At 66.7% G+C, this 53861-nt stretch carries 50 protein-coding genes (1 of these 50 cut by a window edge); 18 read left to right on the top strand and 32 right to left on the bottom strand.

The annotated features are described in order from the left end of the window. The 7 genes from ACOHX0_RS15950 to ACOHX0_RS15980 form a co-directional block, all read right to left on the bottom strand. Positions 1 to 356, bottom strand: the beginning of a protein-coding gene (locus ACOHX0_RS15950; protein ID WP_420678088.1) for a 2-hydroxyacid dehydrogenase. It extends 577 nt beyond the left edge of the window; 356 of the gene's 933 nt are visible here — the first part of the coding sequence; its start codon is at positions 354 to 356; its stop codon lies off the left edge, out of view. 9 nt (positions 357 to 365) lie between these two features. Further along, the gene (rodA, locus tag ACOHX0_RS15955) at positions 366 to 1517 is read right to left on the bottom strand and encodes a rod shape-determining protein RodA (protein ID WP_420678090.1); all 1152 of its coding nucleotides are present in this window, start codon (positions 1515 to 1517) and stop codon (positions 366 to 368) included. Further along, on the bottom strand, positions 1514 to 3463 hold the full coding sequence (gene mrdA, locus ACOHX0_RS15960) for a penicillin-binding protein 2 (RefSeq protein WP_420678093.1): 1950 nt from the start codon (positions 3461 to 3463) through the stop codon (positions 1514 to 1516). Before mrdA ends, rodA begins: the two co-directional genes overlap by 4 nt. Further along, entirely contained in the window at positions 3463 to 3999 is a 537-nt protein-coding gene (locus tag ACOHX0_RS15965; RefSeq protein ID WP_420678094.1) for a rod shape-determining protein MreD, read from the bottom strand. The genes mrdA and ACOHX0_RS15965 overlap by 1 nt, the downstream gene beginning before the upstream one ends. Then, positions 3992 to 4939, bottom strand: coding sequence for a rod shape-determining protein MreC (gene mreC, locus ACOHX0_RS15970; RefSeq protein ID WP_420678096.1), 948 nt, complete (start codon positions 4937 to 4939; stop codon positions 3992 to 3994). Before mreC ends, ACOHX0_RS15965 begins: the two co-directional genes overlap by 8 nt. Positions 4940 to 4987: 48 nt before the next feature. Then, entirely contained in the window at positions 4988 to 6034 is a 1047-nt protein-coding gene (locus ACOHX0_RS15975) for a rod shape-determining protein (protein WP_420665828.1), read from the bottom strand. Between the two features lie 299 nt (positions 6035 to 6333). Continuing rightward, positions 6334 to 7143, bottom strand: a complete 810-nt coding sequence (locus ACOHX0_RS15980; RefSeq protein ID WP_420678097.1) for a hypothetical protein — start codon at positions 7141 to 7143, stop codon at positions 6334 to 6336. 121 nt (positions 7144 to 7264) lie between these two features. Between ACOHX0_RS15980 and ACOHX0_RS15985 the strand changes: the two genes are divergently transcribed. Continuing rightward, on the top strand, positions 7265 to 8050 hold the full coding sequence (locus ACOHX0_RS15985) for a 23S rRNA (adenine(2030)-N(6))-methyltransferase RlmJ (protein WP_420678098.1): 786 nt from the start codon (positions 7265 to 7267) through the stop codon (positions 8048 to 8050). Between the two features lie 63 nt (positions 8051 to 8113). On the opposite strand, the gene ACOHX0_RS15990 is transcribed toward ACOHX0_RS15985, so the two are convergent. Both ACOHX0_RS15990 and ACOHX0_RS15995 read right to left on the bottom strand, forming a co-directional pair. After that, on the bottom strand, positions 8114 to 9685 hold the full coding sequence (locus tag ACOHX0_RS15990) for a tetratricopeptide repeat-containing sulfotransferase family protein (RefSeq protein WP_420678099.1): 1572 nt from the start codon (positions 9683 to 9685) through the stop codon (positions 8114 to 8116). A gap of 18 nt (positions 9686 to 9703) precedes the next feature. Further along, on the bottom strand, positions 9704 to 11290 hold the full coding sequence (locus ACOHX0_RS15995; RefSeq protein WP_420678100.1) for a 2-isopropylmalate synthase: 1587 nt from the start codon (positions 11288 to 11290) through the stop codon (positions 9704 to 9706). Positions 11291 to 11839: 549 nt separating this feature from the next. On the opposite strand from ACOHX0_RS15995, the gene ACOHX0_RS16000 reads away from it, so the two are divergent. After that, positions 11840 to 12277: a universal stress protein gene (locus ACOHX0_RS16000; RefSeq protein ID WP_420678102.1), complete on the top strand. Its 438-nt coding sequence runs from the start codon at positions 11840 to 11842 to the stop codon at positions 12275 to 12277. A gap of 23 nt (positions 12278 to 12300) precedes the next feature. Continuing rightward, positions 12301 to 13839, top strand: a complete 1539-nt coding sequence (locus ACOHX0_RS16005) for an alanine/glycine:cation symporter family protein (protein ID WP_420678104.1) — start codon at positions 12301 to 12303, stop codon at positions 13837 to 13839. Positions 13840 to 14214: 375 nt separating this feature from the next. Here ACOHX0_RS16005 and ACOHX0_RS16010 read toward each other — a convergent pair whose 3' ends face one another. The 3 genes from ACOHX0_RS16010 to ACOHX0_RS16020 form a co-directional block, all read right to left on the bottom strand. Further along, complete coding sequence (locus ACOHX0_RS16010) at positions 14215 to 14775, bottom strand: putative glycolipid-binding domain-containing protein (RefSeq protein WP_420678106.1); 561 nt, start codon at positions 14773 to 14775, stop codon at positions 14215 to 14217. An 85-nt stretch (positions 14776 to 14860) separates the two neighbouring features. After that, positions 14861 to 15700, bottom strand: coding sequence for a patatin-like phospholipase family protein (locus ACOHX0_RS16015; protein WP_420678107.1), 840 nt, complete (start codon positions 15698 to 15700; stop codon positions 14861 to 14863). Between the two features lie 222 nt (positions 15701 to 15922). After that, positions 15923 to 17392, bottom strand: a complete 1470-nt coding sequence (locus ACOHX0_RS16020; protein WP_420678109.1) for an MORN repeat-containing protein — start codon at positions 17390 to 17392, stop codon at positions 15923 to 15925. Between the two features lie 169 nt (positions 17393 to 17561). On the opposite strand from ACOHX0_RS16020, the gene ACOHX0_RS16025 reads away from it, so the two are divergent. Together ACOHX0_RS16025 and ACOHX0_RS16030 are read left to right on the top strand one after the other, a co-directional pair. Further along, complete coding sequence (locus ACOHX0_RS16025; protein ID WP_420678110.1) at positions 17562 to 19220, top strand: NAD+ synthase; 1659 nt, start codon at positions 17562 to 17564, stop codon at positions 19218 to 19220. A 112-nt stretch (positions 19221 to 19332) separates the two neighbouring features. Continuing rightward, positions 19333 to 20664, top strand: coding sequence for an NAD(P)/FAD-dependent oxidoreductase (locus ACOHX0_RS16030; protein ID WP_420678112.1), 1332 nt, complete (start codon positions 19333 to 19335; stop codon positions 20662 to 20664). A 15-nt stretch (positions 20665 to 20679) separates the two neighbouring features. Here ACOHX0_RS16030 and ACOHX0_RS16035 read toward each other — a convergent pair whose 3' ends face one another. Then, positions 20680 to 22302: a sensor domain-containing diguanylate cyclase gene (locus ACOHX0_RS16035; protein ID WP_420678113.1), complete on the bottom strand. Its 1623-nt coding sequence runs from the start codon at positions 22300 to 22302 to the stop codon at positions 20680 to 20682. A 122-nt stretch (positions 22303 to 22424) separates the two neighbouring features. Continuing rightward, complete coding sequence (locus ACOHX0_RS16040; RefSeq protein ID WP_420678115.1) at positions 22425 to 23369, bottom strand: MBL fold metallo-hydrolase; 945 nt, start codon at positions 23367 to 23369, stop codon at positions 22425 to 22427. 118 nt (positions 23370 to 23487) lie between these two features. Here ACOHX0_RS16040 and ACOHX0_RS16045 point away from each other — a divergent pair, with 118 nt between their 5' ends. Together ACOHX0_RS16045 and gltX are read left to right on the top strand one after the other, a co-directional pair. Further along, on the top strand, positions 23488 to 23916 hold the full coding sequence (locus ACOHX0_RS16045) for a DUF1801 domain-containing protein (RefSeq protein ID WP_420678117.1): 429 nt from the start codon (positions 23488 to 23490) through the stop codon (positions 23914 to 23916). A 123-nt stretch (positions 23917 to 24039) separates the two neighbouring features. Continuing rightward, the gene (gltX, locus tag ACOHX0_RS16050) at positions 24040 to 25365 is read left to right on the top strand and encodes a glutamate--tRNA ligase (protein ID WP_420678118.1); all 1326 of its coding nucleotides are present in this window, start codon (positions 24040 to 24042) and stop codon (positions 25363 to 25365) included. A 629-nt stretch (positions 25366 to 25994) separates the two neighbouring features. Here the strand turns inward: gltX and ACOHX0_RS16055 are convergent. Next, a complete protein-coding gene (locus tag ACOHX0_RS16055) occupies positions 25995 to 27275 on the bottom strand; it encodes a DUF2254 domain-containing protein (protein WP_420678119.1) in 1281 nt (426 codons plus the stop codon). After that, on the bottom strand, positions 27272 to 27844 hold the full coding sequence (locus ACOHX0_RS16060) for a gamma-glutamylcyclotransferase family protein (RefSeq protein ID WP_420678120.1): 573 nt from the start codon (positions 27842 to 27844) through the stop codon (positions 27272 to 27274). The genes ACOHX0_RS16055 and ACOHX0_RS16060 overlap by 4 nt, the downstream gene beginning before the upstream one ends. Before the next feature lie 94 nt (positions 27845 to 27938). On the opposite strand from ACOHX0_RS16060, the gene ACOHX0_RS16065 reads away from it, so the two are divergent. Next, positions 27939 to 28391: an RrF2 family transcriptional regulator gene (locus ACOHX0_RS16065; RefSeq protein ID WP_420678122.1), complete on the top strand. Its 453-nt coding sequence runs from the start codon at positions 27939 to 27941 to the stop codon at positions 28389 to 28391. A gap of 62 nt (positions 28392 to 28453) precedes the next feature. On the opposite strand, the gene ACOHX0_RS16070 is transcribed toward ACOHX0_RS16065, so the two are convergent. Both ACOHX0_RS16070 and ACOHX0_RS16075 read right to left on the bottom strand, forming a co-directional pair. Beyond that, positions 28454 to 30979 (bottom strand): ABC transporter permease, encoded by a 2526-nt coding sequence (locus ACOHX0_RS16070; protein WP_420678124.1) that lies wholly within the window; start codon positions 30977 to 30979, stop codon positions 28454 to 28456. After that, a complete protein-coding gene (locus ACOHX0_RS16075) occupies positions 30976 to 31683 on the bottom strand; it encodes an ABC transporter ATP-binding protein (RefSeq protein WP_420678126.1) in 708 nt (235 codons plus the stop codon). Before ACOHX0_RS16075 ends, ACOHX0_RS16070 begins: the two co-directional genes overlap by 4 nt. A 48-nt stretch (positions 31684 to 31731) precedes the next feature. Here ACOHX0_RS16075 and ACOHX0_RS16080 point away from each other — a divergent pair, with 48 nt between their 5' ends. Next, complete coding sequence (locus ACOHX0_RS16080; protein WP_420678127.1) at positions 31732 to 32409, top strand: arylesterase; 678 nt, start codon at positions 31732 to 31734, stop codon at positions 32407 to 32409. Positions 32410 to 32517: 108 nt separating this feature from the next. Here ACOHX0_RS16080 and ACOHX0_RS16085 read toward each other — a convergent pair whose 3' ends face one another. From ACOHX0_RS16085 to ettA, 5 genes are all read right to left on the bottom strand, one after another. Further along, complete coding sequence (locus tag ACOHX0_RS16085) at positions 32518 to 32727, bottom strand: cold-shock protein (protein ID WP_420665859.1); 210 nt, start codon at positions 32725 to 32727, stop codon at positions 32518 to 32520. 110 nt (positions 32728 to 32837) lie between these two features. Then, positions 32838 to 33173 carry a L,D-transpeptidase gene (locus ACOHX0_RS16090; RefSeq protein WP_420678128.1) on the bottom strand — a complete coding sequence of 112 codons (336 nt, stop codon included), beginning with the start codon at positions 33171 to 33173 and terminating at the stop codon, positions 32838 to 32840. A gap of 531 nt (positions 33174 to 33704) precedes the next feature. Continuing rightward, on the bottom strand, positions 33705 to 33950 hold the full coding sequence (locus ACOHX0_RS16095) for a hypothetical protein (RefSeq protein WP_420678129.1): 246 nt from the start codon (positions 33948 to 33950) through the stop codon (positions 33705 to 33707). Positions 33951 to 34090: 140 nt separating this feature from the next. Continuing rightward, positions 34091 to 34318 carry a hypothetical protein gene (locus ACOHX0_RS16100; RefSeq protein ID WP_420678130.1) on the bottom strand — a complete coding sequence of 76 codons (228 nt, stop codon included), beginning with the start codon at positions 34316 to 34318 and terminating at the stop codon, positions 34091 to 34093. Between the two features lie 529 nt (positions 34319 to 34847). After that, positions 34848 to 36503, bottom strand: a complete 1656-nt coding sequence (gene ettA / locus ACOHX0_RS16105) for an energy-dependent translational throttle protein EttA (protein WP_420678131.1) — start codon at positions 36501 to 36503, stop codon at positions 34848 to 34850. Positions 36504 to 36747: 244 nt separating this feature from the next. On the opposite strand from ettA, the gene ACOHX0_RS16110 reads away from it, so the two are divergent. Next, positions 36748 to 37362: a nicotinate-nucleotide adenylyltransferase gene (locus ACOHX0_RS16110; RefSeq protein WP_420678132.1), complete on the top strand. Its 615-nt coding sequence runs from the start codon at positions 36748 to 36750 to the stop codon at positions 37360 to 37362. On the opposite strand, the gene ACOHX0_RS16115 is transcribed toward ACOHX0_RS16110, so the two are convergent. Then, positions 37342 to 38169, bottom strand: a complete 828-nt coding sequence (locus ACOHX0_RS16115; protein WP_420678133.1) for a DMT family transporter — start codon at positions 38167 to 38169, stop codon at positions 37342 to 37344. The two genes, ACOHX0_RS16110 and ACOHX0_RS16115, sit on opposite strands and share 21 nt — an antisense overlap. A gap of 109 nt (positions 38170 to 38278) precedes the next feature. On the opposite strand from ACOHX0_RS16115, the gene dacB reads away from it, so the two are divergent. Further along, on the top strand, positions 38279 to 39763 hold the full coding sequence (gene dacB, locus ACOHX0_RS16120) for a D-alanyl-D-alanine carboxypeptidase/D-alanyl-D-alanine endopeptidase (protein WP_420678134.1): 1485 nt from the start codon (positions 38279 to 38281) through the stop codon (positions 39761 to 39763). A 45-nt stretch (positions 39764 to 39808) separates the two neighbouring features. On the opposite strand, the gene ACOHX0_RS16125 is transcribed toward dacB, so the two are convergent. Further along, positions 39809 to 40231: a tellurite resistance TerB family protein gene (locus tag ACOHX0_RS16125; RefSeq protein WP_420678136.1), complete on the bottom strand. Its 423-nt coding sequence runs from the start codon at positions 40229 to 40231 to the stop codon at positions 39809 to 39811. Positions 40232 to 40479: 248 nt separating this feature from the next. On the opposite strand from ACOHX0_RS16125, the gene ACOHX0_RS16130 reads away from it, so the two are divergent. Both ACOHX0_RS16130 and ACOHX0_RS16135 read left to right on the top strand, forming a co-directional pair. Beyond that, complete coding sequence (locus ACOHX0_RS16130) at positions 40480 to 42129, top strand: lysine--tRNA ligase (RefSeq protein WP_420678137.1); 1650 nt, start codon at positions 40480 to 40482, stop codon at positions 42127 to 42129. Between the two features lie 589 nt (positions 42130 to 42718). Next, on the top strand, positions 42719 to 45004 hold the full coding sequence (locus ACOHX0_RS16135) for a glycosyl hydrolase family 28-related protein (RefSeq protein ID WP_420678139.1): 2286 nt from the start codon (positions 42719 to 42721) through the stop codon (positions 45002 to 45004). A gap of 13 nt (positions 45005 to 45017) precedes the next feature. Here ACOHX0_RS16135 and ACOHX0_RS16140 read toward each other — a convergent pair whose 3' ends face one another. Beyond that, the gene (locus ACOHX0_RS16140; RefSeq protein ID WP_420678141.1) at positions 45018 to 45509 is read right to left on the bottom strand and encodes a HugZ family pyridoxamine 5'-phosphate oxidase; all 492 of its coding nucleotides are present in this window, start codon (positions 45507 to 45509) and stop codon (positions 45018 to 45020) included. Between the two features lie 25 nt (positions 45510 to 45534). Next, complete coding sequence (locus ACOHX0_RS16145; protein WP_420678143.1) at positions 45535 to 46197, bottom strand: hypothetical protein; 663 nt, start codon at positions 46195 to 46197, stop codon at positions 45535 to 45537. A gap of 186 nt (positions 46198 to 46383) precedes the next feature. Here ACOHX0_RS16145 and ACOHX0_RS16150 point away from each other — a divergent pair, with 186 nt between their 5' ends. The 3 genes from ACOHX0_RS16150 to ACOHX0_RS16160 all read left to right on the top strand — a co-directional run bounded on the left by ACOHX0_RS16150 (position 46384) and on the right by ACOHX0_RS16160 (position 47697). Beyond that, complete coding sequence (locus ACOHX0_RS16150; protein ID WP_420678145.1) at positions 46384 to 46707, top strand: antibiotic biosynthesis monooxygenase family protein; 324 nt, start codon at positions 46384 to 46386, stop codon at positions 46705 to 46707. Positions 46708 to 46850: 143 nt separating this feature from the next. Next, positions 46851 to 47258: a universal stress protein gene (locus tag ACOHX0_RS16155; protein WP_420678146.1), complete on the top strand. Its 408-nt coding sequence runs from the start codon at positions 46851 to 46853 to the stop codon at positions 47256 to 47258. 178 nt (positions 47259 to 47436) lie between these two features. Next, positions 47437 to 47697: a TFIIB-type zinc ribbon-containing protein gene (locus tag ACOHX0_RS16160; RefSeq protein WP_420678147.1), complete on the top strand. Its 261-nt coding sequence runs from the start codon at positions 47437 to 47439 to the stop codon at positions 47695 to 47697. Between the two features lie 126 nt (positions 47698 to 47823). Here the strand turns inward: ACOHX0_RS16160 and ACOHX0_RS16165 are convergent, their stop codons facing one another. The 3 genes from ACOHX0_RS16165 to ACOHX0_RS16175 all read right to left on the bottom strand — a co-directional run bounded on the left by ACOHX0_RS16165 (position 47824) and on the right by ACOHX0_RS16175 (position 49276). After that, positions 47824 to 48291, bottom strand: coding sequence for an aminoacyl-tRNA deacylase (locus tag ACOHX0_RS16165; protein ID WP_420678148.1), 468 nt, complete (start codon positions 48289 to 48291; stop codon positions 47824 to 47826). A gap of 210 nt (positions 48292 to 48501) precedes the next feature. Next, positions 48502 to 48861, bottom strand: a complete 360-nt coding sequence (locus tag ACOHX0_RS16170; RefSeq protein ID WP_420678149.1) for an SPW repeat protein — start codon at positions 48859 to 48861, stop codon at positions 48502 to 48504. A 229-nt stretch (positions 48862 to 49090) separates the two neighbouring features. Continuing rightward, positions 49091 to 49276, bottom strand: coding sequence for a PLDc N-terminal domain-containing protein (locus tag ACOHX0_RS16175; RefSeq protein ID WP_420678151.1), 186 nt, complete (start codon positions 49274 to 49276; stop codon positions 49091 to 49093). A gap of 145 nt (positions 49277 to 49421) precedes the next feature. Between ACOHX0_RS16175 and ACOHX0_RS16180 the strand changes: the two genes are divergently transcribed. Further along, entirely contained in the window at positions 49422 to 49724 is a 303-nt protein-coding gene (locus ACOHX0_RS16180) for a hypothetical protein (protein WP_420678152.1), read from the top strand. Between the two features lie 395 nt (positions 49725 to 50119). On the opposite strand, the gene uvrB is transcribed toward ACOHX0_RS16180, so the two are convergent. After that, entirely contained in the window at positions 50120 to 52318 is a 2199-nt protein-coding gene (gene uvrB, locus ACOHX0_RS16185; protein ID WP_420678155.1) for an excinuclease ABC subunit UvrB, read from the bottom strand. Between the two features lie 201 nt (positions 52319 to 52519). Between uvrB and ACOHX0_RS16190 the strand changes: the two genes are divergently transcribed. Next, entirely contained in the window at positions 52520 to 52831 is a 312-nt protein-coding gene (locus ACOHX0_RS16190; RefSeq protein WP_420678157.1) for an ETC complex I subunit, read from the top strand. Positions 52832 to 53242: 411 nt separating this feature from the next. On the opposite strand, the gene ACOHX0_RS16195 is transcribed toward ACOHX0_RS16190, so the two are convergent. Further along, positions 53243 to 53861 (bottom strand): IS256 family transposase (locus tag ACOHX0_RS16195; protein ID WP_420678158.1); only part of this gene is annotated, 619 nt, incomplete at its 5' end.

The following is a 53861-nucleotide window of genomic DNA, read 5'->3' on the forward strand; positions in this document are numbered from 1 at the left end:
CCGTGGATGTGGGCATCCATTCCCAGATGGTAGCGCAGCACATGGCCTGCGACCCATTCGGTCATGCCCTCCTGCAGCCCGCTGTCAGCCATCCGCGTCAATGGCACGGTGAGGGTCCTGTTGGGGGCGATGCGCTCCACCCCGGCCCAGAGGCTGAGCACCGCCTTCAGCCGGGTGAAGGCGGTGAAATCGCTAACCGGACCATCCGGCGCGTAGACGATGTAGTCCACGTCCTGCGGGGCATAGCTGCCGCTCAGCTGCGCGTCCACGCCGTGCCGGTCCAGCTCCGCCTTGAGCAGCGGCTGGTAGGCGGGCCAGGCCTCGGGACGGCCCGCAAAAAGTACATTGACGGTCATCGGGGCTCCTTAGCGTGCGGCTTGCCGGGGGCGGTGGATTTGGGCGCTTTGCACCAGGCCGAAGGCGCCGAGCAGCACCAGCATCGCCGAGCCGCCGTAGGAGACCATCGGCAGCGGCACCCCCACCACCGGCGCCAGCCCCATCACCATCGACATGTTCACCGCGAAGAACAAAAAGAAGGTGATTGCGATACCCATGGTCACCAGCGACGAGAAACGGTCCTTGGTGGCTATCGCGGTGGCGATGCAGAAGGCGATGATCAGCATGTAGAGCCCCAGAAGGGTGAAGCCGCCGATGAAGCCGAACTCCTCGGCCAGGGTGGTGAAGATGAAGTCGGTGTGTTTCTCCGGCAGGAAGTTCAGCCGCGACTGCGTCCCTTGCATGAAGCCCCGGCCCGACCAGCCGCCGGAGCCGAGCGCGATCTTCGACTGGGTAATGTGGTAGCCTGCGCCCAGCGGGTCCTGCGAGGGGTCGAGGAAAGTGTCGATGCGGCGGAACTGGTAGTCCTTCAGCAATTGCCACTCGGTGCCGCGGCTTTGGAACACGGCGGTGACCAGGCCTGCGCCGGCCGCGATCACTGCGGCGAAATAGGCCCAGTGCACGCCGGCCAGGAACATCACCCCGCCGCCGGCTGCCATCAGCAGGATCGAGGTGCCGAGGTCGGGCTGTTTCAGCACCAGCGCAGTGGGCAGCAGGATCAGCCCCACCGGGATCAGCACCCAGAGCGGCCGGGAGGTGCGCTCCGACGGCAGCCAGTCGTAATAGGCGGCGAGCAGCATCACCAGTGTGATCTTGGTCATCTCGGATGGTTGCAGCCGCATGAAGCCAAGATCGATCCAGCGCTGCGCGCCCATGCCGACGGTGCCGAACAGCTCCACCGCGACCAGCAGCAGCAGCGAGACCAGATAGGCCGCCGCCGAGATATTGCGCCAGAACCAGATCGGGATCAGCGCCACCAGGAGCATGCCCGCCATGCCCACGGCAAAGCGTTTCACCTGCGGCTCCACCCAGGGGGAGAACGAACCGCCGGCCACCGAGTACAGCATCAGGAAGCCGACGCCCGCGACGGTCACCAGAAGCAGCGTCAGCCCCCAGTTCAGGTAGAGGATCTTGCGCAGTCCGGTGGGCGTCGACTGTGCGTGATAGGCGAGATAGCTCATGCCTTGGACCTCGCGCTGTCTGCCGGGCGGCGCTCCTCGCGCTCGCGCTCCAGCCGTTCCTGCTGCGCCTTGATGCGGCTGCGGTCGGCCTTGGGGTAGGCTTCCAGCGGCGGGGTGCCGTCGTAAAGCGCCTGCAACAGCACGTCGCGCGCCACCGGGGCCGCCGCGGTGGAGCCGCCGCCGCCGTGCTCGACCACCACCGCAACCGCGTATTTCGGGTTGTCGTAGGGGGCAAAGCAGACAAACAACGCGTGGTCGCGGCGCTCCCAGGGCAGGTCTTCGTTGCGGATCACGCCCGCCGCGCGTTCGGCGGCGGTGATGTTGCGGACCTGGCTGGTGCCGGTCTTGCCCGCCATGCGCATGTCATCGGCGATGATGCGGGAGCGGTAGGCGGTGCCGCGGCGGTCGTTGCTGACCGAATGCATGCCCCGGCGCACCATGCGCAGGTTGTTCTCGCTGATGCCCAGCGGCTCGCCAGCGCCGTCCGGCTGCTCCACTCCGTCGATCGACTTCAACAGCCGCGGCGTCACGCTGCGGCCGGTGGCGATGCGGGCCGACATCACCGCCAGCTGCAGGGGCGAGGCCAGCATGTAGCCCTGGCCGATCGACACGTTCACGGTGTCGCCGACCAGCCAGTCCTGGCCATAGGAGCGCCGCTTCCACTCCTTGGTCGGGGCCAGCCCCTGCGCCACCGCAGACATCGGCAGGTCGTGGCGCACGCCGAGGCCGAAGCGGTTGGCCATTTCGGTGATCTTGTCGATGCCGACCTTGATGGCGACATCGTAATAATAGACATCGCAGGAGCGTTTCAGCGAGGTGTTGAGATCGACATGGCCGTGGCCTGCGCGTTTCCAGCAGTGGAAGCGGCGGCCGGAGACCTCAAGATGGCCGGGGCACCAGACGGTTTCCTCCGGCCCGATCAGCCCGGCCTCCAGCGCCGCAAGCGCGGTGATCATCTTGAAGGTTGAGCCGGGCGGGTAGGTGCCCTGCACAGTCTTGTTGGCAAGCGGCCGGTAGGGGTCCCCGGTCAGCATCCGGTAGTCGGCGACCGAGATGCCGCGCACAAACAGGTTGGGGTCGAAGCTGGGCGAAGAGCAGATCGCGCGCACGTCGCCCTTTTCGCAGTCGATCACCACAGCGGCAGCGCTTTCATTGCCAAGCCGCGCCTGCACATAGGCTTGCAGGCCCGCGTCGATGGTCAGCTGCATGTCGGCGCCCGCCACCCCCTCCTGCCGGTCCAGCTCGCGCATCACCCGGCCGGTGGCGTTGACCTCCACCCGCTTGGCGCCCGCCTTGCCGCGCAGCACGTCCTCGCGCCGGGCCTCGAAGCCGACCTTGCCGATCTGGAAGCGCGGGATGCGCAGGATCGGCTCGGGGTCTTCCAGCTTCGACAGGTCATAGTCGGAGACCGGGCCCACGTAGCCGACCACATGAGCGAAGTCCTCCAGCTGCGGATAGACCCGGGTCAGGCCCACCTCCGGCGTGATGCCGGGCAGGGCGGGGGCGTTCACCGCGACCTTCGAGATGTCCTGCCAGCCGATCCGGTCGGCCAGCGTTATCGGCAGGAAGGGCGGCGAGCGCCGCATTTCGGCGCGGGCGCGCTCCAGGTCCTCCGGGTCGAGCGGCAGGAGCTTGGTGAGCCGGGCGATCACCTCCTCCACGTCGCCTGCGTCTTCCGGCACCACGGTGATCCTGTAGGAGGGCGAGTTCTGGGCGATAATCCGGCCGTTGCGGTCGAAGATCTCGCCCCGCGCGGGGGGCAGCAGCCGGATGTTAATACGGTTTTCCTCGGCCAGCAGGCGGAATTCATCGGCCTGATCGACCTGCAGATAGCGCATCCGCGCCGCCAGCCCGCCGGCAAAGCCCAGCTGCAAGCCGCCCAGGAGCAGGGCGCGGCGGGACATCTTGCGGTGCGAGGCGTCGGTATCCTTGGGGCTGCGGCGCATCAGCGGCCTCCCAGGGTTTCGGCTTCGGCGGGCGAGAGCTTGCGCACGCCCATCAAGCTTTGGCTGAACCAGACCACGGCCGGGTAGGCGAGGATGGTCATCACCGTCTGGATCACCGAGAGGCTCACCGGCGCGCGCGGCACGCCGAACAGGGCGAGCGTCAGCCGCTCCAGCGTGGCGATGCCAATGAGCACTAGCGCCACTGCCAGCCATTCGCCGGCAAAGGTTGCTTCCCGCTGCGGTGCGGCGCGCGCCTTCAGCAGCTCGCAGCCCAGCACCGCAAGCAGCGCCAGCAGCCCGGGCGGGCGCTGAAACAGAAGATCGGCCAGAAGCATCACCAGCGCAATCGACAGCGCAGGCACGTAGTCGGGCCGCCGCAGCGACCAGGCCATCGCCAGCGCCAGCAGGAAGTCCGGCGGCGCCCAGCGGCGCGGCTCGGTGTCCAGCGGAAGGAGGTGGAAGAAGAGGATCACCAGCGCCAGGCCTGGGAAGGCGGCGCGCATGGCCCAGATCCTGGCGGGGGCGGGGTTAGCCATTGGTAGCGGCCTCCTCCCCGCTGTCCGCATCCGTTTCCGCGCCCAGGCTTTCGGGCCGGGCCTGCGGCACCGGATCGCCCGGGGCGGGGCCAACCAGCGCGCCGGGATCCTCGATCACCTCGGTGCCGTGGTGGCGCAGCACGCGCAGGTATTCGAGCCGGCCGTAGTCCGCCGAGAGCCGCACCCGCATCCGGCCGGAGCGGTCCTTGGCGACCTGGCCGATCAGCAGCCCCGCTGGAAACACCGAGCCGTCGCCCGAGGTCACCACCCGGTCGCCGGGGCGCACCAGGTCGGGGTTCTCCAGGAAGCTCAGCACAGGTCCGGCGCTGTTGTCGCCGGTGACCAGCGCGGTCTGGCCGGAGGGCTGGATGGTGGCAGGCACCGCACTTGCGGCATCGGTCAGCAGGATCACCCGGGCGGTGTCGCGCCCGGTGCCGGAAATGCGCCCCACCAGGCCGATCCCGTCCATCGCGGCCCAGCCGTCATGCACGCCGTCGCGGGCGCCGACATTCAGCAGCACCGATTGGCGGAACGGCGAGCCGCTGTCGGCCATCACCACGCCGGTGATATAGGTGAGCTGCGGGTCCAGCCGCACGTTGTTGAGATCCAGCAGCCGGGCGTTTTCCTGCTCGAGCTGCAGCGCCGCCTCCTTCCATGCCCGCATCTGGCGCAGCTCGCTGCGCAGCTCGCGGTTCTGCTCGGCCAGGCGCTGATAGCTCTGGAAGTCACGCCACAGGTTGATGGTGGCGGTGACCGGCACCATCGCCCAGTCCATGTTGGGCACCACCCGGTCCGCGACCTGCGCCCGGAACCGCTCCATCCGCGGGCTGTCGATGCGCCAGACGATGAAGACCGCGGCCAGGCACAGGCACAGCACCGCCAGCAGCAGGCGCCGCAGCGGAGCGGTGTAATCGTCGCGCTGAGAGCGGTCTTTTGCCACGGGACTCCTTCCGGCCGGCTGCGGAGCGGCGCGCGGCCGTCTTTGGCCTTAGCTGTCGTAGTCGATCGCGTGGGCCAGCTGCTTTTCGTATTCCAGCGCCTTGCCGGTGCCAAGCGCCACGCAGTTGAGGCTTTCGTCGGCGATGGAGACCGCCAGCCCGGTCTGCTCCCGCAAGGCGAGGTCGAGATCGCCCAAAAGCGCGCCGCCGCCGGTCAGCATCACGCCGCGGTCGACGATGTCGGCGGCCAGATCCGGCGGCGTGGTCTCCAGCGCGGTCATCACCGCCTCGCAGATCTGCTGCACCGGCTCGGCCAGGGCTTCGGCAACCTGGGCCTGGGAAATCTCGATCTCCTTCGGCACGCCATTCAGCAGGTCGCGGCCGCGGATCTGCATCGACTGGCCGCGGCCGTCGTCGGGCATCCGGGCGGTGCCGATCGAGGTCTTGATACGCTCAGCCGTGGCCTCGCCCACCAAGAGGTTCTGCTGGCGCCGCAGGTAGGAGATGATCGCCTCGTCCATGCGGTCGCCGCCGACGCGGACCGAGCGCGCATAGACGATATCGCCCAGCGACAGCACCGCCACCTCGGTGGTGCCGCCGCCAATGTCGACAACCATGTTGCCGGTCGGATCGGTGATCGGCATGCCCGCGCCGATGGCGGCGGCAATCGGCTCGGCAATCAGGCCCGCGCGGCGCGCGCCTGCCGACAGCACCGACTGGCGGATCGCGCGCTTTTCGACCGGGGTGGCGCCATGCGGCACGCAGACGATGATCTTGGGTTTGGAGAAGGTCGAGCGCTTGTGCACCTTGCGGATGAAGTGCTTGATCATCTCCTCGGCGGTGTCGAAGTCGGCAATCACGCCTTCGCGCATCGGCCGGATCGCCTCGATCGAGCCGGGGGTGCGGCCCAGCATCAGCTTGGCATCCTCACCCACGGCCAGCACCTTCTTGACGCCGTCCTTGACGTGATAGGCAACTACGGAAGGCTCGGACAGGATCACACCGCGGCCCTTCACATAGACCAGCGTGTTTGCCGTGCCGAGGTCGATGGCCATGTCCGAAGTGAACAGACCGCCTAAATTTCCGAATAGCGCCATTAAGCCGGGATCCTGTAAGTGCTGCCGTTTTTTACCGTACCGACTCCGCCTGCGCTGGAGTCCCCAACCTTATATGCGCCCCGGAAGGACCGCGAAAGGGCGTATTATGGTGAAACAGCGCCTTTCCGCCAAGCGCCGCGCTGGTGATTGGTAGATGCCAGCCGGGTGCGGCCGCGCAGGCGGGCAGGGTTCCGGGCGGCCGGACGGCGCAGGGGGGCGGCGTGTACTGCGCCTGCGCTGGCCGCTTGTTTCCGAGGCTCCGCCCGGCCCATGGCTGGGCATGGGGGGCAAGCGCCTGGTCAGCCCGAAAAAATCCGCTTCATCTCCGCGTCGAAACGGGTCCAGGTCAAGGTGGCGCGGTTGCCGGCATACCCGTGGTAGTAGGATTTGCCGTTTGCTGTCGGCAGGCCCGCCCAGATTTTGGCCAGGTTATGCATGAAGGTCTTGCGGCCCATATCTCCTTGCAGGAAATCGCTGTAGCCCGCTTCCTCCAGAAGCTGGTGCGCCAGCTGGTCCTGCAACTGGGGCGAGAAGCGGGCCTGGCGGCTGACGCTCTGGTGGCGCACCAGGCGGCGCAGCGTTGCCGGGATCAGCTGATAGCGGCCGATGGCGTGCGGCTGTCCGGGAGTGGCGTCGATCCAGGCGTAGATTTCGCCGATGGTCATGCTGGTGGGTTTCCTGGCAGGGCGGCGGGCGGCGCCGTACTGAACCGCGTCATAGCCCGCGCCGCCCGCCTCGGCGCTGGCGATCAGCGACATCAACTGCTGAGCGTCCGGCGGTGCGGCGGGGGCTCGGGCAAACAAGCCGCTGCCGCTGCGCCCCCGGAAGAGGCTGCTTGCACCGGGGCGCAGGGCCACCGCTCCGCGGCCCGCGCCGGCACCGGGCAGCCTGTCAGGCAACAGGCTGGTGTTGGGCTGGGGCAGTGCGCCAGGCGTCTGGGGGCCGTCCGCAGGGGCATCCGGATTCGGTGTCGAGGCCTGATGCAGGAAGAACCCGTTTCCAACCAGCGAATAGGCGCCGGCCCGGCCCGGGCCTGGCGCGGCCAGCAACAGCAGCGCCAGGCAGAGGGCAAACGGGGGGAAGGCACGGGAGCTCGTTCTGAGGGGCATCGGGACCTGCTTTCTGCCGGCGGGAGGGTGCGGGCAGACTGGCACGAGGGGGTTGCGATTCCGTTTACCGCGGTGCAGCACCCTCTTCCGCCGGGCCGCGAATACGGCTAGGGGAGGGGCCATGCTGTCCTATCAACATATCTACCACGCCGGGAACCTGGCCGATGTGCAGAAGCACGCGCTGCTGGCATGGATGCTGGGCTACCTGACCCGCAAGGACAAACCGCTCAGCTATATCGAGACGCACGCGGGCCGCGGGCTCTACCATCTTGACGCGCCCGAAGCGGTGAAGACCGGCGAGGCGGAGGCGGGCATCACCCGCCTCCTGCAGGCGCAGGCGCTGGACGCCGCGCACCCGCTGCACCGCGCGATCTCGGCCGTCCGCGCCCGTCACGGAGCCGCGGCCTATCCCGGCTCGCCGCTGATCGCGGCCGAATTGCTGCGCCCGGGCGATGCGTTGCATTTTGCCGAGTTGCACCCGCAGGAGCACAACGCGCTGGCCGAGGCGCTCACGCCTTACAAGGCGAAGGTGCACAAGCAGGACGGTTTCGAGCTGGCGCTGTCACTGGCGCCGCCCACGCCGCGCCGGGGGCTTTGCCTGATCGACCCGAGCTACGAGGTGAAGGCGGATTACACGCGCATCCCGGGGATCATCGGCAAGCTGCACCGCAAGTGGAATGTGGGCGTGATCGCGCTGTGGTATCCGATCCTGACCGATGGGGCGCACAAGGACATGCTGGCCGCACTGGACGCGCAGGACCTGCCCGGCGCCCTGCGCCACGAGGTGCGCTTCCCGCCGGTGCGCGAAGGCCACCGGATGGCGGGCTCGGGCATGTTCGTGGTGAACGCGCCCTTTGGCGCAGAGGAAGAAGCGGCGCGGATCAGCCGGCTGTTCCGGTCGGGGTGACCGCCGCCCCGTGCCGTCTGGTGTCACCCGGTGCCGGTTCCCGGGGGGCTCAGCAGGCCGGGTTCATGCGTCGGCTGCGGCTGCGGCTGCGTCGCGGGCTTCCCACTCGCGGATCCATTTCCAGCCGCCAAGCGCTGCGATCAGCGGCGCCAGCTCGGCCTCGTAGGGTTTCCACTTGTCCAGCCCCTTGCGGTTGATGCCCTTGCGCACCTGCATCACGGACGCGGTTTTCACCGCCTGATCCGACGCCTCCGGGGACAGGCAGGCCGGGTTCCAGTCCATTTCGAGATGCGCAAGGATCGCGCGCATCTGCGGCTCCGGGGCCTCGACCAGGGCACGGTAGGATTGCACCCGCAGCCTGCTGCCCAGTTTGGGCTGGAAATCGTCAAGCGATGCATAAACCGTGCGGATCATGTGGCCGATCCACTCCAGCCTCTTTGAGAACAGCTGGCCGTTGGCGAAATTCCTGGTGAACAAAGACAGCCCAACGTCCAATGGGTGCCGCATCATGAAAATGAACCGGGCTTCCGGCAGTATCATCCGTGCAAAACCCATTTCCAGCGCGTTTGCCGGCATCTTGTCGACGATGACAGACGCGCCGGCAGGTTCAGCCGGGACGTTGTTTTGCAGGAAGGCGTTGCGCACCGCGCTCAGCAGCGCGACCGGCGCTTCCTGGCACCACTGCCAGAATCCGGGATCTGCTGCCTGCTTCTTCATCAGGCTGTGCGCGGCCAGACGGGCGTCGGCCAGCCCCGGGCTTTCGCCGATCGAAGCGATGTCCGGATGGCGGCTGAGCATGACGTCCAGCAGGGTCGTGCCCGAGCGCGGCAGGCCTGTCACGAACGCGAAGCGCGGAGCGCCGTCACCGGTGAGGGCTTCTGGCGTGGCGCCGGGATGGAAGGCCGCCCGCTGCTCCGCGATCCTTTGATCGAACTCGGCTGGGGAGTAGGTGCCGGGAATGGCATCCTTGCACTTGCGGAAATACTGCATCGCCTGCCGTGTGTTGCCGGCGGCGCCTTCAATCTGTCCGAGGGCATTGCAGACGCAGGCGGTTTCTTCCACGCTGAGCAACGGAGACCCGGCCAGCTGCCGCAGTTTAGCAGCCTCCGCACTGTCCGCCGCCAGCGGGTCTGCCAGGTGCAGGGACGAAAGCGCCATGGCTGAAACCGGATCCAGATCCAGCATCTTGTGAAAGGCAGCGGAGGCGGCTGCCCTGTCGCCCAGGGCCAGCTTGCGCGTCCCGATCTTGTGCCAGGTTTCAAGGTGTTCCGGCCAGGTGTCCGCGACGGCGTCAAGAACGAGGAAGCACCGCTCCGTCATGTCCATGCCCCAATAGCAATCCGCAACCGCATGCAACACATCAAGAGCGGGCGGTTCCGCCTGCACCTTGGGGAGCAGGAGGCCCAGGGCTTGGCTGTATTGCCCCGTCTTCATCAGGAACTCGATGGGCTTTGCGCGCGCTTCCGGAGTGGGGAGGCTGGCAGAAATTTGTGCGGGCAGGCTCACTGGGGCCTCCAGTCTTGCAGGGATTAACCGGGATTCCCTGCAGTTTATGCCGCAACAAGGTTTACACCGTGTTACGGCACTGGAAGATCCGCCAGGCTGGTTTTGCAGGCGTGGCACCGCCCGCTTCACGCGGACGGTGACGGACGGTCAGGCGAGGTCCTTGTAGGAGACTTCCTTGGCATCCGCGCCCTCACCGAACTTGCCGCGGCGCACGATCAGCCGGTTCAGCGCGTTCACATAGGCCTTGGCCGAGGCCACCACGGTGTCGGTATTGGCGGACTGGCCGGTGGCGATGATGCCGTCTTCCTCCAGGCGCACCGAAACCGTGGCCTGGGCGTCGGTGCCCTCGGTCACCGCGTGGACCTGGTAGAGCTGCAGGTGCGCCGCGTTGGGGTAGATCGCGCGGATTGCCTTGAAGGTGGCATCCACCGGCCCGTCGCCGGTCTCGGTTGCGGAGACGTCCTTGCCGTCGATCTCCATCTCGATGGTGGCTTCGGCCGGGCCGCCGGTGCCGCAAATCACCTTCATCGAAACCACCTGCAGATGGTCGTTCTCGGCATCCTCGCCCGAGCGCATCAGCGCGATGATGTCGTCGTCGAAGACTTCCTTCTTGCGGTCGGCGAGCTCCTTGAAGCGGACAAAGACGTCCTTCAGCTGGTTGTCGCCCACCTCGTAGCCGAGGTGCTCCAGCTTGTCGCGCAGCGCCGCGCGGCCCGAGTGCTTGCCCAAGGGCAGCGAGGTGCCGGAGAGGCCCACGTCCTCGGGGCGCATGATCTCGAAGGTCTCCTTGTTCTTCAGCATGCCGTCCTGGTGGATGCCGGACTCATGCGCAAAGGCGTTCTTGCCGACGATCGCCTTGTTGAACTGCACCGGGAAGCCCGACACGGTGGAGACCCTGCGGGAGATGTGCATCAGCTTGGTGGTGTCGACGCCGGTCGACCAGGGCATGATGTCGTTCCTGACCTTCAGCGCCATCACCACCTCTTCCAGAGCGGTGTTGCCCGCGCGTTCGCCCAACCCGTTGATGGTGCATTCGATCTGCCGCGCGCCGCCTTCGACAGCCGCCAGCGCGTTGGCCGTCGCCATGCCGAGGTCGTTGTGGCAATGGGTGGCAAAGACCACCTCATCGGCGCCCGGAACCGTCGCGATCAGCCGCTTGATGAGGTCGGCCGATTCCATCGGCGCGGTATAGCCCACGGTATCGGGGATATTGATGGTGGTGGCGCCCGCCTTGATCGCGATCTCGATCACCCGGCAGAGGTAGTCCCACTCGGTCCGCGTGGCATCCATCGGCGACCATTGCACGTCGTCGACCAGGTTGCGGGCGTGGGTCACAGTTTCGTGGATCTTGTCGGCCATCTCGTCCATCGTGAGGTTCGGGATGGCGCGGTGCAGCGGCGAGGTGCCGATGAAGGTGTGGATGCGCGGCCGCGCGGCCTTGCGCACCGCTTCGGCGCAGCGGTCGATGTCCTTGAGGTTGGCGCGCGCCAGGCCGCAGATCACCGCGTTCTGCGACCGCTCGGCGATCTCGGACACCGCGCGGAAGTCGCCTTCGGAGGCGATCGGGAAGCCCGCTTCGATGATGTCCACGCCCATTTCGTCCAGAAGGCCGGCAATCTCCAGCTTCTCCTCATGGGTCATGGTGGCGCCGGGGCTCTGCTCGCCGTCGCGCAGGGTGGTGTCGAAGATCAATACACGGGCGGGGTCGCCGGAGGCGGGGAATGCTTTGGTCATGGCTGATATCTTTCGTTTCTGTCCTGAGCCGTCTGGTCCTGAACCCTGCGGGCCTGCGCCCAAGCGGGCTGCATCTGCGGGGTCAGGGACTTGGAGGTGGTCTTTGCCTGTTGGCGCGCGAGCAGCAATCCTCTGAGCGGGCGCGCCAGACCGGCACGCTCAGAGGCGGGCTAGGACCAGTAGGGCGCAGAACGCCGCGCCGCGGAATGCGGCTTGGGTGGCGGGGATATCTGCGCGTCTGCTCATGGCTGCGATTTATACAGAGGCGCAAGCGAATGGGAAGAAATTTCTTCCCGCCCTGAATCCGGAGGCGCCGGGCGGCGGGGGCAGCGGGGTGGCAAGCGCAGCAGAGATAAAGACAATTTGCCGTTTTCCGGGTAGGATAGGGGCTTCAGGAGCCGCAGATAGCGCCACCCATGGTCTGCCGCGGCCTCTGTCAAGGGAGTGGCCTGGCGGCGAATTGACGCTTGCAAAATTTTCTGCCTTCGCCTTGAAGGGCCGGATCGGGGCGCGGCCGCCTGTGCCGGTGCCCCCAAGAGGAGGAAGAGAGTGTCACACAACAAAATCGTCCTGGGATATGACGACAGCCGTGCCGCCAAGACGGCGCTGGCCTTCGCCGCGGACCTTGCCAAGGCGCAGAACGCCGAGCTGGTGATCGCGCATGTGCTTGAATGGTCGCCGTATTCCTTTCTGACGCCGGAGGAGATCGAGGACCGGCACAAACGCCGAGAGGATGAGCTGAAGCGTGCCGAAGACGCACTGCTCGCGCCGGTGCGCAAGAGCCTGGAGGGATCGGGAATCACTGTCACCACGGTGCTGAAATACGGCCATATCGCCGAAACGCTCTGCGCCATCCTGACGGACACGGGTGCATCGCAGCTGATCATCGGCCGCACCGGCCATTCGGCGCTGTCCTCGCGGCTGTTCGGCTCGGTTGCCGGCAGTCTCGCCCAGGCGGCCCCGGTGCCGGTCACCATCGTTCCATGAAATCCAGCAGTACAGGGACAGTCATGAAAAATCCGATCTCGGCCGCCGCTGTGGCGGCACTGCTGGCGGCACCCATGCCGGCAATGGCCCAATCCTTCGACGAGCAGGTCAACACCCTGTTCGCCAATTCCACCGGCTGGTTCGTCGGCCTGATCTTCAGCAACTTCCCCGGCACCAGCTTCCCCTGGATCGTCGGCTGGCTGGTAATCGCGGCAACGGTCTTCACCTTTTACTTCGGTCTGATCCAGTTCCGCGCCTTCCCGCATTCGATCGCGCTGGTGAAGGGCGACTATTCCGACCCCAATGACGCGGGCGAAGTCAGCCACTTCCAGGCGCTGGCAACCGCGCTTTCGGGCACCGTCGGCCTTGGCAATATCGCGGGCGTCGCGGTTGCCGTCGGCATCGGCGGGCCGGGGGCGACATTCTGGATGATCCTGGCCGGCCTGATGGGGATGGCCTCGAAGTTCACCGAGTGCACGCTGGGCGTCAAATACCGCAACGAGTTCCCGGACGGCCATGTCTCCGGCGGCCCGATGTACTACATGACCAAGGGTTTTGCCGAACGCGGCCTGCCGATGGGCAAGTTCCTCGCGGTGCTGTTCTCGGTCTTCTGCATCCTCGGCGCGCTGGGCGGCGGCAACATGTTCCAGGCCAACCAGGCGCATGCGCAGATTTCCAGTGTGGTGGGCAACTACCCGGGCTGGATCACCGGCGTGGTGTTTGCGGCCATCGTCTTTGCCGTTATCGTCGGCGGCCTCAAGTCCATCGCCCGGGTGACCGAGAAGGTCGTGCCCTTCATGGGGGTGATGTATGTGACCGCGGCGCTGGTGATCCTGGCGATGAACGCGGATCAGATCGGCTGGGCCTTCGGCCAGATCTTTGACGGTGCCTTCACCGGGCTCGGCGTGGCCGGCGGCATGGTCGGCGCGCTGATTCAAGGCTTCAAGCGGGCGGCGTTCTCGAACGAGGCGGGCGTCGGCTCGGCTGCCATCGCCCACTCTGCCGTGCGCACCAAGGAGCCGATCACCGAAGGCTTCGTGTCGCTCCTGGAACCCTTCATCGACACGGTGGTGATCTGCACCATGACCGCGCTGGTGATCATCATCACCGGCCAGCTGGTGCAGGATCCGGCCACCGGCCTCTACCTGCTGGACGAGGGCGCGAGCACGATCCAGACCATCGACGGCAACAAGGGCGTGGCGCTGACCTCGGCTGCCTTCTCCTCCGCCTTCGGCTGGTTCCAGTACGTGCTGGCGATCGCGGTGATCCTGTTTGCCTTCTCCACCATGATCAGCTGGTCCTACTATGGCCTCAAGGCCTGGACCTTCCTGTTCGGCGAAGGCGAGACCAAGGAGCTGGTGTTCAAGGTGATCTTCTGCATCTTCGTGGTGATCGGCGCGGCCGCCAACCTCGGCCCGGTGATCGACTTCTCCGACGCGGCGATCTTCGCGATGGCGGTGGTCAACATCATCGCGCTCTATTTCCTGATGCCGATCGTCAAGCGCGAGCTGGACAGCTACATGTCGCGCCTGCGCACCGGCGAGATCAAGAAATACACCTGAGCCTAGGCGCTTGAGGTGAAGACACGAGGCCGCCCCGGTTCGCCGGGGCGGTTTTTTCTTTGGTGGTTTCCATCGCATTGTTTCGCCGTGGCGAAGGCACCCGCGTTTGCACCGGGCGCAAAGCCGTGCATTGACGGCGCGCGCGGGGGCGATCCGAACGGATTTGACTGGCAGTTTATCCTGGCAAAGTCCGTAGACCCTCTCGAGGTCACGTCCAGCCAAGGCCAAATCGCCGCCGCGTGGGGGCGCGCCGGCGATGCGCGGCGGCCTCACGGCCTTGTCCCGCGCTGGGGACATGCGGAACTGGATCAGCCCATGAAGCCGGAGGCACTGCCGCAGGACTTCGGAGGTTGCCCTTGCTTCGCCGGCCGCAGCTTAACCCAGCCGCCGGAAGACCCCCGGGTAGTCCAGCACCAGCCCCGCCGCATCTACTTCTATGTCGGCGGTGAAGCCGCTCTCCAGCCCCTCGTAGCGGTAGCGGTCTTCGCCCAGGCGGGTGTAGCGCTGGCGTGCCATGCGGAGAGCAATCTCCGCGCCGCCGGTCTCGGGCGGCGGCACAAAGGCCGCGAGGATCTCCGCGCTTGCGCCTTCTGCTAGACCAAGCCGACGGATCGGCAAAGTATTGGTCGCGGGCGTGATGCCAATATCGATGTCGAGGCAGCCCTCCAGAGCGGGCAGGGCGGTGCCGCGGGCCACATCCCGCCACTGGCCCCGGCCGTCCGAGGCGAGATGCAGACTGTGCCCGCCGGCAAAGCTCAGCCGCACCTCCCGCGTGTGGAACTGCGCGTCCGTGCCCACCCGGTAATGCGCGCCGAAGGCCACCGGATCAGATCCGGCCGCCACGCCCTCCAGCCTCAGCCCGTCGGCGGTTTCGGTGAGCACACAGTGCTCCAGCCCCTGCCGCTGCCAGTCACACCAGCGCGCCACCCTTTGCATGTTTCGCCTCCCCTTGAGAACATTGTGCGAACACTATTCTCGGCAAGGGCATCGGTAAAGCGGTATTCCACTGGGAAACAGCCGGTTAGGCGGATCGCTCCCGGATGCCGCCGCGGCGCAGGAAGGCCTCGCCCGCCTTGCGCCCGGCATCCCAGGTGGCCTGGACCTTTCCTGGGTCGGTGAAATCGATCTTGTCGGCGGGCACATCGTCCTCGGGCCAGACGTAGAGCCGCCCCTCGACCTGCGGCAGGCGCTTGTAGATGCGGGTGAGCACCACCAGGGTTGGGCCGCGGTCCGGCTCCGGCATCGGCGCCTGATCCGCCATGCCGCCATCGATCACCGCGCGGCCCTGCCAGCGCGGCGGGGTGAAGACCGGCGGGATGGTGGCGGCGTGGCAGACGAGATCCGCGAGCGTGCCCTTCTGCGCGGCCTCCCGCGCGTCAACCAGGCTGGAGGACACGCCCAGCCGCTCCGCCCAGTTGAAATGCGGCGAACCGACCAGGTGAAGCTCCGCCTCATAGGCCAGCGTCGCGAAAGTGCCGCTCAGCCGTGCCCAGCGGTGCGAAGGCGGATGCCCCAGCAAGATCTGCGCCTGCGGCCCGCGGGCGACTTTCTGCATGGCGTCCCCGTCGAGCGCCCGGGCCACCACCTCGCCGTAAACGCGCTGGTGCGGGGTGAGGCCGCCCTCGCCGCGCGTGTGCCAGTCGATGTTGCTGTCCGTCCGGCGGAATGCGGTCTTCATCTCCTCCAGCACCCGCGGTCCGCGCTGGGCGAGAAACCCCGCAAGCGTCAGCGCCCCGCCGGAAACGCCAGCAACGCGGGCCGGGGCCAGCGGCAACCGGTCCCGCACAACATCCAGGAAACCGCCCTGCCAAAAACAGCGGCAGCCGCCGCCGGAAAGTACCAGTTGTTCGAAATGCGCCATGGCGCGGAGTCTAGAGCGCCGGGGCGGCGCGTGCCAGCACCCTTGTGCAGCCGGGCGCGCCGGACGTGGTCTGCGGAGCCCAGGCCGCAAACAGCCGGGCGCCGCGCACGCGCGGCGCCCGGCCCAAGGCCGGTCCGGATGCGCTGGCGCAAGCCAGCGGGTCCGGCGGGCGCGGGAGCCCGCCCCGTGCGCCGGGCGAGGATGGTTGTTCAGGCGGGGGGCTCAGTCGCTGCCGGGCTGCCCGGTTTCTGCCGTCTCTGCCGCGCCGCTTTCGGAGGCGGCGGCGCCTTCGCGGACCAGGGCACCGTTCTCCCAGGTGCCTTCGGTTTTCTGGCCGGTGGCGTATTTCATCGTGCCCGGACCCTGGCGCTTGCCGTTTACGAACTGGCCCTCGTAGACATCGCCATTGGCATAGGTGGCCACGCCGTTGCCGCTGATCTTGCCTTCCTGCCATTCGCCTTCATAGACGAAACCGTCGGGCATCTCGATCCGGCCCTGGCCGTGGCGCTGGCTGTTGGCAAAGCTGCCGGTATAGACCGAGCCGTCGGAATAGGTGACCTTGGCCTCTCCGTGGCGCTGGCCGTCCAGCCAGCCGCCCTCGTAGCGGTAGCCGTCGGTATAGGTCATTACGCCCTGGCCGTGGTTGCGGGCGTTCTTGAACGCGCCGGTGTAGACCACGCCGTTGGGGTAGGTGGCGGTGCCTTCGCCCTCGATCACCCCGGCCACCCAGCTGCCTTCATAGGTAGAGCCGTCGGGATAGGTGATCTTGCCCTCGCCCTCGGCGAGGTCGTCGCGGAAGGCGCCTTCGTAGACCGAGCCGTCGGGGTAGGTGGCCTTGCCCTCACCCTCGATCTGCCCGGCCGCCCATTCGCCGGTGTAGCTGTAGCCGTCGGTCTTGGTGAAGGTGCCGGTGCCGTGGCGCAGGTCGTCCTCGAATGCGCCCTCGTAGACGTCGCCATTGGCGTGGGTCTGCTTGCCTGCGCCCTCGCGGCGGCCCTCGGCCAGGGTGCCTTCGTAGATGTCGCCGTTGGGCTGCACCAGCTTGCCGGTGCCATGCATCTGGTTGGCGCCCCATTCGCCCTCGTAGACCAGCCCGTCCGGCATCACCAGCTTGCCCTGGCCTTCGAGCTGGCCGTCCGCGACGCTGCCCTCGTAGGTGGAGCCGTCGGGGTAGGTGATGCTGGCCTCGCCCTGCTTGCGGCCGTTCACCCAGGCGCCGTCGTAGACATAGCCGTTGGGGTTCTCCATCACGCCCTGGCCGTGATGTTCGCCCTCGGCAAAGCCGCCCTCATAACGCACGCCGTTGGCATAGACCGCGACGCCTTCGCCGTGGATCTCGCCGTCTTTCCACGTGCCCTCGTAGGTGCCGCCGTCGGCAAAGGTGATCCGCCCCATGCCTTCCGGCTTGCCGCGGGCAAACTCGCCTTCGTAGACCGAGCCGTCGGGAAAGCGCGCAACGCCGCGGCCGCGGATCTCGCCCTCGACCCAGTCGCCGGTGTATTCATAGCCGCTGGGCAGCGTGTAGGTGCCGGTGCCATGCTGCAGCCCGCCCTTGAAGGTGCCTTCGTAGACGCCGCCGATCTCGTCCTGGGTGGTGATCACCTTGCCGTCCTGTGCTTGCGCCTGCGCCAGCGCCGGAGCGGCCAGCGCCAGGAGGGAAGTGAATGCCAATGCGGTGCCAAAACGGGTCATCAAAGCCTCTGCCTGCCGGGGGGAATGGTGCGGCTGCCTATACGGGTGCTTCTGGGGAAACTATGCCACGCTGGCCGGCGCCGCAATGTCTTTTGCCCCGGTGGTCTTTTCCTTGCCGGCCAATCTGGTAAATGGCTGTAGGAGCGAATTGCAGAAGGCCCAACGCAAGATGGCAGATCATTTCCGGGTGACCCTCGCCCAGCTCAATCCGACCGTGGGCGATCTGGCGGGCAACGCCGCCAAGGCCCGGGCCGCCTGGGAAGAGGCGCGCGCCGCGGGTGCGGGCCTGGTGGCGTTGCCGGAGATGTTCATCACCGGCTACAACACGCAGGACCTGGTGATGAAGCCGGTGTTCCACCAGTCGGCCATTGCCGAGGTGCAGAAGCTGGCCGCGGACTGCGCCGACGGGCCGGCGCTGGCAATCGGCGGGCCTTGGGTGGAGGGCGGCCGGCTCTACAACGCCTATCTGATCCTGAAAGGCGGCAAGATCGCCGCCCGCAGCCTCAAGCATCATCTGCCGAACGAGACCGTGTTTGACGAGGTGCGCCTGTTTGCCTCCGGCCCCCTGGGCGGGCCTTTCGCGGTGGAGGGCGTGCGCATCGGCTCGCCGATCTGCGAGGACAGCTGGCACGAGGATGTGGCCGAAACCCTGGCCGAAACCGGCGCCGAGTTCCTGCTGGTGCCCAATGGCTCGCCCTACTTCCGCAACAAGATGGAGGTGCGCTTCAACCACATGGTGGCGCGCTCGGTTGAGACGCACCTGCCGCTGATCTACCTCAACATGGCGGGCGGGCAGGATGATCAGGTGTTCGACGGCGGCTCCTTTGTGCTGAACCCCGGCGGCGCGCTGGCGGTGCAGATGCCGGTGTTCGACGAATGCATCAGCCATGTGGATCTCAACCGCACCGATGAGGGCTGGCGCGTGGCCGAGGGCGATAAGGCGCATATGCCGGACGAGTGGGAGCAGGACTACCGTGTGATGGTGGAGTCCTTGCGCGATTATATAGGCAAGACAGGCTTCAAGAAGGCTCTGCTGGGTCTGTCGGGCGGTGTCGACTCGGCGATCGTTGCGGCAATTGCCGTCGATGCGCTGGGGGCGGAAAACGTCCGCTGCGTGATGCTGCCTTCGGAATACACCAGCCAGGAGTCGCTTGACGATGCCGAGGCCGTCGCCAAGGCACTCGGCGTGCATTACGACTACGTGCCGATCAGCGAAGGCCGCGCCGCAATCACCAATACGCTCGCGCCGCTGTTTCAGGGCCGCGATGCGGATATCACCGAGGAAAACATCCAGTCCCGCCTGCGCGGGCTGCTGCTGATGGCGATGTCGAACAAGTTCGGCGAGATGCTGCTCACCACCGGCAACAAGTCCGAGGTCGCGGTCGGCTATGCCACCATCTATGGCGACATGAACGGTGGCTACAATCCGCTCAAGGATCTCTACAAGACCCGGGTGTTCGAGACCTGCCGCTGGCGCAACGCCAACCACCGCCCCTGGATGAAGGGCCCGGCGGGCGAGGTGATCCGCCCCAACGTGATCGACAAGCCGCCAAGCGCGGAGCTGCGCGAGGATCAGAAGGACAGCGACAGCCTGCCGGACTACCCCGAGCTGGACGCGATCCTGACGATCCTAGTGGATGGCGAGGGTTCGATTGCCGATTGCGTCGCCGCGGGGTTTGACCGGGAAGCCGCCAAGCGGGTCGAGCATCTGCTCTACATCAGCGAATACAAGCGCTTCCAGTCGGCGCCGGGGGCCCGGCTGACACCGCGGGCGTTCTGGCTCGACCGCCGCTACCCGATCGTCAACCGCTGGCGCGACCCGACCTGAGGCGCACGCCGGCGCCGCTGTTGCGGCGGCAAATCCACACTCTCCGTTTGTGCCGCAGCATGTGCCGCATGTGCGCTGGACCGCCTGCCGCCGCGCGGGCATAGAGGCTGTCATGCCGGGACCGAAACTGCCGCATTTCCAATCCGATCTGGCCTTGCCCAAGGCCGTCGATGCCGTGGTAATCGGCGGCGGAATCATCGGCGCGGCCACCGCGCTGGAGCTCGCGGAACGTGGCCATTCCGTGCTTCTGTGCGAGAAGGGCCAGATCGCGGGCGAGCAGAGCTCGCGCAATTGGGGCTGGGTGCGGATCGCCTGCCGCGACCCGCGGGAGATCCCGCTGATGGCCGCGGCGCTGGACCTGTGGGAGGGCTTGGACGCGCGCACCGGGCATGCCACCGGGTTCACCCGGTCGGGCATCCTCTACGCGGCGGAAACATCCCGGCGGGAGGCCGAGCTTGCGCGCTGGCTCGGGAACCTCGACGGCCTGGGCCTCGGCGCGCAGATGTTGCGGGGCGAGGCGCTGGAGGCGCTTCTGCCGGGCCACCGGACCCGCACAACCGCGGCGCTTCATACACCGATGGACGGGCGCGCCGAGCCGCAGCTGGCCACACATGCCATCGCCAATGCGGCCCGCGCCGCAGGCGCCAAGGTGATGACCGAATGCGCGGTGCGCAGCGTGGAGACGTCGGCGGGCCGGATCAGCGGCGTGATGACCGAGCGCGGACGGGTGGCCTGCTCGGCCGTGGTGGTGGCAGGCGGCGCCTGGTCGCGGCTGTTCCTCGGCAATGCAGGCATCGCGCTGCCGCAGCTGAAGCTGCTGAACTCGGTCTTGCGCACCTCGCCGGTGCAGGGCGGGCCGGAGGTGGCGCTGCGCACCGGGGCGCTTGGCCTGCGCAGGCGGGCCGATGGCGGCTACACCGTCTCCCACGCGCTGGAGAACATGGTCGATATCGTGCCCGACAGCTTCCGCCTCGGCTGGCAGTTCCTGCCGAGCCTGCGGCACGAGTGGCGGGCGCTGCAGTTCCGCCTGACGGGCCGCTGGCGCGAGGAGGCGGCACAGGCGCGGCGCTGGCAGCCGCATCAGACCACGCCCTTCGAAGAGTGCCCGGTGCTGGACCCGGCGCCCTCGCAGAAGGCGCTGCGGAGCGGCTGGGCGGCCGCGCAGAAGGCATTTCCGGTCTTGGAGCGCGCCGATGTAGTGCAAAGCTGGGGCGGGATGATCGACGTCACCCCGGACGGCCTCCCGGTGATTTCCCCGGCCGATGACGTGCCGGGGCTGTTCATCGCCACCGGCTTCAGCGGCCATGGCTTTGGCATCGGCCCGGCGGCTGGGCGGCTGGCGGCGGATCTGGTGACGGGGGATGCGCCCATTGTGGCGCCGCAGGACTTCCGCCTGTCGCGTTTCAGCGATGGCAGCCGTCCGCGGCCGCAGAGCGGGTACTGAGCGGATGCTGCGGGGCTACTCGCTGCCGCCCTCCGCCGCGTCGCGCACGCAGTTCCGGCCCGCGTCCTTGGCGGCGTAAAGCGCCCGGTCCGCCGCGGTCAGCAGGTCCTGCGGCAGGTTTGCGTCCTCGGGATAGCCCGCGACGCCCACCGACACCGTGACCCGCGGCAGCGTCTCCGCGCCATAGCGCAGCTTCAGCCCGCTCACCGCCGCGCGCAGCTCTTCGGCGGCGTGCAGGGCCTGCTCGTTGTCGGTGTCGGGCAGAAAGACGGCGAACTCCTCGCCGCCGAAACGGCAGCAGATCTCGCCGTGCCGGAACAGTTCGCCAAGAAGGTCGCCGATGCCGCGCAGCACCACATCGCCCGCGTCATGGCCGTGGCTGTCGTTGAAGTCCTTGAACCGGTCCGCATCGAAGCTGAGCAGCGCCGCCTGGCCCATGCGCCGCCCGGTCAGCGTCAGCTCGCTGCGGATCGCGTTCAGGAAATGGCGGCGGTTGAAAAGCCCGGTCAGCGGGTCGCGGGTGGACTGATGGTGCAGTTCATCGCGCAGCTTCACGTTGGCCACCGCCAGCGAGATATGCTCGCTGCACTGCATTGCCAGCCGGTGCGCCGCGGCGCTGCGTTCGGGGTTGGTGTCGGGCGCGAACTTCACATGCATCAGCCCCACGGTGTTGCCATGCGCGACGATCGGCACGCAGACATATTCGCTCTCCGGTGCGCTGCTGCCCGTTTGGCCGACATGGGCGCAGGCAAAGGAGATCGCATCCATCCGGTAACGGTACTGCCGCCCGCGCCTGAGCGACCAGCAAGAATCCGGTAAGATGTGGTCCCGCAATGCGCGCGACGACCAGCTGCAGACCCCGTCCAGCACATCGCGGGAGTTCGAGTAGATATAGAGCTCGCCCTGCGAGCCCGGCAGGATCTGCTGCATGAAGGCGGCGACGATCTGGTAGAGTTCCTCCAGCGACTTGCAGCATTGCAGCCATTCGTCGAGCTCCGACAGCAGCCGCGCCTCCTTGCGCCAGGCCTGTTCCGCCGCGAGGCTCTTGAGCGCGGTGAGTTCGGCTTCCTCGGCCTTCTGCTTGGCCTCGGTCAGCTCGCGGGCGTCGCGCTGCGCCTGGCTCACGTCGCGGTAGCTGGTGACATGGCCACCGCCCGCCAGCCGCCGTGACTCGATTGCCAGGATGCGGCCCGACGGCATGTAGCGATGCGCGGTGAAGGCGGTCTTGTTCGAGGCGTAATCTGCTTGTCCTTGGGCGGCGCTGGCCCCGGTAACATCGCCGCGCGCCACCGCCGCACTGAAGAAATCGGCGCGCGGCAGCCCGGTGTAGATGTCCCCCGGCTGCAGTTCCAGCACGGTGAGCAGGCGGGCATTGAACATCTCGCAGCAGCCCTTTGCATTCCAGACGATAATGCCCTGCTCCAGCTTGTCCAGGATGTCGCGCAGCCGTGCCTCTTCGGGCGGCGGCAGTCGCTTGCCCTTCGCGGCAGGGTCCTCCGCAGACGCGTCCTTTGCGCGGGCGGCCGCACCTCCGGGGACTGACCCCGGGGCTGAAGAGGGTTCTGCCGCCGCATCGGGGCCTGCCGGCCCGCTGCCTTCCGGCAGGGGCCAGCTGCCGGAGGCAGAAAAATCATTCATGACGGTGCCCACACTTACTTGCATCAAGGTTTCACGCTGGCATAACGGAGGTAAGCCCTTCCTGAACACAGGCAGGTGCGGTCACTGCAAAATGCCGCGCATTTTGCTCAAAACGCGAAGGCCTAGCCCATCATTTGGTAGCCGACAGGCACAAAGCGGAAACCCTCGCCGCGCGCCTCGACAAAACCTGCGGCGGGGAAGGGCATGTGGTAGCCGATCATCGGCATCCGCTCGGCGGCGAGCATTCCAAGCACCCGGCGGCGGGACACGGTGGCGGCGGCTTTGTCCATGTCGAATTGCACCTCCCACTCCGGGTGTGCGAAGCTCCAAACGTAGTGGTTGGCCAGATCCGCGGTGAGGAGCAGCTGCTGGCCGCCGCTGTCCAGAAGATAGCCCATGTGGCCCGGCGTGTGGCCGAAGGAGGCCATCGCGGTGATGCCCGGCGCCACGCTGCCGCCATCATCGAGGAAGCTGGTCTTCTCGGCCAGCGGTTTCATGTTCTTGGCAAATAGGTCCCCCACCCGGTGGCCCGGCTCCACCCCGGCCCAGTAGTCATATTCGGCCTGGCCGGTCACATAGGCAGCATTGGCAAAGACGGGGGCGCCGTCCTGCATCAGCCCGCCGATATGATCGGGATGCATGTGGGTGATGACCACGGTCGTGATGTCCCCGGGCGCAACCCCGGCTGCCGAGAGCGCCGCCTGCAACCCGCCCTGGCCCAGCCCGGTGTCGAACAGGATCCTGGCATCGCCGGTCTCCACCAGCGTCGGTGTGAAGAAGAACTGCGCGGTGTCGGGGGATATGAAGTTCTCCCGGGAGACTTCGGCAAAGGCCTCGTCCGTGGCACCGCCGCCGAAAATTTCCTTGGCGCCCTCGCGCGGCAGGCTGCCGTCCAAAAGCGTGGTGACTGTGAGATCGCCGAGCCGGAAGCGGCGCAGCGGCGCGGCGGGGCCGGTCGCGGCAGCGGCCTCTTGTGCCCGGGCTGCGGGAACGGTCAGGGGCAGGGCCGCGGCGGGCAGGGCGGCCGCGGCGGCCAGGGCGGCGCGGCGGGAGAGGGGGGCACTCATGAGCAAAACCTCGCTATCGGATGACCCCGGGAAGACTAGGCCGGGCCAGCGCGGCGGCTGTTAACATTCCCGTGAGGCTGCTACCCTGGTCCCACCCCACCGTATCGGGAGGCAGGACATGAGCAGCAACAAGACGGTGCCCACGGGCGCCAGCGTCGAAGACTTTCTCGCCACTGTCGAGCCGCCCCGCAAGGCGGCGGAGGCGCAGGAGCTCGACGCGCTGTTCCGCCGGGCGACGGGCATTGCTCCGCAGATGTGGGGGAGCGCCATCGTCGGCTACGGGCGCTACCACTACCGCTACAAGACCGGACGCGAGGGCGATTTCCTGGCCACCGGCTTTGCCCCGCGCAAGGCAAATTTCTCGATCTACATCATGCCGGGCTATCAGGACTATGGCGCCATTCTTGCGCGGCTCGGCAGGCACAAGCTGGGCAGAAGCTGCCTCTATGTGAACAAGCTCGCCGATATCGACACTGACGTGCTGGCAGAGCTGATCGCGTCGGGTCTCAGGGATCTTGATGCGATCTGGCCGGTGCACCCGGCCTGACTTGCCCCTTCACCTTTGCGGAAAATACTCCCGCCGGAGGCTCGCGCCAAAGGCGCGTTCGCGGGGGCGAAACTGGACAAAGCCCCGCCCATGTGACAAGCCGTCGGCAACAGGAGACATGTGATGACCACCACCCGTTTTGCCCCTTCGCCGACCGGCTATATCCACGTCGGCAACCTGCGCACCGCGCTGATGAACTACCTGATCGCCCGCAAGGCGGGCGGCACCTTCATCCTGCGCATCGACGACACCGACCCGGAGCGGTCCAAGGAAGAGTATGTCGATGCCATCAAGCAGGACCTGGAATGGCTGGGCCTGACATGGGACAAGGTGGAGCGCCAGTCCGAGCGGCTGGACCGCTACCACGCCGCGGCGGACAAGCTGCGGGAGATCGGCCGCTTCTACGAGGCGTTTGAGACCCCGACCGAGCTGGACCTCAAGCGCAAGAAGCAGCTCAACATGGGCAAGCCGCCGGTCTATGACCGCGCCGCACTTGCGCTCTCCGACGACGAAAAGGCCAAGCTGCGCGCCGAGCGCGGCGATGGCGTCTGGCGCTTCAAGCTGGACCATCAGCGCATCGAATGGGCCGATGGCATTCTGGGCGATATCTCCATCGATGCGGCCTCGGTCTCCGACCCGGTGCTGATCCGCGGCGACGGGCAGTTCCTCTACACGCTGGCCTCGGTGGTGGATGACACCGAAATGGGCGTGACCGATGTGGTGCGCGGTTCCGACCACGTGACCAACACCGCCACCCAGATCCAGATCATCGAGGCGCTGGGCGGCACCGTGCCCTCCTTTGCGCACCATTCGCTGCTGACCGGCCCGCAGGGCGAGGCGCTGTCGAAGCGGCTCGGCACTCTGGCGCTGCGCGATCTGCGCGAACAGGGTGTGCAGCCGATGGCGCTCCTGTCCTTGATGGCGCGGCTTGGGTCTTCCGACCCGGTGGAGCTGCGCTCTGACATGTCCGAGCTGATCGAGGGCTTCGACATCAACCGCTTTGGCGCCGCGCCGACCAAGTTTGACGTTCAGGACCTGTTCCCGCTGACCGCCCGCCACCTGCAGGCGCTGCCGCTTTCTGCGGTGCAGTCCCATGTGGACGCGCTGGGGGTGCCGGCGGAAAAACAGGCGGCGTTCTGGGACATGGCCAAGGAGAACATCACCACACTGAAGGACCTCGCGGGCTGGTGGAAGCTGTGCCGAGATGGCGCCGAGCCGCTGGTGGCGAATGAAGATAAGGACTTCATCGCCGAGGCGATGGGGCTGCTGCCCGAGGGTCCTTACGACAGCGAAAGCTGGGGCAAATGGACCGCCGCGGTGAAGGAAGCGACGGGCCGCAAGGGCAAGGGCCTGTTCATGCCGCTCAGGAAGGCCGTCACCGGCATGGAGCGCGGCCCCGACATGTCCGCGCTGCTGGCACTGATGGAAAAGGTCCGGGCCCGCGGCTGAAGCCGGCTGCAAGTAGCGGCTCTGTTATAGCAGGATTGAGCAAAGGGCGGTGCCGCTGGCGCCGCCCTTTGCAGTTTGCCGCGCGGCCGGATGATCGACCCGCGCAGACTGGCAATCACTGCTGTGTGCCCGGTATTGCCCTCCCCGGTACCGGACAAGGCCGCCAGGCCGCCGCACATCGCCGGCGCGCCGCCTCGCGGCGGCGGCTTGGCCGAGGCTGTGGCTCCGTCGAGGGCGAGCACGGGTTTGGCCGGGAAGTGCTGCCAGCCATGACCGGTTACATCGCCCCCGCGCGCGTCAGCGGGGCGTGGCTTTTCTCTGCTTCTTGAAGCCCGCTCCGTTTGCGGCGCGGAAACGGGACGGAGCCCGGCTAGGCAGCATGTGAAACGCGTGGGGGTTCCCTCGTGCCTTTCCATCCGTCAGGGCCGCAAGTCCATGAAACTCTGCCAGCCAGTTGCACAACGAACTGAAAAAGGCGGTGCCCCCAGCGCCGTCCTTTCATGCCGCAGGACAGGCTGGCGGCGCAACCCCTTCGGGCCGGGCGGCTCCCGCCTGTTGAGAAGGCATCGCAGATGCCCCCGCGCCCGTTGGGCCGGGCGCCGCGCGGGGCGCGGCGCAGGCGCATGGGGCTAGTTTTTCGGAGCGGTCAGGCGGCGGCGCATCTTGCCCGCGGCGGCGGCCATGCGGCTGTTGGGATGGCTTTCCAGTGCGCGCAGGGCCTTGTCCATCCAGGCCATGACCTCGGGATCCTCCGCGCCGCAGCGGGCAATTGGCGGGAAGGCGCTGTCGAGAAGCCGCGCAGCGGTGACCGGCGGCACGTGGATCCTTGGAAACTCGGGGCCGCCACCTCCGTCCCGGTCCTGCCCGGCCTGACGCTGTGTTTCGCCCCCGGTGCCGGATTGCGTGGCCGCAGCGGCCGGCTCTGTGCCGTCCGCCTCGTCCTCTCCGGCGCCGTCATCGGGGAAGTTCTCCCACAGAAGCCGCTCGATGCGGCCCATCACCTCGATTGCGGTGCCGGGATCGTTGATGCCGGGCGACAGCGCCTTGAGCGCGGTTTCGGACAGGAGCGTGAGCCCGAAGGAAGGGTCCTGGTCGAAGCTGCGCACATCGCCGATGTCGATCAGCTTGGAGGCTGCAGTGCAGAAATCTTCGCCGCCGCCCGCGGCCCAAGCCACGGCGCGGTTGCGCAGCACGTATTCGCCTGCGCCGCGGTGCAGCACCACCTCGGCGCCCGCCTCGCGGGCCAGTTCATTCAGCGCGGCCACATCGGCAAAGCGCACAAAGCCGCTCTGGCGGGCAAGAATGGGGCGGGCACCGGAGGGGTGGCCGCCCTCGGCGCGGCGGCCGCCGAGGCACGGCTTGCGGGCGCGCTCGCTGAGGGCGGCGCGGGTGCGTTCCTCGATCAGGCGCAGGGTGTGGTCCATGCTGCCGAGGCTCGAGAGGTGGTCGATCCAGCGCAGAATTGCGGCGACAATCAGCACCACCACTAATACGGTAATGCCGAAGACAACGATGGTGGCCTCAGGCGTGTAGACGCCTGCGCGGAACAGGATGATGGCGCTGAGCGCATAGACGAAGCCGCCGGTGAACGTTGCCAGCACGCTGTGCGTCACCGTGTCTTCGAGCAGCAGCCGGTAGACCCGCGGCGTCGCCATCGAGGAGGCGGTGCGGTAGGCGCTGACCATGACGTTGAGCGAAAACGTGGTGACGGCCAGCATGCTGGAGGCGAGAATGGTCAGCACCGGGAGCACGGCGTCGCGGCCGATGCGCTCGGCCAAGCCGCCGGGGCTCACTGGCGCCAAAAGCGGCGCCAGTGCCAGCGCGACCAGCGAGAACAGCGAGATCAGCACCACCCGGAACCACAGCTGGCGGGTGATCCGCCGCAGTATCAGGAGCGGGCGGGAGATCATTCCTCCGCAGCCAGGCGCGGTGCGCCGGTGGCGGCGATCAGGTCGTCGAAATAGGCGCGTTCTTCGTTGCCGAGCCGCTGGTGGCGCGGGTAGCGCGGCGCGGCGCGGTCGTCGAGGATCGGGGCCTCCCAGCCGCTGGTGGTGGCAAGGAAATTCTGCACGCCCTGCTCGCCGAAGACCTGCAAATAACCCTGCAGCACCACGTCCAGGTAGCTGAGCAGGATCGGATGGTGCTGCGAGCCCTGGCGCTGCGCCGCCTGCGGCACCGCGTAGACCGAGATCTCGGGCGTGCCCTCCAGGCTGTGGCTCACGGCATCGCTGGCGGGCAGGCGGTCATAGGCGAATTCGCGTTCGTCCAGCGCCGCCCAGTCGGCCCCCGGCACCGCGGCGATCAGCCCGTCGATGGCGCTGTCCGCGCATGGCACAGCTGTGAGGAAGGCGACGTCGCGCAGGTCTGTGTGCGCCCAGGCCCGGCGCCAGCCGCTCAGCCGCGCGGGGCGGGCATCGCCATAGGTGTGGGTGGCGGTGTTGACCAGGCTGCCGTAGCCGAAGAAATAGGGTGCTGTCATGGCGGGGGCTCCTGTCCTGCTATTGATGTATGTCAATCCGCTCTTTCTCCCATCGTGCAATATGCCGGGCAAGGAAGCTGCGGGAGCCATGCCCATGCGCATTACCAAAAGGACCAATATCGCTGTGCGGGTGCTGATGTACTGTGCCGCGAACGGTGACCGCCTGGTGACCAAATCCGAAATCGCCGACTGTTGCAACATCTCGGAAAACCATCTGGCGCAGGTGATCAACCAGCTCAGCCAGCTCGGCTACCTGACGACGCAGCGCGGCCGCAATGGCGGCATGTGCCTGGGGCGTGCGGCGGCGGAGATCCGGATCGGCGACGTGTTCCGCGACGTGGAGGGCGGGCTGCCGATGGTCGAGTGCTTTGCCGATGCCGACAACACCTGCCCGCTGACCGAGGCCTGCCGCCTGAAGGAGGCGCTCGCCAATGCGGCGCAGGCGTTTTATGCCTCGCTCGACGATATCACGCTGACGGCGCTGATCTGCGGCAACGACGCCTTGATGCAGCTGTTGCAGCCGGTGAACTGCTCCCCGGCGGCCTGAGGCGGCTTGACCCGTCAAGCCATCTGGCGCCGCACGCCGCTTCGGGCCGGCCGGCATGAGGTTTATTCCCGCGCCCGCAGGATGCGCGCCGGGCGGGCCGCAAGCGGTTTCAGCGCAAAGGCGAGCCCCGCCAGGAGCGTTATCAGCACACCGCCCGACACCACCGCCAGCGCATTGGGCCAGATCACCGTATAAGCGGTCTCGAACACATAGGCGTTGACGGCCCAGGCGCCAGTGATGCCTGCGGCAAGCGCCACCAGCCCGGCGGCCCCGCCCAGAAGCGCCGAGCGCAGGGCGAAGCTCAGCAGGATCTGGCGGCGCGGCGCGCCCAGCGTCTTCAGGAGCGCAGCCTCGTAGCGGCGGGCAGGCTCGCCTGCGGCAGCGGTGCCGAGAAGCACCAGGAAACCGGTAAGCAGCGTGGCGCCCGCGCCATAGGCGGTGGCGGCGGCGAGCTGCTTCAGGATTTCCGACACCCGGTCGATGGCGTCGCGCATCCGGATCGCGGTGATGTTGGGCATCGCGCGGGCCAGGTCGCGCAGAATCTGCGCTTCGGCCGCGTCCTCGGCATAGACGGTGGCGATGAAGCTGTGCGGCGCGCCTTTCAGCGCGGCCTCGTTGAGAACGATCACGAAGCCCATGCCGGCAGTGGAGAAATCCACCTCGCGGAAACTGGTGATGGTGCCGGTTATCGGTCGGCCCAGGATGTTGAGGGTGATGGTGTCTCCGAGATTCAGCCCCAGCTCCTCGGCCTCCTCGGCGGCAAAGCTGATTTGCGGGTCGCCAGTGTAATCCTCGGACCACCATTTGCCCGCGGTGACCGTGGTGCTCTCGGGCTGGGCGGCGGCATAGGTGATGCCGCGGTCGCCGCGAATCACCCAGTGGTCGGGCGCGACCTGACCGGCCGGGGTGCCGTTGATATGGGTGACAATACCGCGCAGCATAGGCGCGTGTTCGACCTGGCTCACGGCGGGGTCGCCCTCGACCCGCTCCAGGAAGGCGGGCATCTGGCTGCGTTGGATGTCGACAAAGAAATAAGACGGCGCCACATCCGGCAGGTTGCCCGCGATGGCGCGGCGCATGTTTCCGTCGATTTGGCCGATAGCGGCGAGAACGGTGAGGCCCAGTCCAAGTGCCAGCACCGCGGGCACGGCGCCATCGCGGGCACTGCCGATGGCCGACAGCGCCCAGCGGAGCGCCGGGAGGCCGCGGGCGCGCGCTGCGCCGCGGCGGGCGAGGAAGCCGATTGCCAGCGCCGCCAGCAGCAGCACCAGGAGCGCCCCCATCAGCCCGCCCGCGGTCCAGAGCGTGAGCCGCGCAGAGCCGCTGAACCAGGCCGCCAGCCCCACCAGCGCGGAGAGCGCGGCGGCGGTGGCCAGCAGGTAGCGCGGCGCGGGCAGGCGGGTGCGGCTGGAAAAGGCATCGCGGAACAGCGATGCAGCGCGGATGCGCTCGGCCCGCGCGAGTGGCCAGAGGGCAAAGACAAAGGCCGTAAGCAGCCCGTAAAGCGCGGCCTCTGCCAGCGCGCCGGGGTAGAGCGAGAACACCGCCGGGAACGGCAGAGCGGCGGCGATCAGCGGCCCGAGCAGAACCGGCACCAGACCGCCGAGGATCAGCCCCAGCACCACGCCCAGAAGTGTGAGCGCGCCGATCTGCAGGAAATAGGTGAGGAAGATGGTCTGCCGCTCCGCCCCGAGGGTGCGCAGCGTGGCGATGGTCTCGGTCTTGGTGGCGAGATAGGCGCGCACCGCCGCCGAAACGCCAACTCCGCCCACCGCCAGGCCGGAGAGGCCGACAAGGATCAGGAAGGAGCCGAGCCGCTCCACAAAGGAGGTGATCCCGGGCGCGCCGTTGCGCGCATCGCGCCAGCGCAGGCCGCTGCCTGCGAGTGCAGCTTCGGCCTCGGCGCGCAGTGCGTCCAGTCCGGTGCCCGCGGGCAGGGCCATGCGGTAGCGCGCGGTGAACAGCGTGCCGGGGGCTAGCAGGCCGGAGTCCGCCAGCGCCTGCCTCGCCACCAGCGTGCGCGGCCCAAGCTGGAAGCCGGAGGCCGCCGCATCGGGTTCCTGCGCCATTGTCGCCATCAGCCGGAAATCCTGGGTGCCCAGTCGGAAGGTGCTGCCGGGCGTGAGGCCCAGGCGATCGGCCAGGACCCTGTCCATCACCCCGCCGGGCAAGTCCCCATTGCCCGCCAGCGCAGCCTCCAGCGGCATTTCGGGCGACAAGCGCACCGTGCCTTTCAGCGGATAGAGGCCGTCCACCGCCTTCACTTGCGTCAGCGCGCGCTCTTCGCCCGCCGTGGCCATGGAGCGGAATTCGGCCACCTCGGACACCTGCGCCGCCGCGCGCTCCATCCAGGCGCGTTCGTCTTCTTCGGCAAAGCGGTAGGTGTAGCTGATCTCGGCATCGCCGCCGAGGATTGCGGCGCCCTCGCGGGTGAGGCCGGTCTCAATGGAGGCGCGGATCGAGCCGATGGCGGCGATCACCGCGACCCCCAACGCCAGGCAGGCGAGGAAGATGCGGAAACCCTTGAGCCCGCCGCGCAGCTCACGCGCGGCAAAGCGCCAAGCGAGCGCAAAGCTGCCAGCGCTCATTCCGCCGCCTCGCGGCCGCTGGCTGTATCGTCGATGCGGCCGTCGCGCAGCCGCACCACCCGGTCGCAGCGGGCGGCCAGCTCGGGCGCGTGGGTTACCATCACCAGCGTCGCGCCGTAGCGGTCGCGCAGGCCGAACAGCAGGTCCATCACCGCCGCTCCGTTGGCTTCGTCCAGGTTGCCGGTCGGCTCATCCGCCAGCAGAAGCGCCGGGCGCGGCGCCAGGGCGCGGGCAAGCGCCACGCGCTGTTGCTCACCGCCTGACATTTGCGCCGGAAAATGCCCGGCCCGGTGGCCGAGGCCGACCGCCTCCAGCTCGGCCCTGGCGCGGCCGAAGGCATCCGCGACGCCGGCAAGCTCCAGCGGTGTGGCAACATTTTCCAGCGCGGTCATGGTCGGGATCAGGTGGAAGCTCTGGAAAACCACGCCCATGTTGTCGCGCCGGAACCGGGCCAGCGCGTCCTCGTTCAACGCAGTCAGGTCCTGTCCCAGCGCCGTGATCGTGCCGCCGGTGGCCTGCTCCAGCCCGCCCATCAGCATCAGGAGCGACGACTTGCCGGAGCCGGAAGGCCCCACCAGCCCCAGCGTTTCCCCCCGGCGCACGTCCAGCGAGACACCATGCAGGATCTCGACCGGCCCGGTATTGCTATTCAAGGTCAAAGACGCATCTTGGAGGTGAAGAACGGGGCTGTTGTTGACTGTCATCCGGCCTGCCTGTTGGTTACCTCAATCGGATATGGAGTGTTTGCCGCGATGCGCAAGATATTGGCCCTGTTGAGTTTGATGCTTTTTGCCGGCGCTGCCGCGGCGGAGCCGCTGCGGATCACCGTGCTGGGGGACAGCCTGGTGCAGGGTTACGGGCTGCCGCAGGAAGACGGGCTGGTGCCGCAGCTGCAGCGCTGGCTGCGCGGGCAGGGGGCCGATGTGGTGCTGCAGAACGCGGGTGTCTCGGGCGATACCACCGCGGGCGGGGCGGAGCGGGCCGCCTGGACGCTGGCGAGCGAACCCGACGGGGTGGTCGTGCTTCTGGGCGGCAATGATCTCTTGCGCGGGCTGCCGCCGCAGGAGGCGCGCGCCAACCTCGGCCGCATTCTGGAGGCCGCCAAGGGTGCGGACAGCGAAGTGCTGCTGGTGGGCATGAAGGCGCCGGGGAATTATGGGCCGGAGTACCAGGCGGCCTTTGATGCGCTCTACCCGGAGCTGGCGGAGACGCATGGCGCGTTGCTGCACCCCGACGCCTTTGCCGGCATGGCAGCGCAGGCCGGGGGCGATCCGGCGGCCGCCCGTGTCTTCATGCAGGAAGACGGCATTCACCCCAACGCCAAAGGCGTGGCGCTGAACGTGGCAGCCATGGGGCCCGCAGTGCTGGAGTTGGTGGCGCGGATCGAAACGGCGGAGGCAAACGCAGCGGCGCCTGAGGCCGGCAACTGAACCGGGAGTGCGCGGAAGGCGGCCCCCGGACTCGAAAACGGCCCCGGAACAGGCGGGGCCGTCAGCAAATTGTCAAATGGGAGACTCGGACCCTCTCAGGCCGGCCTCTCAGGATGCCAGGGCAATATCGACCGCGGACTCACGGCCGTCACGGCCGGAACGCAGTTCGTAAGTCACCTTCTGGTTGTCGGCAAGCCCGGTCAGCCCCGACCGTTCGACAGCGGAAATGTGCACGAACACATCCTTGCCGCCTTCGTCAGGGGCGATAAAGCCGTAGCCTTTGGTGGTGTTGAACCATTTGACGGTGCCGGTGGCCATCGTCTGTACTCCTAAATCTTGTCATCGTGACTGCCCGCGCATGCGGCAGAGTGGCTCTGTTCTGCAGAGCGGCATAACCGTCCGGTAAAGGTGCAGTAATGGCCGTTGCGTCACGTCGCGATGACACATTTGGTCATGATTGCCGGTGTGGCAAGGGAAAATAGCAAAAATTCCCCGGGGCAGCCGGCAGATTTTCGCGCGGCACGGCGGCCGGGCGCTCGGAGCACCGTTGCAACCGTGCCGAGCGGCACGCGCTGGCAGAGACCGGCGACATGCTCCCTCAGTATCCGGTTGCAGCCGTTGGAAACCGAAGGGCCGATGGTTCGCGGCTGGTTGGTACCGATGATGCGGAAACCGGTGCCGGCGCCGTTCTGGCAGAGGTAGAGCGCCCGCGCGCCCAGCGGATTGACCGGCCCGCCGGGCTGGATTCGGGTCGTTGTCCGCAAATTCCGCATAGATTCGCGGATCGCGCTCGTTCATCGCGGGTGCGTGGCGCCAGGAGGGCCATTCCCGCTTGCGCTCGGTCACCGCCTGGCCGGTAGGTTCCAGCCCGGCCTTGCCGACACCCGCGCTTCAGCAGATGGCGCGGCGCCAGTTTGTCGCGCAGCAGAGGCAGCAGGAGCGCGGCAGCACCGGGATCTGGCCGGGCAGGATGCCTTTCTTGTTTCGGACTTCCTGCGGCCGCTTCCCGCCGCCGGTCAGGGGCGGCGCAGCGCGGGCCTGAGGACGGTGCAAGGAAACCCGGTTGCAGCGCGGAGTAAATACCGTCGGCGTGTGCACCGGCGCCTTCGCAGCAGCGGCGGGTGCTGGTGCCGCAAGGAGGCGGGCTCTCCGTGACGGCAGCGGCGGCGGGAGGGGCGTTTGGCGAAGGCGCGCCGTGTGGTTGCACTGGCGCAAGCGTCAGGTCCCGAGCGGACGGTGCTAGGAGTGCCGTCGTCTTGGCAAGTGCGCGATGCGCTGGTCGCCGCATCGCGGGGTCACCGCAAGCCGGAGCCGGCCAGTTTGCTGTCTGCGGGGCCGTTGCTGTCCGCGCCGGTGCCGGATTTAGCGTTGTGCAGCCTTTCACTTACGGCCCAGAGCACCAGCAGCACCAGTCCGGAAAGCGTTGCGCCGGCAGCGGGGTAAAGCAGCAGCACCAGCCACAGAGGCCAGCCCGCAGCATAGGCAAGTGCTGCGAGCACCAGGCCGCTGCAGGCGCCTGCAAATACACTGAACCACGCCATATTCTTGCCCCTCCCGCAGGTCCTGCAACTCATTAGACTGGCACAGCCGCGTGAAGCAATCACGCGAAAGGCGAGCCGGCGCTGAAAAAGGCGCGAAATGACCCAGCGCGATGCCTTTGGAAGCAGACTCCGGCCCGATATCAGGCCGCCGCCGGTGCCGCGCGCCTGCCGGGCGCAAGACCGCCTGGGCCGCCGTCGGCGCCGGCGCCGCGCAGCGCCAGCAGAAGAATCATCAGCACCGCCGTGGACGTGCCTGCCGCCGAGTAGAGCAGCGCGCTGGCCCAAAGCGGCCAGCCCAGACCCGCATGGGCAATCCCCGCGGCCAAAAGCCCCGTGAGCATACCGGTGAAAACTCCAACCCAAGCCATGACGCCTCCTCGCCCGCTGCCTCGCTGGCAGGCCGAAGGAGACCTGCCGCTGCGGAATATCTCAAGGATATACTGCAGCGGATTTTGTTCAGATCCGGTTAACGCAGGGTGGGCTTAAGGAGGGGAGGTTGGCCGCCGGGCTGATGGAGGTGCAGTCTACCGCAGGGCTGGCACCGGTGCCTTGGGGCGTGACCTTAGCGTCTCTTGGCCCTCACGTAGCTTTCTTGTGCCGTTCCTCTCCTCTTTTACTTGCTCTAACTCTTCTCTCTGTAAAGTTGCGGCCGCCACCAGCATCAACAATGCAGTGCCAGAAAAGAGTGCATTGGCTGCGCCAAACGTGCCACCGAACGTCCCGCCGGTTTGGTCTGATTGAACCGTATGGATGAAGTTTGGAATGTATGCGCACGGTAAAAACCACAGCGCATGTTCAAGCCAATTTCTGAGAGCGCGAGAACTCATCCTTTCAAGGCCCCGAAACATGCGCAAATAATAAGGGGCGGAAAACCATCCGCCCCTTTGCTGTATTTCCCTACCGCACAAACTTCTTGTGCTTCAGCCGCTTGGGCTCCAGCGCGTCGGGGCCGAGGCGGCGCTTCTTGTCCTCCTCGTAGTCCTCGAAGTTGCCCTCGAACCACTCCACATGGGCGTCGCCCTCGAAGGCCAGAATGTGGGTGCAGATCCGGTCGAGGAAGAAACGGTCGTGCGAGATCACCACGGCGCAGCCGGCGAAATCCACCAGCGCGTCTTCCAGCGCGCGGAGGGTTTCGACGTCCAGGTCGTTGGTCGGTTCGTCAAGCAGCAGCACGTTGCCGCCTTCCTTCAGCAGCCGCGCCATGTGGACGCGGTTGCGCTCGCCGCCGGACAGCAGGTTCAGCGGTTTCTGCTGGTCGCCGCCCTTGAAGTTGAACGAGGAGCAATACGCGCGGGAGTTCACCTGCGCGTCGCCCAGCTCGATGATCTCGGCGCCGCCGGAAATCGCTTCCCAGACGGTTTCATTGTCTTTCAGGTCGTCGCGAGACTGGTCAACGTAAGACAGCTTCACCGTGTCGCCGTATTCGACAGATCCCTCGTCGGGCTGTTCCTGGCCGGTCAGCATCTTGAACAGGGTCGATTTACCGGCGCCGTTGGGGCCGATCACGCCGACGATGCCGCCGGGCGGCAGCGAGAAGTCGAGGCCCTCGATCAGCTGCTTGTCGCCGTAGTGTTTCGACAGGTTTTCCACCTCAATCACCTTGGATCCGAGGCGCGGGCCGTTCGGGATTACGATCTGGGCGCGGCCGACTTTCTCGCGCTCGGACTGGCCGGCCATCTCGTTATAGGCCTGAATACGGGCCTTGGATTTTGCCTGGCGGGCTTTCTGGCCCTGCCGCATCCACTCCAGCTCGCGCTCCAGCGTCTTCTGCTTGGCCTTGTCCTCGCGGGCTTCCTGGCTCAGACGCTTTGCCTTCTGCTCCAGCCAGGCCGAGTAGTTGCCCTCGTAAGGAATGCCGCGGCCGCGGTCGAGCTCCAGGATCCAGCCGGTGATGTCATCCAGGAAGTAACGGTCGTGGGTGACGCAGAGGATAGTGCCCTTGTAGTCGATCAGGTGCTGCTGCAGCCAGGCGATGGTCTCGGCGTCCAGGTGGTTGGTCGGTTCGTCGAGGAGCAGCATGTCGGGGGCTTCGAGCAGCAGCTTGCACAGCGCGACGCGGCGGCGCTCACCGCCCGACAGGTTGGCGGGCATCGCATCGTCCGGCGGGCAGCGCAGCGCCTCCATCGAGACATCGACCTGGCTGTCGAGATCCCACAAGTTCTGGGCGTCGATCTCGTCCTGCAGCTTGGCCATCTCCTCGGCGGTCTCGTCCGAGTAGTTCATCGCCAGCTCGTTGTAACGGTCGAGGATCGCTTGCTTTTCCTTGACGCCGAGCATGACGTTTTCACGTACGGTGAGGGTCTCGTCCAGCTTCGGCTCCTGCGGCAGGTAGCCGACCTTGGCGCCTTCGGCGGCCCAGGCCTCGCCGGTGTAGTCCTTGTCGAGGCCCGCCATGATTTTCATCAGGGTGGACTTACCGGCGCCGTTGACGCCGACCACACCGATCTTCACGCCGGGCAGGAAGGAGAGGTGGATGTTTTCAAAGCATTTCTTGCCACCGGGGTAGGTCTTGGAGACACCCTGCATGTGGTAGACGTACTGGTAGGAAGCCATTGTGTCGCTCCGTGATGGGGGGAATTCGCTGGCGGGAGTGATAGCCGATGGACGGGGGCGGGGCAATCGGGGTTGCCCTGGCATTCGTACCGGCCGCATGGAGCATGCCTGCGTCCGGGAGTCCTGTGGCCCGGATTCACACCCGGCCCGTCCAAAGCACGGGGCGGAGTGCGGGCGCGGCCAGCGCTTTCTTGTTCCCGCCGCCAATTGATGTCCCCGCGAAATTATGCGCATCAAGGCGGGCATGATGAACCGTTTGCCGCATATTCGTCCGGGTCTTACCGTGGGGTTGTTGGGAGGGTCGTTCGACCCGCCGCACCGGGGCCATGCCGCGATCAGCCTGGCGGCACTCAAGCGGTTCGGGCTGGATCACCTGTTCTGGCTGGTTTCTCCCGGCAACCCGCTGAAGGCGCGCCAGCCGGCTGCGTTGCAGCGGCGGATTGCTGCCAGCGAAGCGCTAATACAGCATCCGCGCATCCATGTGAGCGGCATCGAGGCGGATCTCGGCACGCGCTACACCGCCCAGACCCTGCGCCATCTGCGCCGCCGCCATCCCGGCGTGCGTTTCGTCTGGCTGATGGGGGCCGACAACCTCACTCATTTTCACCGCTGGAAGGACTGGCAGCAGATCCTGGCGACGGTGCCCGTCGGGGTGCTGGCGCGGCCGGGGGACCGGATCTCGGCACGGTTTTCACCGGCGGCGCGGATCTGGCGCCATGCCATGCTGAAGGGCAGCGAAAGCCACCTGCTGGCCCATGCCGAAGCGCCGGCCTGGTGTTTCGTCAACGTGCCGATGGTGGAGGAAAGCTCCACCGGGATCCGCGCCCGCGGCGAATGGTCAGCGGCGCAGGGCGGCTGAGGCAAGTCCGGCCCCCGTCAGCAGCGCAAGGCCCGCCCAGGTCCAGGCGCCGGGCAGCTGGTTGAACACCACCCAGCCCAGCCCCACCGCGGCGATCAGCTGGAAATAGACCATCGGCGCCAGTTTCACAGCCTGCACCCGCCCGTAGGCGCTCAGCAGCAGCAGGTTGCCCAGCATCGAGAAGGCCGCACTCCCCAGCGTCAGCGCGGCGGTGGAGGGGGTGAATGCGGGCAGCGCTGCCAGCCCCAGCGGCAGCATCATCACCGCGCTCAGCACCAGCTGGGTGAGGCTCAGCTCCAGCGGCGTGCCCAGCCCCGCAAGCCAGCGCGAACTGGTCAGGAAGCCGCCGTAGAAACAGCCCGCCAGCACCGCCCAGAGCAAGTTGGCGGAGCCGCCAAACCCCGGCCGCACCACCATCAGCACGCCGAGGAACCCCAGCGCCATCAAGAAGCTGCGCGCCCAGGTGGCCTGTTCCTTCAACAGCAGCACCGACAAAACATAGCTCACCACCGGACCGATGAAGAAGGCGGCAAAGACATTGGCCAGCGGCTCGGTCTCAAGCGCGGTCTGGATCGAGAAGATGCCCCCGGCCAGCAACAGCGCCCGGAACCAAAGCCGCCAGTCGCGCATTAGAAGAAATGCGCGGCGCGGCACGAACGGGAGGATCAGCACCGCGCCCAGCGAGAACCGCGACCAAGCGACAAAGGCGGGCGTCGCCAGCCCGCTGCCGGTCAGCAATTTCCCGCAGAGATCCCCGGCCGGGATCATTGACATGGCGAGGAACATGAGAATGACTGCCTGAAACATGGCTGCAACCGGTAGCAGCGGGCCCCGCCCTGCAAAAGCTTGCAGCGGCGCCGGGTTTGCGTTTTGTGTGAAGGTGTTGCCTGGACGAACAATGGAAAGCGGCAAAGCAATGATTTCACGGCGGTCTTTTCTTTCAACCGGCCTCGCGGCGCTGGCGGGCACGGCGGCCTGGGGCAATGCGCCTGCGGTCTCGCTCAGACCCATGGCGCGCCATGGAGCACTGGCGCCGGCCTCGGAAGGCGGGCTGGAGGCGGTGCTGCGCCAGGCGAACCTGCCGGGGCAGGCGGCCTGTGCGGTGGCGGACGTGGAAAGCGGCGCCGTGCTGGAGGCCGAGGGCGGCCAGACGGGGCTGCCGCCTGCGAGTGTCGCCAAGGCGCTGACCGCGCTATATGCGCTGGACGTGCTGGGCGGGCAGCACCGGTTCGAGACCCGGGTGCTGGCCACGGCGCCGCTTTCGGGCGGGGTGCTGGACGGAGACCTGGTGCTGGCGGGCGGGGGCGATCCGATGCTCGACACCGATGGCCTGGCGGAGCTGGCCGCAGGGCTGAAGGCGGCGGGCCTGCGCGAACTGCGCGGCCGCTTCCTGGTCTGGGACGGCGCCCTGCCGCATGTGGCTTCGATCGATCCGGGCCAGCCCGACCACCTGGGTTACTCGCCCGCGGTTTCGGGCATTGCGCTGAACTTCAACCGGGTGCATTTCGAATGGCGCCGCGCGGGCAGCGGCTGGGACATCACGATGGATGCGCGCACCGCGCGCTACCGCCCGGGCGTCACCGCCGCACGGATGCAGGTCGCGGACCGGGCCGGCCCGGTCTACACCTACAAGCAGGCAAATGGTCTCGATCACTGGACGGTGGCGGACAGCGCGCTGGGCCGGGACGGCTCGCGCTGGCTGCCGGTGCGCAACCCGGGCGCCTATGCGGGCGATGTCTTCCGTACATTGGTGCAGGCCGAGGGCATCAGGCTCCCGCCGGCAGAGGCCGCCGCTTCGCTGCCTCAGGGCGAGGTTCTGGCCAGCCGCCTGAGCCCGCCGCTGGAGGCGATGCTGAAGGCGATGCTGAAATATTCCAACAACCTGATTGCCGAGATGATCGGCATGTCGGCCAGTGCTGCGCGCGCCGGGCGGCCTGCCTCGCTGGCGGCCTCGGCGGCGGAGATGAACCGCTGGGCCGCGGCCCGTTATGGCATGGCAAACACCGTGATGGTGGATCACTCGGGGCTGGGCGGGCAGTCGCGGATGACGCCGCAGGATCTGACCGGGGCGCTGGCGGCGGCCTACCGGGAGGGGCAGCTCCTGCCGCTGTTGAAGCCCTACCGGCTGCGCGACAGCAAGGGCCGGCCGGTGAAATCGCATCCGATCAAGGTAGCGGCGAAGACCGGCACGCTCAATTTCGTCTCGGGCCTTGGCGGCTATATCACCGCGCCGGACGGCCGGGTACTGGCCTTTGCGATTTTCTCGGCCGATGCCGCCGCGCGGGCAAAGATCAAACGCGCCGACCGCGAACGCCCCAGGGGCGGGCGCAGCTGGAGCCGACGCGCGCGCAATCTGCAGCAGGAGCTGATCGAACGCTGGGGCGCGGTCTACGGCAGTTGAGCCGGACCGCGCCGCCTGCGCAGGGGCTGTCCCGCCCCGGCGGGGTCAGACCATGTGGCGGGCGCGGGCGCCGCGCTCGATCGCGGCGGCGTGCAGGCGGTCGATGTTCAGCTCGTAGCGGACTTCGGCCAGGAATTCCAACTCGGTCTCGGCCAGCTTGCCGTCCGAGGCGGCGACATCGCAGGCGAGCGCATAAGCGGTCTCGTACAGCCGTTCCGGCAGGTCTTCGCGGATCAGGCCAAACAGCGCCTCCAGCCCGTCCTCCTGCTCGAACAGGTCGAACACCGTGCGCGACACCCGGCTGACCCGGTCCATGTCGTAATCGGCAAACACCGGCAGCATGTTCACCGCCGACTGGATCGCCACCAGTTCGGAGGTGCGGATGTTCTCGTCCGAGGCCGAGACCGCCACCATCACCGCCACCAGGCAGTCCTGCGGGGTCATCGAATGCGAAGATTGCGCGCTCATTGAGACATCCTTTTCATGCTGTCCTTTGCCCGGCCACGATAGGTGTGCGGCGCAGCGGGTTCAACCGCTGCCTGCGCGGACCCGTCCCGGCCCGGCAACTTGCCGCGCGGGACGGCCGGGGCGCCGCAGCCCCGCCCATGTTGACTCATGCTGCACAGGCACAATAGAGGAGATGGCCGGGTGCATGGGGCGCCCGGACTGATCATGCGGCACCGAACCTGCGACCCCCGCCGCCGATGGAGAACCAGATGTCTGAACTGCGCGAAGAAGCTCTTAAGAGCAAAGCCTGGCCGTTTGAAGAAGCCCGCCGCATCCTCAAACGTTATGCCAAGGGCGCGCCGGAGAAGGGCTTCGTGCTGTTCGAGACCGGCTATGGCCCGTCGGGTCTGCCGCATATCGGCACCTTTGGCGAGGTGGCCCGCACAACCATGATCAAGACCGCGTTCGAAGTGATCTCGGACATCCCCACCAAGCTCATCTGTTTTTCGGACGATCTGGACGGGATGCGCAAGATTCCCGGCAACGTGCCCAATGCCGAGAGCCTGCAGGACCATCTGCAAAAGCCGCTCACCTCGGTGCCGGATCCGTTCGGCACCCATGAGAGCTTCGGCCATCACAACAACGCCATGCTGCGCCGCTTCCTCGACACCTTCGGGTTCGAGTACGAGTTCTATTCGGCAACAGAATTCTACGGCTCCGGCCAGTTCGACGAGGTGCTGAAGCGCGCCGTCGACAAGTATGATGACATCATGGAAATCATGCTGAAAAGCTTGCGCGAAGAACGGCGCCAGACCTATTCGATCTTCCTGCCGATCCACCCGGAAACCGGCCGGGTGCTGTATGTGCCGATGAAGAAGGTTTGTGCGGAGACCTATACCCTCACCTTCGATGACGAGGACGGCAAGGAATGGACGCTGCCGGTGACCGGCGGCAACGTGAAGCTGCAGTGGAAGCCGGACTTCGGCGCGCGCTGGGCGGCGCTGGAAGTCGATTTCGAGATGTACGGCAAGGACCACTCCACCAACACGCCGATCTATGACGGCATCTGCCGGGTGCTGGGCCAGCGCGCGCCGGAGCATTTCACCTATGAGCTGTTCCTGGACGAGAACGGCCAGAAGATCTCCAAGACCTCCGGCAACGGCGTGTCGATCGACGAATGGCTGACCTATGCCTCGACCGAGTCGCTGGCCTATTTCATGTACCAGAAGCCGAAGACCGCCAAGCGGATGCATTTCGACGTGATCCCCAAGGCGGTGGACGAATACCACCAGCAGCTGCGGGCCTATCACGGGCAGGACCTGAAGGCGCAGCTGAACAACCCGGTCTGGCATATTCACGGCGGTGACGTGCCGCAGTCGGACATGGTGGTGTCCTTCTCGATGCTGTTGAACCTCGCCAGCGCGTCGAGCGCCGAGGACAAGGCCACCATGTGGGGCTTCATCAACAAATATGCCCCGGACGCCACGCCCGGGACGCACCCCGGCATGGATCAGGCCGCGGGCTTTGCGGTGGCCTATTTTAATGATTTCGTGAAACCGGCCAAGACCTACCGCCTGCCCGACGACCAGGAGCGCGCGGCGCTGAAGGATCTGGCGGATGCGCTGAAATCGCCCGGGGCGGCGCTGGCGGCGATTGCGAAGAAGAACGAACTGGCGGGCAAGGACGAGCCTCTGCCGGAGGCCGATTTCGCGGATGAGGAGTTCCTGCAGTCGGTGGTCTTTGCGATCGGCAAGATCCACGGCTTCGAGCCGCTCAGGGCGTGGTTCTCGGCTATCTACGAGGTGCTGCTTGGTGCCAGTCAGGGCCCGCGCTTTGGCGGCTTCATCGCGCTGTATGGCGTCGAGGAAACCATCGCGCTGATCGAAAATGCACTTGCCGGAGAATTTGCCGGGGCCTGAGCGCTCAGCTGAACAAATTAGAGGGAGGGCGCCGTTCAGGCGCCCTTTTTCGTTCGAGAAAGCTGTGCCGGTTTAAGGGCACGGCCGTGAACTTTCCCAGCGCGGGACAAGGCCGAAGGCCGCCGCGCATTGCCGGCGCCCCCCCCCCCACGCGGCGGCGATTTGGCTGAGGCTGGGCGGTTCCTGGAGAAGGCGTACGGACTTGGCGGACATAAACTGCCAGCTAGTCCCCTTGGGATCGCCACCGCGCGCGCCGGCAATGCGCGGGTCATCCAAAGAAGGCTGCAAGGCTCACCAAAGCAAAGCTTCGGCCCCTTCCATCGCCCGCGCCCGGTCTGGCAAGGCCGGACAGCCCGCTCCAGCAGAATGGCGGTTTCCACGCCTGCGGCGCGGAGCCTCCGCAATTCCGCCGGAGCGGACTGCCCGTCCCCGCCATTGCGGGGGCAGGCAATGGGCGGCTCCGAAGCAAAGCCTTCCGGATGGTTCCGGGCGGTGCGATCCCGGCGCGCGCTGGCCTTGGCGGATCTTCACGCGGCCCGCTTACACCCTTTGTCCGGAATGCAGGTCTTGCAGCAGGAAAGGGTTTCCCATGAACAAGGCGATCACCGAAGGGCTGGCTCTGATGCCGCCCGCCTTTGCGGACGGGCTGGACGTCTGGTCCAGCGGCGATGGCACGCCCGGGTCCGATACCTATGACGGCGCGGCCAATGCGCTCTTGGTGGCGGGGGATGCGGATTTCTCAGGCTGTCTGGAGCTGCAGAAGACCGAAGCCACCCAGAAGCTGCGCTTCATGGGACAGACACCGCTGCCCGCGGGCTGCTATCTGCAGATCAAGGCGCGCATGAAGGCGATGAGCGGCGCGCTGCCCACGGTGCGCATCGCGGGCTGGGCCGCGGCGGCGGGCGGCAGCCATGTAAGCGGCGTGGACGAGACCGGCCCGCAGGTCACGCTCACCAGCTATGGCGATGTGGCGGAGATCCGCGCCATCGTGGGCAGCGGCAGCCGGGGCGGCGTCGACATGCCCTGGGGACGCAGCGCGGTCTACGGGCATTTCGGGCTCGACCTCCTGGGGCCAAACGGCGGCGTGGTGCGGATCGACGATCTTGAGATCACTGATGTCACCGGCGTCTTCCTGCGCGACATGCTGAACCTGGTGGATGTCACCGACTATGGCGCGGTGGGGGATGGCAGCACCGACAATACCGCCGCCTTCGAGGCCGCTGATGCCGCCGCCGCGGGGCGGCGCATCCTCGTGCCGGCCGGGGAGTTTCACCTTGCCGGCACCGTATCGCTGACCCATGAGGCGGTGTTCGAGGGCACCGTCACCATGCCGGACGACCAGATGCTGCTGCTCACACGGAACTTCGACTTCGCCTCTTATGCGGCGGCTTTCGGCGACGAGCAGCTGGCCTTCCGAAAGGCGTTCCAGGCGCTGCTGAACAATTCCGACCATGAATCGCTGGACCTGAACGGGCGCAAGATCACCGTGACCGCGCCGATCGACATGCAGGCGGCGGTGCCGAACCGGACCTCCTATGCGAGTCGGCGTCTGATCCGGAACGGCCAGCTGGAGGCCGAGGAAAGCCCTGCCTGGGATACCGAGGTGGTGACCGCGCAGGCGACCTATGACCCTTCGGACCCCAAAAAGCTGACCAACGTGGCCAGCATCTCCACCATCCCGGTGGGTGCGCTGGTCGAAGGCAGCGGGGTCGGGCGCGAGATCTACGTGGTGGGCAAGAACCAGGGCGCGGGCACGCTGACGCTGAACGCGCCGCTTTTTGATGCCGCTGGAACCCAGCAGTTCACCTTCAAGGACTTCAAGTATCTGGTGGATTTCTCGGGCTTCAGCGCGCTCAGCAAATTCGGGCTGCATGGCATCGAGTTCCAGTGCAACAACTATTGCAGCGCGCTGCGGCTGGCGCCCTCGGGCGCGGTGATGGCGATCGACAGCTGCTTCTTCTCGCGCCCCAAGGACCGCGGCATCACCTCGATTGACCTCGGCTGCCAGGGGCTGCTGGTGGACAATTGCCAGTTCCTGTCGGCGGAGGATCCGCTGGATGTGCCGGAGCGCAACAGCATCGCACTGAACGTCAATGCCAATGACGCCAAGCTGCGCGGCAACCGCGCCACGCGCTTCCGCCATTTTGCGGTGCTGGCGGGATCCTTCAACACGGTGATGGGTAATCACTTCTTTCAGGGTGACGGAATCCCCAACGGGGTGCGCACCGCCGGGCTGGTGCTGTCCTACAACGCCTGCACCACGACGGTCGCGAACAACTACATCGACAATTGCTTCATCGAATGGACCAACGAGCGCGACCCGACGCCGGACTTCACCACCGGATTTTCCTTTGCCGGTCTGTCGGTCACCTCGAACGTCTTCCTGTCGGGCGATGTGGCGCCCTGGTTCAGCTACATCGTGGTAAAGCCCTATGGCACCGGGCATTTCCTCAACGGCATCGCGGTCACCGGCAACAAGTTCCGCTCCCTCAACGGCAGCATCGACCGGGTGGAGAGGGTCGATACCAGCTTCTCGGACCTCGACCTGTCGCGCAGCAAGCATGTGCTGTTTCAGGGAAATACCTTCCACAGCATCAACGAGCAGGTGGCCAACCCGTTGCGGGTGCGGCACGATCAGGCGAGCCCGGCCACCGCATGGACGGTGGATTCGGAAGGTCTGCTGCCCTTCGGCGGCGAGGCGCGCTTTGTCGACAGCGTGGTGGCGCTGGGGCCGGTGCGCACGGGCGGCAACGACAACCGCTATGCGATGCCCTATGCCGAGGTGCAGCGGGGCCCGGACCGGGACCAGGTGGAGCTGCGCTGGCCGGAGGCGCTGAAGGGCGAGGTGCAGGTGGTGATGCGCATGGACGCCTGATCGCGTTGTGCGGTCAATCTTTCGGCGCCAGGCCCAGATCGGTTGCGGTGAGGCGGAAGGCCTTGCCGAAGCCGCCGTTCAGAAGGGCTGATTTCACGTGAAACCGCGCAAAGGCGAAGTCGGTGAACTGCAGGTACAGTTTCGCAGCGGGGTGCCTTTCGAGGTACTGGGCTGCCAGCGTCTCATGCGCGGCGCTGCCCCGCGGGGTGAAGGCGGCGTCGCACATCAAGCTCAGCCGCGGGTGGGTGAGCGGGTCGCCCTTGGTCCCCGGTTCCCCCACCAGCAGGGAGCAGGCCGGGGTGCGGCGCAGGGCCGCCGTATGCGCGGCCAGGTCCGAGACCAGGCTCAGCGGCGCGCCTTCTGCATCGCGCGCAAAGGCCACCCGCGTGACAAGCGGGTGGCCGTCTGCATCCAGCACTCCGAGCGCTGCGAACCGCGCGCCCTCCATCAGGGCGCGCGCCAGGCGGCGGGCCTCGTCACCGGTGGGGCGGATCGGGCTGGGCATGGGTCTTCTCCGGCCAGTGGGGGCTTCAGAATTTCTGCCACACGCCCAGCTCCAGGCCAAGGCTGTGACGCGCACCGGAGGCCGGGGCACGGTCAGCGCGCAGGCGGTACTCCAGCCCCAGGATCAGCTCACGCTGCTGCGGCAGCGGCAGCCGCAGCACCGGGGTGAGGGCGGCGCTCATCCGCTGGCCTTCGGGCTTGGAGGCCTCCAGCTGGAGCATGGGCGCCGCAGCGCCAGGGCGGTTGAAGCCGAGCGTGCCGTCCAGCTTCCAGATCTCTTGCATACCGCCCTGGCGCAGCTCAAAGGCTGCATCGAGCGCCAGCCAGCCGGAGCGCCGCGCGGTGGAAAACCCATGCCCGTAGGAGAGCGTGAGCCTCTGCATCGGCTGCCAGTCCCCGGTCTGGTGGCTGCCGCCCAAGGCGGCTTCAAGCGCGATCCGGTGGCGGCCTTGACCGCGCAGGGGCAGACGGGCAAACAGCAGAGCGTGGCCCGACAGGCGGCCGCTCTGGTTCAGGTCGAGCCCCAGCGTCAGCCGCGGGCGGAGCCCGTAGGCGGCGTAGTAGCTCAGCTCGTATCCGCCGCTGCCGTTCCCATCTGCACTGTCCGGCCGCCAGGTGGCACTGGCAGCGGCAAACCCCTTGCCCGCACCTTCCAGCCAGGCGCCGGCCCCGGCCTCCGCCCCGGACAAAAAGGCCGCCAGAAGCGCAGAGGCAGGCGGCAGCCAGCGCGGGGTGCGGGGGGGCCTTTTCAGAAGCGCTCTCCACCTGGGGTTGTTTTTCACCCCCTGCATACCATCTGGAACCCGAGGACGCAAAAAAGGAGTGCGCTTGCGGCCGGAACGGGCGTAGGCTGGAGGCAGTCAACGGAGGAGCCCATGCCAGAGATCGCCAAAACCGCTGATATCCAAACCGTTATCACCACATTTGAGATGACGCCGGGAACCTGCCAGGACCTGCTGGAAGCGCTGGAGGATGCCTATTCCGGTTTCATCTCCAAGCAGCCGGGGTTCATCTCCGCCGGGCTGCACGTGAATGACGCGCAGACCCGGATCGCCAACTATTCGCAGTGGCGGCGGCGGGAGGACTTCATGGCGATGCTGCGCTCGCCCGAAATGCGTGAGCGCAACCGCAAGATCAACGAGTTGTGCCGCAGCTTCGAGCCGGTGATGTATGACGTCGCCGCGGTGTTTGGCCGCTAGCGGCGCCGGGGTGCCTGCGGCCGGGTTCTCCCCTGGCCGTTCACCGCCCGCCGATTGACCCCGGTCAAGGCGGCCGCGGCCGCCGCGGTTCAGGAAAAGGCCGGAGCAGACAAAAGGCGCAGACGATAACAGGAGGCCTTGCGATGTATCACAACATATTGGTGCCGATTTCTTTTGATCCCGACCGGGACGTCAGCGGACCGCTGAAACTGGCGCGGCTGCTGGCGACGCCGGAGGCGCGTGTGACCCTGCTGCATGTGATCGAGCACGTGCCCGCCTATGCGATTTCCTACATGCCGACGGAATTCATGCAGGAAACGCGCGACGCACTGCAGGCCGAACTCGACGGGCTGGCGCAGACGCTGCCCAATGCCGATGGCGTGCTGATCGAAGGCCATTCCGGCCGCACCATCCTGGATTGGGCCGATCAGAATAAGCCGGACCTCATCATCATCGCCTCGCATCGGCCGGGTATGCAGGATCTGCTTCTGGGCTCCACCGCGAGCCAGGTGGTGCGCCATGCCGCCTGCGCGGTGCATGTGGTGCGCTGAGCCGGCGGCGCGGCGGCGAAGAGCCTTCCGAACTGCCGCGCCGGACCTGCGCTGGCACGGCCAAGGCCCTCTCCGTGCGCGGTTTTCTGCAAAAACTGCGCAATCGCCGGCTCCTGGCCTTGCAGCGGCAGCCATTGCTGCCCACCTCGAAAGAGGAGACAAGACCGAGGAGACCTCAATGCAATGCCCGATTGACGGAACGCAACTTGTTATGGCTGACCGCGCAGGAGTTGAAATCGATTACTGCCCGAAGTGCCGCGGTGTGTGGCTCGACCGGGGCGAGCTGGACAAGATCATCGAGCGCTCGGCCCAGCCGGTGCAGGCGGCGCCGCAGCCGCAGCAGGCCCCGCAGCCCTCCGGCGGCTATCCGCAGGGGCACCACGGCAAACCCTACAAGAAGAAGCGCGGCGGCTTCCTTGAGGAGCTGTTCGACTTCTGATCCCGGCGCCGCCCCGCTGCGGGGCGGCCCATGGACATTCTTCCGGGCTTGTTCTGCCGGACCCGGGCGCAGGCCGTGTGCGCCCGCGCATTGCGCCGGCTTAATGAACCGGTTCAGCGCTCCGGTTCAATGGACCGTGCAGAAGGAGCCGTGCTTGCAATCCTTCATCAGCGTGTCGAAATCGCCGCCCTTCATTTCGATCAGCGTCTTGTGGTCGCCGGCCTCGAACCAGACCTTGTCGAGCCCGGTGAGACGGTCGTCGATCACCGTCGGCACGTGATAGGCGGCGCCGACGCAAGGGGCAGCCCCTGGGTCGCAATCGTCGAACAGCTGGTTCAGCTCATATTCCGGCGCCAGCCCCAAGCGGCGCTCCATCATCGCCTGCAGCGCGTGCAGGTCGACGGTTTCATTCGAGGGGATCACGGCCAGCACCGGTCCTTCTTCCATGTGGATCAGGACCGACTTTGCCAAGTGACCGCCCGGCACATGCGCAGACTCCGCGCATTCCGCGGAGGTCGAGGTATAGGGGTGGCGCACGGTGCCAAAAGGCAAGCCCTGGGCTTCGAGGTGATGTTTCAGGCGCGAAGCAATCATCGTGGGGTCCTCCGGAGTGAAAGGCCCCCCGGCCGCCGCGGCCCGGGAAGGGCGCGGCAAGCGGCAAGCCGAGGCGCCCGGTGGTTTCGGTCCCGTCAGTCTGCGCCCGATGGGGTGAGTCGGGCAAGCCTTGGCCGCCTCCGGCCTTCAGCGGACGCCTAGGCCCGCTGAAAGCGCTGCGGTATCCGCCCGCGGTGACAGCCCGCGGTGTCAGACGGTATAGCCGGTGCCGTGTTCATACAGCGACCAGGCCGCGAGCGCGAGCACGATGGCGCCGATGATCACAAAGTTCCAGGTCGCGAACGTCAGCGCGGTGAGGCCCAGCACCCAAGGCGAGATCACCAGCCAGGCGCCGACCGCCATGTCCAGCCATTCTTCCCAGTTGCGGAAGTTCACCACGGCCGCCAGCGACATCAGCGCGATCAGCCCGCCGAGCAGTACTGCATTCGCCACTGCCAGCCTGCTGTCCTGGAATTGCAGGACCCAGGGCGAGATCACCAGCCAGAGCCCGGCCAGGACATTCACGCTGTCCTGCCAGTCACCGGATATTTTTTTCCAATAGTCTGTCATTGCACATCCTCCTGAAGCAGGTGTCTGCGGCAATTATCCGGCCCGGAGCGGGCCGGTGCACCGGCGCCTGCCGCGGCGCCGGAATGCAGCGGAAAGTGTATCAGAAAACTTCCCTTTTTTCAAGAAGATGAAGGTGGCGGGCAGGGGCGCGGCCGGGCCGGCCGGCCACCAAAAAACCCGCCGCAGCGGCGGGCTGCGGCGGGCGGAACAATCGTCCCTTTGCAGGGTATCAGACCGAGGCCGAGCTTCCGCGCGGGCCCGCGATGAGCCAGGCGATCAGGCCGACCACCGGCAGGATCAGGATGACCAGGGTCCACACGACCTTGGCCGCGGTGGAGGCCCCGGAAGTGAGCACTTGGTAGATCGCATAAAGATCGGCGATCAGGACGATAAGACCAATAAGACCATATTCCATATTTCTCTCTCCTTGCTTGTCTGCTGAGAGGAAAACCCCCCGCCGCAGCATTCCGTTCCGGGCTTGGGAACTTTTTTGCAGGGCGCGTCGTTACCCTCCCGAAGCCTCGGACAGGGGCAGTGGAACAGTCAAAAGGAACGACGCTATGAAAACCTCTTCTGCCGTTGTCATTGGTATCGCCGCATTGCTTGCGATCGCCGTGGCCTTTTACATGGTCGATGTGGACCAGACCCAGGAAACCAAACTGCCCGACGTCGACGTGAGCGTCGAGGGCGGCCAGCTGCCGGAATTCGATGCCGAGGTCGGCTCGGTCGAGGTGACCGAAGGCAGCGCCACCGTGAAGGTGCCGGATGTGGACGTCGAGATGAAAGAGGCCGAAGTTCCGGTCCCGAACCTTGAGGTCAACCCGCCGGAAGACGCGGGCGGCGCGGAAGACGTCAACCAGTAAGTACGAGTGCCTGTCGGGGTGAGCGGGGACCTTTTCGCCCTTGGTGACGAGTACCCGTACGAGTGATGTTTCGAGTTTGAGTGCGGTAGCGAGTGCGCCCCCTCCGGTCAGCCGGAGGGGGTTTTTTGTGCTTAGCAAAGTGAGAGTTTTCGCAAGCCGAACGGTCCGCTGCTCAATCCTATGGGATGGGGATAGCAGGGTTTCGGGTCTCGCCTGGCGCAGGACATGCGGCCTGCCCGCTGTCGCCGTGAGCCTCCTCCCGCCCGAGCCGATGCACGGGCTGCGTCCGACTTCCCCCGACGGGAGGGCTTATGCGCTCCCTCCCGGGGCCGGGCACAGCTCAATGTTGGCCTTTGGATTCTTACGAACAGCCCCTCACAATCACTTCTGAACCCTCACGAAAACTTCTTCTGCGACTTGCCCCTGTAGGCCCGCGTGCCCGCCTTGCCCGCCGTGGACCGCCCGCGCGATTTGACGGCGGCGTCGGAGGCCGCCTCCACAGCCGACTGCCGCGCCAGCGGATCGTCGGAGACGGCGAGGTCCACGGCCTCCAGGCGTTTGACCTCGTCGCGCAGGCGGGCGGCTTCCTCGAACTCGAGGTTTTCGGCCGCCTTGCGCATCTCGTCGCGCAGCCCGTTCAGATGTGCCTCCAGGTTGGCGCCATGCATCGGCTTGCCGATCTGGGCGGTGACGCGGTTCATGTCCACGTCGCCTTCATAGAGGCCGGACAGCACGTCCTCGACGTTCTTCTTCACCGTTTCGGGGGTGATGCCGTGCTCCAGGTTGTAGGCGATCTGCTTCTCGCGGCGGCGGTTGGTCTCGCCGAGCGCGCGCTCCATCGAGCCGGTGATGCGGTCTGCATACATGATGACACGGCCCTCCGCGTTGCGGGCGGCGCGGCCGATGGTCTGGATCAGAGAGGTTTCCGAGCGCAGGAAGCCTTCCTTGTCGGCGTCCAGAATGGCAACCAGGCCGCATTCCGGAATATCCAGCCCCTCGCGCAAGAGGTTGATGCCGATCAGCACGTCAAAGGCGCCCAGGCGCAGGTCGCGCAGGATCTCGATCCGCTCCAGCGTGTCGATGTCGCTGTGCATGTAGCGCACCTTCACGCCCTGTTCGTGCAGGTATTCGGTCAGGTCCTCGGCCATCCGCTTGGTGAGCGTGGTGCAGAGCGTGCGGAAGCCTTTCTGCGTCACCTTGCGCACCTCGTCGAGCAGATCGTCGACCTGCATCTGGACCGGCCGGATCTCCACCTCCGGGTCCAGGAGGCCGGTGGGACGGATCACCTGTTCGGCAAAGACGCCGCCCGCCTGCTCCAGCTCCCAAGCGGCGGGGGTGGCGGAGACAAAGACCGACTGCGGCCGCATCGCGTCCCATTCCTCGAACTTCAGCGGGCGGTTGTCCATGCAGGAAGGCAGGCGGAAGCCGTGCTCGGCGAGGGTGAACTTGCGCCGGTGGTCGCCCTTGTACATGCCGCCGATCTGCGGGACGGAGACGTGGCTTTCATCCGCGAAAACAATGGCGTTGTCGGGAATGAACTCGAACAGGGTAGGGGGCGGCTCCCCCGGTGCGCGGCCTGTCAGGTAGCGCGAGTAGTTCTCGATGCCGTTGCAATGGCCGGTGGCCTCAAGCATCTCGATATCGAAATTGGTGCGCTGTTCCAGCCGCTGGGCTTCCAGCAGCTTGCCCTCGCTTTCCAGCTGGGCCAGCCGCATCTTCAGCTCCTCCTTGATGGAGATCACCGCCTGGCGCAGCGTCGGCTTGGGCGTCACGTAGTGGGAGTTCGCATAGACCCGGATCTGGTCGAAACTGCCGGTGCGCTCCCCGGTGAGCGGGTCAAACTCGGTGATCTGCTCCAGTTCCTCGCCAAAGAAGGACAGCCGCCAGGCACGGTCCTCCAAGTGGGCGGGGAAGATCTCCAGCGAGTCGCCGCGCACCCGGAAGCTGCCGCGCTGGAAGGCCTGATCGTTGCGCTTGTACTGCTGGGCGACAAGATCGGCCATCACCTGGCGCTGGTCGTACATTTCACCCGCCTTCAGGTCCTGGGTCATCGCCGAATAGGTCTCGACGCTGCCGATGCCGTAGATGCAGCTGACCGAGGCCACGATAATCACGTCATCGCGCTCCAGAAGCGCCCGGGTGGCGGAGTGGCGCATCCGGTCGATCTGCTCGTTGATCTGGCTTTCTTTTTCTATGTAGGTGTCCGAGCGCGGCACATAGGCTTCGGGCTGGTAGTAGTCGTAGAAGGAGACGAAATACTCCACTGAGTTCTCCGGGAAGAAACCCTTGAACTCTCCATACAGCTGCGCCGCCAGCGTCTTGTTGGGGGCGAGGATGATCGCCGGGCGCTGGGTCTCCTCGATCACCTTGGCCATGGTGAAGGTCTTGCCGGTGCCGGTCGCACCCAGCAGCACCTGGTCGCGCTCACCGTCGAGAACGCCCTGGCTCAGCTCCGCAATGGCGGTCGGCTGATCTCCGGCGGGGGCAAATTCCGTCTGCATCCTGAACCGCTTGCCGCCCTCCAGCTTGGGCCGGCGCTGGGCGGCACGGTCCGCCATCATCGGCGTGGACTTATCGGAATGGGCATAGGGCATCACGGTCTCCTGCAGGCGCCGGGGGCGGGCCGTGCTGATTTTGGTCCGTTTATGTTCCGGTTCAAGGGGCATCTGCCGCGGCGCGTGGCGGAATCGGCCGCAAAGGCGCGGATTCGCATGTAATCGCGCGCAAAAGCCGCCTTGCCGCAGCCGCGCTTCCGGCGCATAAACGGGCGCAGCCAGATCAGCGAGGAGACAGCGATGCAAGCGCGCATTTACCGGCCGGCCAGGAACGCGATGACTTCGGGCATGGCCCGCACGCGCAAATGGGTGCTGGAGTTTGCCCGCTCCAGCGCGCGGGAGATCGATCCCCTGATGGGCTGGACCTCCTCCGACGACACCCAGAGCCAGGTGCGGCTGCGTTTCGACAGCAAGGAAGCGGCGCTGGAATACGCCCGCGACCATGGCATCGACGCCCAGGTGATCGAGCCGAAGTCCCGCCGCAGCAACATCCGCCCCGGCGGCTACGGCGACAACTTTGCCACCAGCCGCCGCGAGCCCTGGTCGCACTGAGCTTGTAAATCGGGGCAAAGTTGTCTCGGAATCGGGGCAAGGATCCCGCGAAGTCGAGCTTCAACCAACATGTAGGATGCTCACTGGGTGCCCTGTTTACTTCTGGGGAGGCTGTGGCGGCAGTTGTAAATCGGGATCAAGTTGCGGCCGGATGGGCCACAAGGCCCGGCAGACGCAATTTTCTAAGGATACAAGCCGACCCAGTGGGTGCCTTATTTGGTTCAAAACCTGATCAATTCACAGTCGTGAACGTCAAGCAAAGCTTAGGGCTTACGCCAAAGTTTCGGCAGATCATCTGGTAAAGCGGCTCAGTAACACCCATACCTTGTCAGCATCGGCGCCCTCTCTTGTGACGGACTGCGGTCACGTCCGTCAAGCTGGTGTAATTTCCCGGATGGCCTGAGGTCATGATCAGGCGGCTTGTGTTGAAAGGCTGAGAATGGGGTCTGTCTCCTCTGCGTCGATTTCGGCGAAGGCCTCAACCATCATGCAGCGGCTGGCGGTCTGCCATTCGTCGTTCTGTTCGAACAGCACGGCGCCGATCAGGCGGGTGATGGAGGCCTCATTCGGGAAGATACCGACGACATCGGCTCGGCGCTTCACCTCCTTGTTCAAGCGCTCGATCGGATTGGTGCTGTGCAACATCGTTCTGTGCTGGCGCGGGAACACCATGCGGGCCGGCACGTCGTGCTCGCTCTCATCCATGAGGCCGGCCAGCTTGGGCCATCGCCCGCGGAGCTGATCCGCAGCGCGCCGCCAGGTTTCTCCGGCCGATGCGCGGCCGGGCTGGTCGAAGGCCTGGCGGACCGCAGCGGCGACTACGGTGTGCTGGCCGCGTGAGACATGAGCCAGAGCATTGCGCATCCAGTGAACGCGGCATCGCTGCCAGGTTGCTTCGAAGACCCGCACGATGGCCGCCCTGAGGCCGCTGTGCGCGTCGCTGATCACCAGCTTGGTGCCGTCCAGCCCTCGGGCTTTCAAGCCGCGCAAGAAGTCCGCCCAGAAAGTCTCGGCTTCAGACGGACCAAGC

Source organism: Cribrihabitans pelagius (genome assembly GCF_048820915.1).
GTDB classification, from domain to species: Bacteria; Pseudomonadota; Alphaproteobacteria; order Rhodobacterales; family Rhodobacteraceae; genus Cribrihabitans_A; species Cribrihabitans_A pelagius.

Bases quoted from the DNA above. Each gene is read 5' to 3' on its own strand.
- ACOHX0_RS16010 (WP_420678106.1), bottom strand. From the start codon at position 14,775: ATGCAAAGGGTGGCGCGCTGGTGTGACTGGCAGCGGCAGGGGCTGGAG.
- ACOHX0_RS16180 (WP_420678152.1), top strand. From the start codon at position 49,422: ATGAAAACCTCTTCTGCCGTTGTCATTGGTATCGCCGCATTGCTTGCG.
- ACOHX0_RS15965 (WP_420678094.1), bottom strand. From the start codon at position 3,999: ATGGCTAACCCCGCCCCCGCCAGGATCTGGGCCATGCGCGCCGCCTTC.
- ACOHX0_RS16060 (WP_420678120.1), bottom strand. From the start codon at position 27,844: ATGACAGCACCCTATTTCTTCGGCTACGGCAGCCTGGTCAACACCGCC.
- ACOHX0_RS15985 (WP_420678098.1), top strand. From the start codon at position 7,265: ATGCTGTCCTATCAACATATCTACCACGCCGGGAACCTGGCCGATGTG.
- uvrB (WP_420678155.1), bottom strand. From the start codon at position 52,318: ATGCCCTATGCCCATTCCGATAAGTCCACGCCGATGATGGCGGACCGT.
- ACOHX0_RS16025 (WP_420678110.1), top strand. From the start codon at position 17,562: ATGGCAGATCATTTCCGGGTGACCCTCGCCCAGCTCAATCCGACCGTG.
- ACOHX0_RS16135 (WP_420678139.1), top strand. From the start codon at position 42,719: ATGAACAAGGCGATCACCGAAGGGCTGGCTCTGATGCCGCCCGCCTTT.
- ACOHX0_RS16100 (WP_420678130.1), bottom strand. From the start codon at position 34,318: ATGGCTTGGGTTGGAGTTTTCACCGGTATGCTCACGGGGCTTTTGGCC.
- ACOHX0_RS16095 (WP_420678129.1), bottom strand. From the start codon at position 33,950: ATGGCGTGGTTCAGTGTATTTGCAGGCGCCTGCAGCGGCCTGGTGCTC.
- ACOHX0_RS16140 (WP_420678141.1), bottom strand. From the start codon at position 45,509: ATGCCCAGCCCGATCCGCCCCACCGGTGACGAGGCCCGCCGCCTGGCG.
- ACOHX0_RS16165 (WP_420678148.1), bottom strand. From the start codon at position 48,291: ATGATTGCTTCGCGCCTGAAACATCACCTCGAAGCCCAGGGCTTGCCT.
- ACOHX0_RS16175 (WP_420678151.1), bottom strand. From the start codon at position 49,276: ATGGAATATGGTCTTATTGGTCTTATCGTCCTGATCGCCGATCTTTAT.
- ACOHX0_RS16030 (WP_420678112.1), top strand. From the start codon at position 19,333: ATGCCGGGACCGAAACTGCCGCATTTCCAATCCGATCTGGCCTTGCCC.
- ACOHX0_RS16020 (WP_420678109.1), bottom strand. From the start codon at position 17,392: ATGACCCGTTTTGGCACCGCATTGGCATTCACTTCCCTCCTGGCGCTG.
- ACOHX0_RS16015 (WP_420678107.1), bottom strand. From the start codon at position 15,700: ATGGCGCATTTCGAACAACTGGTACTTTCCGGCGGCGGCTGCCGCTGT.
- ACOHX0_RS16070 (WP_420678124.1), bottom strand. From the start codon at position 30,979: ATGAGCGCTGGCAGCTTTGCGCTCGCTTGGCGCTTTGCCGCGCGTGAG.
- rodA (WP_420678090.1), bottom strand. From the start codon at position 1,517: ATGAGCTATCTCGCCTATCACGCACAGTCGACGCCCACCGGACTGCGC.
- ACOHX0_RS16065 (WP_420678122.1), top strand. From the start codon at position 27,939: ATGCGCATTACCAAAAGGACCAATATCGCTGTGCGGGTGCTGATGTAC.
- ACOHX0_RS16170 (WP_420678149.1), bottom strand. From the start codon at position 48,861: ATGACAGACTATTGGAAAAAAATATCCGGTGACTGGCAGGACAGCGTG.
- mrdA (WP_420678093.1), bottom strand. From the start codon at position 3,463: ATGCGCCGCAGCCCCAAGGATACCGACGCCTCGCACCGCAAGATGTCC.
- ACOHX0_RS16110 (WP_420678132.1), top strand. From the start codon at position 36,748: ATGATGAACCGTTTGCCGCATATTCGTCCGGGTCTTACCGTGGGGTTG.
- ettA (WP_420678131.1), bottom strand. From the start codon at position 36,503: ATGGCTTCCTACCAGTACGTCTACCACATGCAGGGTGTCTCCAAGACC.
- ACOHX0_RS16155 (WP_420678146.1), top strand. From the start codon at position 46,851: ATGTATCACAACATATTGGTGCCGATTTCTTTTGATCCCGACCGGGAC.
- dacB (WP_420678134.1), top strand. From the start codon at position 38,279: ATGATTTCACGGCGGTCTTTTCTTTCAACCGGCCTCGCGGCGCTGGCG.
- ACOHX0_RS15995 (WP_420678100.1), bottom strand. From the start codon at position 11,290: ATGACCAAAGCATTCCCCGCCTCCGGCGACCCCGCCCGTGTATTGATC.
- ACOHX0_RS16045 (WP_420678117.1), top strand. From the start codon at position 23,488: ATGAGCAGCAACAAGACGGTGCCCACGGGCGCCAGCGTCGAAGACTTT.
- ACOHX0_RS16130 (WP_420678137.1), top strand. From the start codon at position 40,480: ATGTCTGAACTGCGCGAAGAAGCTCTTAAGAGCAAAGCCTGGCCGTTT.
- gltX (WP_420678118.1), top strand. From the start codon at position 24,040: ATGACCACCACCCGTTTTGCCCCTTCGCCGACCGGCTATATCCACGTC.
- ACOHX0_RS16150 (WP_420678145.1), top strand. From the start codon at position 46,384: ATGCCAGAGATCGCCAAAACCGCTGATATCCAAACCGTTATCACCACA.
- ACOHX0_RS15975 (WP_420665828.1), bottom strand. From the start codon at position 6,034: ATGGCGCTATTCGGAAATTTAGGCGGTCTGTTCACTTCGGACATGGCC.
- ACOHX0_RS16125 (WP_420678136.1), bottom strand. From the start codon at position 40,231: ATGAGCGCGCAATCTTCGCATTCGATGACCCCGCAGGACTGCCTGGTG.
- ACOHX0_RS16075 (WP_420678126.1), bottom strand. From the start codon at position 31,683: ATGACAGTCAACAACAGCCCCGTTCTTCACCTCCAAGATGCGTCTTTG.
- ACOHX0_RS16115 (WP_420678133.1), bottom strand. From the start codon at position 38,169: ATGTTTCAGGCAGTCATTCTCATGTTCCTCGCCATGTCAATGATCCCG.
- ACOHX0_RS16040 (WP_420678115.1), bottom strand. From the start codon at position 23,369: ATGAGTGCCCCCCTCTCCCGCCGCGCCGCCCTGGCCGCCGCGGCCGCC.
- ACOHX0_RS16005 (WP_420678104.1), top strand. From the start codon at position 12,301: ATGAAAAATCCGATCTCGGCCGCCGCTGTGGCGGCACTGCTGGCGGCA.
- ACOHX0_RS16190 (WP_420678157.1), top strand. From the start codon at position 52,520: ATGCAAGCGCGCATTTACCGGCCGGCCAGGAACGCGATGACTTCGGGC.
- ACOHX0_RS16055 (WP_420678119.1), bottom strand. From the start codon at position 27,275: ATGATCTCCCGCCCGCTCCTGATACTGCGGCGGATCACCCGCCAGCTG.
- ACOHX0_RS16080 (WP_420678127.1), top strand. From the start codon at position 31,732: ATGCGCAAGATATTGGCCCTGTTGAGTTTGATGCTTTTTGCCGGCGCT.
- ACOHX0_RS16085 (WP_420665859.1), bottom strand. From the start codon at position 32,727: ATGGCCACCGGCACCGTCAAATGGTTCAACACCACCAAAGGCTACGGC.
- ACOHX0_RS15980 (WP_420678097.1), bottom strand. From the start codon at position 7,143: ATGCCCCTCAGAACGAGCTCCCGTGCCTTCCCCCCGTTTGCCCTCTGC.
- ACOHX0_RS16035 (WP_420678113.1), bottom strand. From the start codon at position 22,302: ATGAATGATTTTTCTGCCTCCGGCAGCTGGCCCCTGCCGGAAGGCAGC.
- ACOHX0_RS16160 (WP_420678147.1), top strand. From the start codon at position 47,437: ATGCAATGCCCGATTGACGGAACGCAACTTGTTATGGCTGACCGCGCA.